The organism is Embleya sp. NPDC008237, from assembly GCF_042956465.1.
GTDB lineage: Bacteria > Actinomycetota > Actinomycetes > Streptomycetales > Streptomycetaceae > Embleya.
Map to the genome: position 1 here is coordinate 1 of NZ_JBIBGL010000018.1, position 57,105 is coordinate 57,105.

Annotated in this window: 51 protein-coding genes and 1 tRNA gene (1 of these 52 only partly in view); 24 read left to right on the top strand and 28 right to left on the bottom strand. The window is 71.2% G+C overall.

Translation table 11 applies throughout. The features are described 5' to 3' along the window. Positions 1-386: 386 nt before the first annotated feature. Entirely contained in the window at positions 387-707 is a 321-nt protein-coding gene (locus tag ACFZBU_RS36630) for a DUF2277 domain-containing protein (protein ID WP_391588063.1), read from the bottom strand. 460 nt (positions 708-1,167) lie between these two features. Here ACFZBU_RS36630 and ACFZBU_RS36635 point away from each other — a divergent pair, with 460 nt between their 5' ends. Both ACFZBU_RS36635 and ACFZBU_RS36640 read left to right on the top strand, forming a co-directional pair. Then, on the top strand, positions 1,168-2,160 hold the full coding sequence (locus ACFZBU_RS36635) for a PP2C family protein-serine/threonine phosphatase (RefSeq protein ID WP_391588064.1): 993 nt from the start codon (positions 1,168-1,170) through the stop codon (positions 2,158-2,160). 353 nt (positions 2,161-2,513) lie between these two features. Further along, on the top strand, positions 2,514-3,740 hold the full coding sequence (locus ACFZBU_RS36640; RefSeq protein ID WP_391588065.1) for an LLM class flavin-dependent oxidoreductase: 1,227 nt from the start codon (positions 2,514-2,516) through the stop codon (positions 3,738-3,740). Positions 3,741-3,875: 135 nt separating this feature from the next. Here ACFZBU_RS36640 and ACFZBU_RS36645 read toward each other — a convergent pair whose 3' ends face one another. Next, positions 3,876-4,559, bottom strand: a complete 684-nt coding sequence (locus ACFZBU_RS36645) for a DedA family protein (protein ID WP_391588066.1) — start codon at positions 4,557-4,559, stop codon at positions 3,876-3,878. 212 nt (positions 4,560-4,771) lie between these two features. Between ACFZBU_RS36645 and ACFZBU_RS36650 the strand changes: the two genes are divergently transcribed. Both ACFZBU_RS36650 and ACFZBU_RS36655 read left to right on the top strand, forming a co-directional pair. Continuing rightward, positions 4,772-5,308: a hypothetical protein gene (locus tag ACFZBU_RS36650; protein ID WP_391588067.1), complete on the top strand. Its 537-nt coding sequence runs from the start codon at positions 4,772-4,774 to the stop codon at positions 5,306-5,308. An 81-nt stretch (positions 5,309-5,389) separates the two neighbouring features. After that, on the top strand, positions 5,390-6,538 hold the full coding sequence (locus tag ACFZBU_RS36655) for a CapA family protein (RefSeq protein WP_391588068.1): 1,149 nt from the start codon (positions 5,390-5,392) through the stop codon (positions 6,536-6,538). Positions 6,539-6,745: 207 nt separating this feature from the next. On the opposite strand, the gene ACFZBU_RS36660 is transcribed toward ACFZBU_RS36655, so the two are convergent. From ACFZBU_RS36660 to ACFZBU_RS36685, 6 genes are all read right to left on the bottom strand, one after another. Then, entirely contained in the window at positions 6,746-7,975 is a 1,230-nt protein-coding gene (locus ACFZBU_RS36660) for a methyltransferase domain-containing protein (protein ID WP_391588069.1), read from the bottom strand. Between the two features lie 163 nt (positions 7,976-8,138). Continuing rightward, the gene (locus ACFZBU_RS36665) at positions 8,139-8,972 is read right to left on the bottom strand and encodes a helix-turn-helix domain-containing protein (RefSeq protein WP_391588070.1); all 834 of its coding nucleotides are present in this window, start codon (positions 8,970-8,972) and stop codon (positions 8,139-8,141) included. Beyond that, the gene (locus ACFZBU_RS36670) at positions 8,969-9,493 is read right to left on the bottom strand and encodes a DUF6879 family protein (protein WP_391588071.1); all 525 of its coding nucleotides are present in this window, start codon (positions 9,491-9,493) and stop codon (positions 8,969-8,971) included. The genes ACFZBU_RS36665 and ACFZBU_RS36670 overlap by 4 nt, the downstream gene beginning before the upstream one ends. Further along, positions 9,477-9,668: a hypothetical protein gene (locus ACFZBU_RS36675; protein ID WP_391588270.1), complete on the bottom strand. Its 192-nt coding sequence runs from the start codon at positions 9,666-9,668 to the stop codon at positions 9,477-9,479. The genes ACFZBU_RS36670 and ACFZBU_RS36675 overlap by 17 nt, the downstream gene beginning before the upstream one ends. A gap of 127 nt (positions 9,669-9,795) precedes the next feature. After that, on the bottom strand, positions 9,796-10,272 hold the full coding sequence (locus ACFZBU_RS36680; RefSeq protein ID WP_391588072.1) for a GNAT family N-acetyltransferase: 477 nt from the start codon (positions 10,270-10,272) through the stop codon (positions 9,796-9,798). Between the two features lie 58 nt (positions 10,273-10,330). Beyond that, positions 10,331-10,771, bottom strand: a complete 441-nt coding sequence (locus ACFZBU_RS36685) for a nuclear transport factor 2 family protein (RefSeq protein WP_391588073.1) — start codon at positions 10,769-10,771, stop codon at positions 10,331-10,333. 223 nt (positions 10,772-10,994) lie between these two features. Here ACFZBU_RS36685 and ACFZBU_RS36690 point away from each other — a divergent pair, with 223 nt between their 5' ends. Further along, a complete protein-coding gene (locus ACFZBU_RS36690) occupies positions 10,995-12,104 on the top strand; it encodes a S1C family serine protease (RefSeq protein WP_391588074.1) in 1,110 nt (369 codons plus the stop codon). Between the two features lie 128 nt (positions 12,105-12,232). After that, positions 12,233-13,264, top strand: a complete 1,032-nt coding sequence (locus tag ACFZBU_RS36695; RefSeq protein ID WP_391588075.1) for an RDD family protein — start codon at positions 12,233-12,235, stop codon at positions 13,262-13,264. Between the two features lie 25 nt (positions 13,265-13,289). Here ACFZBU_RS36695 and ACFZBU_RS36700 read toward each other — a convergent pair whose 3' ends face one another. Beyond that, on the bottom strand, positions 13,290-13,481 hold the full coding sequence (locus tag ACFZBU_RS36700; RefSeq protein WP_391588076.1) for a ferredoxin: 192 nt from the start codon (positions 13,479-13,481) through the stop codon (positions 13,290-13,292). A gap of 308 nt (positions 13,482-13,789) precedes the next feature. Here ACFZBU_RS36700 and ACFZBU_RS36705 point away from each other — a divergent pair, with 308 nt between their 5' ends. Then, positions 13,790-15,889: a serine/threonine protein kinase gene (locus ACFZBU_RS36705; protein WP_391588077.1), complete on the top strand. Its 2,100-nt coding sequence runs from the start codon at positions 13,790-13,792 to the stop codon at positions 15,887-15,889. Positions 15,890-15,941: 52 nt separating this feature from the next. On the opposite strand, the gene ACFZBU_RS36710 is transcribed toward ACFZBU_RS36705, so the two are convergent. Beyond that, complete coding sequence (locus ACFZBU_RS36710) at positions 15,942-16,364, bottom strand: hypothetical protein (RefSeq protein WP_026218597.1); 423 nt, start codon at positions 16,362-16,364, stop codon at positions 15,942-15,944. Positions 16,365-16,589: 225 nt separating this feature from the next. Here ACFZBU_RS36710 and ACFZBU_RS36715 point away from each other — a divergent pair, with 225 nt between their 5' ends. From ACFZBU_RS36715 to ACFZBU_RS36725, 3 genes are all read left to right on the top strand, one after another. Further along, entirely contained in the window at positions 16,590-17,330 is a 741-nt protein-coding gene (locus ACFZBU_RS36715) for a nuclear transport factor 2 family protein (protein WP_391588078.1), read from the top strand. A gap of 14 nt (positions 17,331-17,344) precedes the next feature. After that, positions 17,345-17,884, top strand: a complete 540-nt coding sequence (locus tag ACFZBU_RS36720; RefSeq protein ID WP_391588079.1) for a nuclear transport factor 2 family protein — start codon at positions 17,345-17,347, stop codon at positions 17,882-17,884. Positions 17,885-17,995: 111 nt separating this feature from the next. After that, positions 17,996-18,286 (top strand): hypothetical protein, encoded by a 291-nt coding sequence (locus ACFZBU_RS36725; protein WP_391588080.1) that lies wholly within the window; start codon positions 17,996-17,998, stop codon positions 18,284-18,286. Between the two features lie 79 nt (positions 18,287-18,365). Here ACFZBU_RS36725 and ACFZBU_RS36730 read toward each other — a convergent pair whose 3' ends face one another. Beyond that, positions 18,366-18,569: a hypothetical protein gene (locus ACFZBU_RS36730; RefSeq protein WP_391588081.1), complete on the bottom strand. Its 204-nt coding sequence runs from the start codon at positions 18,567-18,569 to the stop codon at positions 18,366-18,368. 141 nt (positions 18,570-18,710) lie between these two features. Here ACFZBU_RS36730 and ACFZBU_RS36735 point away from each other — a divergent pair, with 141 nt between their 5' ends. Then, on the top strand, positions 18,711-20,405 hold the full coding sequence (locus tag ACFZBU_RS36735) for an MFS transporter (protein WP_391588082.1): 1,695 nt from the start codon (positions 18,711-18,713) through the stop codon (positions 20,403-20,405). 264 nt (positions 20,406-20,669) lie between these two features. On the opposite strand, the gene ACFZBU_RS36740 is transcribed toward ACFZBU_RS36735, so the two are convergent. The 6 genes from ACFZBU_RS36740 to ACFZBU_RS36765 all read right to left on the bottom strand — a co-directional run bounded on the left by ACFZBU_RS36740 (position 20,670) and on the right by ACFZBU_RS36765 (position 28,946). Beyond that, complete coding sequence (locus tag ACFZBU_RS36740) at positions 20,670-21,158, bottom strand: YcxB family protein (protein WP_391588083.1); 489 nt, start codon at positions 21,156-21,158, stop codon at positions 20,670-20,672. Positions 21,159-21,198: 40 nt separating this feature from the next. After that, positions 21,199-22,911: a PrsW family glutamic-type intramembrane protease gene (locus ACFZBU_RS36745; protein ID WP_391588084.1), complete on the bottom strand. Its 1,713-nt coding sequence runs from the start codon at positions 22,909-22,911 to the stop codon at positions 21,199-21,201. Positions 22,912-23,051: 140 nt separating this feature from the next. Beyond that, positions 23,052-23,738, bottom strand: a complete 687-nt coding sequence (gene trmB, locus ACFZBU_RS36750) for a tRNA (guanosine(46)-N7)-methyltransferase TrmB (protein WP_391588271.1) — start codon at positions 23,736-23,738, stop codon at positions 23,052-23,054. A 54-nt stretch (positions 23,739-23,792) separates the two neighbouring features. Beyond that, entirely contained in the window at positions 23,793-26,012 is a 2,220-nt protein-coding gene (locus ACFZBU_RS36755) for an FGLLP motif-containing membrane protein (RefSeq protein WP_391588085.1), read from the bottom strand. A gap of 146 nt (positions 26,013-26,158) precedes the next feature. Further along, on the bottom strand, positions 26,159-27,433 hold the full coding sequence (lhgO, locus tag ACFZBU_RS36760) for an L-2-hydroxyglutarate oxidase (RefSeq protein WP_391588086.1): 1,275 nt from the start codon (positions 27,431-27,433) through the stop codon (positions 26,159-26,161). A gap of 82 nt (positions 27,434-27,515) precedes the next feature. Next, positions 27,516-28,946, bottom strand: coding sequence for a cytochrome P450 (locus tag ACFZBU_RS36765; RefSeq protein ID WP_391588087.1), 1,431 nt, complete (start codon positions 28,944-28,946; stop codon positions 27,516-27,518). 308 nt (positions 28,947-29,254) lie between these two features. Between ACFZBU_RS36765 and ACFZBU_RS36770 the strand changes: the two genes are divergently transcribed. After that, positions 29,255-29,328 (top strand) — tRNA-Met (locus ACFZBU_RS36770). Positions 29,329-29,425: 97 nt separating this feature from the next. Here ACFZBU_RS36770 and ACFZBU_RS36775 read toward each other — a convergent pair. Beyond that, complete coding sequence (locus ACFZBU_RS36775) at positions 29,426-30,772, bottom strand: MFS transporter (protein ID WP_391588272.1); 1,347 nt, start codon at positions 30,770-30,772, stop codon at positions 29,426-29,428. A gap of 673 nt (positions 30,773-31,445) precedes the next feature. On the opposite strand from ACFZBU_RS36775, the gene ACFZBU_RS36780 reads away from it, so the two are divergent. From ACFZBU_RS36780 to ACFZBU_RS36795, 4 genes are all read left to right on the top strand, one after another. Then, entirely contained in the window at positions 31,446-33,341 is a 1,896-nt protein-coding gene (locus tag ACFZBU_RS36780; RefSeq protein WP_391588088.1) for an asparagine synthase-related protein, read from the top strand. A 699-nt stretch (positions 33,342-34,040) separates the two neighbouring features. Further along, on the top strand, positions 34,041-35,186 hold the full coding sequence (locus ACFZBU_RS36785) for an acyl-CoA dehydrogenase family protein (protein WP_391588089.1): 1,146 nt from the start codon (positions 34,041-34,043) through the stop codon (positions 35,184-35,186). Positions 35,187-35,328: 142 nt separating this feature from the next. Continuing rightward, positions 35,329-36,369, top strand: coding sequence for a phosphotransferase family protein (locus ACFZBU_RS36790; RefSeq protein ID WP_391588090.1), 1,041 nt, complete (start codon positions 35,329-35,331; stop codon positions 36,367-36,369). Between the two features lie 95 nt (positions 36,370-36,464). After that, positions 36,465-36,917, top strand: coding sequence for a universal stress protein (locus ACFZBU_RS36795; protein ID WP_391588091.1), 453 nt, complete (start codon positions 36,465-36,467; stop codon positions 36,915-36,917). Between the two features lie 137 nt (positions 36,918-37,054). Here the strand turns inward: ACFZBU_RS36795 and ACFZBU_RS36800 are convergent, their stop codons facing one another. Continuing rightward, complete coding sequence (locus tag ACFZBU_RS36800; RefSeq protein ID WP_391588092.1) at positions 37,055-37,798, bottom strand: TetR/AcrR family transcriptional regulator; 744 nt, start codon at positions 37,796-37,798, stop codon at positions 37,055-37,057. Between the two features lie 219 nt (positions 37,799-38,017). On the opposite strand from ACFZBU_RS36800, the gene ACFZBU_RS36805 reads away from it, so the two are divergent. Both ACFZBU_RS36805 and ACFZBU_RS36810 read left to right on the top strand, forming a co-directional pair. After that, entirely contained in the window at positions 38,018-39,349 is a 1,332-nt protein-coding gene (locus ACFZBU_RS36805; protein ID WP_391588093.1) for an NAD(P)/FAD-dependent oxidoreductase, read from the top strand. 223 nt (positions 39,350-39,572) lie between these two features. Beyond that, entirely contained in the window at positions 39,573-41,189 is a 1,617-nt protein-coding gene (locus ACFZBU_RS36810; protein WP_391588094.1) for a SpoIIE family protein phosphatase, read from the top strand. Between the two features lie 303 nt (positions 41,190-41,492). Here ACFZBU_RS36810 and ACFZBU_RS36815 read toward each other — a convergent pair whose 3' ends face one another. Further along, positions 41,493-42,761: an MFS transporter gene (locus tag ACFZBU_RS36815; RefSeq protein WP_391588095.1), complete on the bottom strand. Its 1,269-nt coding sequence runs from the start codon at positions 42,759-42,761 to the stop codon at positions 41,493-41,495. A gap of 369 nt (positions 42,762-43,130) precedes the next feature. Here ACFZBU_RS36815 and ACFZBU_RS36820 point away from each other — a divergent pair, with 369 nt between their 5' ends. Next, positions 43,131-43,685 (top strand): MarR family winged helix-turn-helix transcriptional regulator, encoded by a 555-nt coding sequence (locus ACFZBU_RS36820; protein WP_391588096.1) that lies wholly within the window; start codon positions 43,131-43,133, stop codon positions 43,683-43,685. A 76-nt stretch (positions 43,686-43,761) separates the two neighbouring features. After that, positions 43,762-44,031, top strand: a complete 270-nt coding sequence (locus ACFZBU_RS36825) for a hypothetical protein (RefSeq protein WP_391588097.1) — start codon at positions 43,762-43,764, stop codon at positions 44,029-44,031. A 10-nt stretch (positions 44,032-44,041) separates the two neighbouring features. Here the strand turns inward: ACFZBU_RS36825 and ACFZBU_RS36830 are convergent, their stop codons facing one another. Then, positions 44,042-44,509 carry a DUF6328 family protein gene (locus tag ACFZBU_RS36830; protein ID WP_391588098.1) on the bottom strand — a complete coding sequence of 156 codons (468 nt, stop codon included), beginning with the start codon at positions 44,507-44,509 and terminating at the stop codon, positions 44,042-44,044. 309 nt (positions 44,510-44,818) lie between these two features. On the opposite strand from ACFZBU_RS36830, the gene ACFZBU_RS36835 reads away from it, so the two are divergent. Together ACFZBU_RS36835 and ACFZBU_RS36840 are read left to right on the top strand one after the other, a co-directional pair. Continuing rightward, positions 44,819-45,739 (top strand): DMT family transporter, encoded by a 921-nt coding sequence (locus tag ACFZBU_RS36835; protein WP_391588099.1) that lies wholly within the window; start codon positions 44,819-44,821, stop codon positions 45,737-45,739. A 119-nt stretch (positions 45,740-45,858) separates the two neighbouring features. Next, the gene (locus tag ACFZBU_RS36840; protein WP_391588100.1) at positions 45,859-46,125 is read left to right on the top strand and encodes a hypothetical protein; all 267 of its coding nucleotides are present in this window, start codon (positions 45,859-45,861) and stop codon (positions 46,123-46,125) included. 242 nt (positions 46,126-46,367) lie between these two features. Here the strand turns inward: ACFZBU_RS36840 and ACFZBU_RS36845 are convergent, their stop codons facing one another. From ACFZBU_RS36845 to ACFZBU_RS36870, 6 genes are all read right to left on the bottom strand, one after another. Beyond that, the gene (locus tag ACFZBU_RS36845) at positions 46,368-46,826 is read right to left on the bottom strand and encodes a hypothetical protein (RefSeq protein ID WP_391588101.1); all 459 of its coding nucleotides are present in this window, start codon (positions 46,824-46,826) and stop codon (positions 46,368-46,370) included. Then, positions 46,827-48,170: an ATP-binding protein gene (locus ACFZBU_RS36850; protein ID WP_391588273.1), complete on the bottom strand. Its 1,344-nt coding sequence runs from the start codon at positions 48,168-48,170 to the stop codon at positions 46,827-46,829. Between the two features lie 58 nt (positions 48,171-48,228). Continuing rightward, a complete protein-coding gene (locus tag ACFZBU_RS36855) occupies positions 48,229-49,740 on the bottom strand; it encodes an SCO6880 family protein (RefSeq protein WP_391588102.1) in 1,512 nt (503 codons plus the stop codon). Next, positions 49,740-51,053 carry a hypothetical protein gene (locus tag ACFZBU_RS36860; protein ID WP_391588103.1) on the bottom strand — a complete coding sequence of 438 codons (1,314 nt, stop codon included), beginning with the start codon at positions 51,051-51,053 and terminating at the stop codon, positions 49,740-49,742. Before ACFZBU_RS36860 ends, ACFZBU_RS36855 begins: the two co-directional genes overlap by 1 nt. Further along, positions 51,043-51,849, bottom strand: a complete 807-nt coding sequence (locus tag ACFZBU_RS36865; protein ID WP_391588104.1) for a hypothetical protein — start codon at positions 51,847-51,849, stop codon at positions 51,043-51,045. The genes ACFZBU_RS36860 and ACFZBU_RS36865 overlap by 11 nt, the downstream gene beginning before the upstream one ends. Before the next feature lie 316 nt (positions 51,850-52,165). Beyond that, the gene (locus ACFZBU_RS36870) at positions 52,166-52,486 is read right to left on the bottom strand and encodes a hypothetical protein (protein WP_026218593.1); all 321 of its coding nucleotides are present in this window, start codon (positions 52,484-52,486) and stop codon (positions 52,166-52,168) included. Positions 52,487-52,721: 235 nt separating this feature from the next. Between ACFZBU_RS36870 and ACFZBU_RS36875 the strand changes: the two genes are divergently transcribed. Both ACFZBU_RS36875 and ACFZBU_RS36880 read left to right on the top strand, forming a co-directional pair. Beyond that, on the top strand, positions 52,722-53,870 hold the full coding sequence (locus ACFZBU_RS36875) for an NlpC/P60 family protein (protein ID WP_391588105.1): 1,149 nt from the start codon (positions 52,722-52,724) through the stop codon (positions 53,868-53,870). Between the two features lie 153 nt (positions 53,871-54,023). Further along, the gene (locus ACFZBU_RS36880) at positions 54,024-56,057 is read left to right on the top strand and encodes a PIG-L family deacetylase (protein ID WP_391588106.1); all 2,034 of its coding nucleotides are present in this window, start codon (positions 54,024-54,026) and stop codon (positions 56,055-56,057) included. A gap of 238 nt (positions 56,058-56,295) precedes the next feature. Here the strand turns inward: ACFZBU_RS36880 and ACFZBU_RS36885 are convergent, their stop codons facing one another. Beyond that, a protein-coding gene (locus tag ACFZBU_RS36885) for a transglycosylase family protein (RefSeq protein WP_391588107.1) crosses the window boundary here: on the bottom strand, positions 56,296-57,105 show its 3' portion. Its footprint extends 525 nt past the window's final position; 810 of the gene's 1,335 nt are visible here — the last part of the coding sequence; the start codon falls outside the window, past its right edge; its stop codon occupies positions 56,296-56,298.

The window sequence follows — 57,105 nt, forward strand, 5'->3', positions numbered from 1 at the left end:
ACGGGCCACCTCGGCGAACAGCTTGTCGTTCTTCGCCGCTCCGTCCAGCATCGAGTATTCGGTGTGGACATGCAGGTGAACGAACGAGTCAGACACGGTGTGTGAGGCTCCTCGGAGGGGGCGGCGGGGACCATCCACCATAACGCGGTGGAGGGCGGCAACCGGGTGTCCGAGGCAGGTGTCCACCACCCGCCGGCGAAGGCTTTTCCGAGTCGTTTCCGACCCGTATCCGAGTGGCCCCACAGTGGCCTGCGAAGCGGTCTATGCGGTGCTTCGTCGGGGTTTGGTGGGGGTGTCGCGCGGCTTTTGCGGAGCGCCGCGCGGGTTGTCGCGTCGGCCGCCGGTCGGCCGTCGCGGCGGGCTCTCGCGTCGGGTCGTCGCGGGTCTCAGCGGGTGCCGGCGGCGGCTTCGGCGGGGGCATCGGTGGTGGTCTCGGCGGGGGTCTGCGCGGCGGCTCGGGCGGCGGCCTCGCGGCGGCGCAGCGGGGGGAGGGTGGGGGGTGGTTGGCGGCGCTCGGGGAGCTCGGCGAGCAGCACCTTCGTCGCCTCGGCGATCGCGGCCACGGCGCGCTCTACGGCCTCCTCGGTGCGGGGCGACGTGGTCTGCACGCCACCCACCTTGCGGACGTATTGACGGGCGGCGGCTTCGATCTCCACGTCGGTGGCGGCGGGGTCGAGTCCGCGGAGCGTCGTGATGTTTCGGCACATACCTTTCAGGCTAGGCGGGGCGGCCGACATCCGCGGCGCGCTCGCGGCGCTGCCGTCACCAGGGGCCTGGGTCGACGCACGCGGCGCTGCCGTCACCGGTGGCCTGGGTGGATGTTGGCCGGGCTGCGGCCTGCTTGTCCTCAAGCGCCGGACGGGCTGGGTTTGGTCGGGTTGGCGGGGTCGGCTGCGGTTGGGAGTGGTGGGCCCGCCGGTGCGGGTTGGCCGGGCTGCGGCCTGCTTGTCCTCAAGCGTCGGACGGGCTGGGTTTGGGTTTGGTCGGCTTTCCGGGGTCGGCTGCGGTTGGGAGTGGTGGGTCTGGGTGGACCCGGGCCGGGCTGCGGCCTGCTTGTCTCACGTGTCGGATGGGTCGGGTTCGGGTGCGTGTTCGGCGTAGTGGCCGTTGCCTTGGGGGGGTTTGGGCGTTGGGCCTGGTGTGGGTTCGAGTGCGGAGGAGGGGCGGATGGGCGCGGTCGGTGCGGGGCCCGGGCGGCTGCTGGTTTCTTCGGGGACGCGCGACCACCGCTACGACCCGGCGACCGCCTGGCGGGTGTACCAGGGCGAGGACGGCAGCCTCACGGTCAGCACGGACGCGTGGCAGGAGGAGTCGCACACGCTGATGGCGATCCGCACCGACTGGTACGCGGACGCCGCGGCGGCCTCCGCGGCGGGCGGGATGCCGCCGGACGTGGCCGGCCGGGTCACCCGCGCGTTGGGCGCCGAGCCGGTTCCGCCGCCGCCGTACCGGGACTTCGCCGAGGCGTTTCGCGCGGGTGTCACGCCGGCCCATCCGGAGCCGGTCGCGGGCCTGGAGCTGGCCGTGCGGCATCGGCCCGCGCAGGACGAGTTCGGCGTGGGCGGCGACTGGTACGACGTCTTCACGCTGGACGACGGCCAGGTCGCGCTGGTGGTCGGCGATGTGCAGGGCCACGGCGCGAGCACCGCGCCGATCATGGCCAGGATCCGCACCCTGCTGCACGCGTACGCGGTGGTCACTCCCGATCCCGGCCGGACGCTCGGGTTGGTGAACGACTTCCTGGACCGCTTTCCCGGTCCCGCGTACGCCACCTGCACGCTGGCCTACCTGGACCCGGCGACCGGCAGTCTGCGGGTCGCCCGGGCCGCGCATCCGCCGCTGTTGCTCGCCGATCCGGCCGGGACGCCGCGGATCGAGGACGTCGACGGCGGGCTGCCGCTGGGCATGCTGGCCGATCAGGCCTATCCGTGCACGACGCTGACGGTGGCTCCCGGAGAGACCCTGGTCCTGGTCACCGACGGGCTGGTCGAGGGCCCGCAGTTGGCACTGGACCGGGGCATGGAACGGCTCGCGCACCGCTTCGAGCGCAGCCGGGGCCTGGACCTGGAGGCAACCGCGGAGCGCTTGTTCGGACTCGCCGACCTGACCGGTCACCGGGACGACGTGACGTTGCTGCTGGCGCGGACGAAGGCGGGTTGACGCGCCGCATTTCGCCGCGTCACAACGATGTCGAATAAAGGGCGGCGGCGATTGTCGACCGCCCTTCGATTTCGGGCCGAGCGGTGTTTTCCTCCACGTTTCCGAACTGCTCGCGTCGGGTCGGAGCAGAGGTGTCGCGGGCCACAAAGGGCGGTTCCCCTGGAACTTCCGCCTTTGGCGCGAGAGGATCTGACTATGCGTCAGCTCGATGTCCCGGGCGGCGCCTGGCATCTGACGTGACGTTAGCCACGTGTAAACAAAGTTCCGGCCGACGCTCGCATACTGTCCCGTACGCAGACCTCATACAGGCGTATGCAGCGCTGGTTGAACCAGGCGATTTTGGGAGGCTCCACGTGGAGTTCGGCATCTTCCTGAACGGGTACACCCCCGGTCCGGCCGCTCACGATCGCGCGAGCGAGCACCTCGTGCTCATGCGCGAGATGGAATTGGCCATCAAGGCCGACAAGCACAACTGGAAGTACGCCTGGTTCGGCGAGCACCACGGTCTGGTCGAGTACAGCCACATGTCGGCTCCCGAGGTCGTCATCGGCTACGTCGCGGCGAAGACCGAGCGCATCCACCTGGCGACCGGCATCAACAGCCTGTCGCCGCGCAAGGAGCACCCGGTCCGCTACGCCGAGCGCGCCGCGATGATGGACCACATCACCGAGGGCCGCTTCGAGTGGGGCACCGGCCGTGGTGCGGGCAGCCACGAGATGGCCTCGTTCAACATCATGGACAAGAACTCGACGAAGACCGAGTGGGACGAGGTCGTTCGCGAGATCCCCCGGATGTGGGCGCAGACGGACTACACGTTCGAGGGCGACCACTTCACGGTGCCGACCCCGCACGACATCCACCCGAAGCCGTACGGCGAGTCGCACCCGCCGATCTGGGTCGCCTGCGGCAACCCGGCCACCTTCGGCAAGGCCGGCTCGATGGGCATCGGCGCGATCGCGTTCAACTTCGAACCGGTCTACAACCTGAAGGGCCGCATCGAGGCCTACAAGGAAGCCGCCGAGAACCCGGTCGAGATCGTCGGCGACTACCAGAACAACAACGTGATGATGACGAACGCCGTAATCTGTCTGTCCGACCGCAAGCGCGCTCGCGAGATCGCGCTCAGCAAGGGCCGCGGCTACCTGGTCACCCTGGTGAACCTGTACCACGACACCATGCCGAAGTCGGCGGACGCGATCACCTGGCCGTCGCCCACCTTCGACCTCTCGATGGGCGGCGACGAGCTGCTCGACCAGCTGATCGAGGGCGGCTACATGCTCGTCGGCACCCCGGACGAGGTGTGCGAGCAGGTCAAGGCGTACCAGGAGGTGGGCTGTGACCAGCTCGTCTTCGGCATCAACGACGGCATGACGCACGAGGAGAACCTCGAGATGATCGAGCTCTTCGGCAACCAGGTCATCCCCGAGTTCGACAAGGACCCGGAGCACTCGACCACCAAGTACCGCCGCAACGCGGTGCCGAAGTTCGGTCGTTTCCAGGGCGCGGGCCCGGACCCCGACCTCAAGGTCGAGGTGCTCCCGACGAGCGCGGTGCTGCCGCTCCCGTACCCCTCGGCGTAGTCCGGGCGGGCATCGAACAGGTCCGAGGCCATCGGGGACATCCCGGTGGCCTCGTGCATTTCGGCGCGGGACGGGCTCGGCGACGGGCGCCTCGACCCGGCCGCCGCGAAGCGATGGTGGAACCGTCGTGCGCCCTCACGTGGCGTGCGGTTCGAGCTCCTCGTTCGATTCGTCGCCGGAGGGCCCGTTCCCGCCCTTCCCGCCGCGGCGCCTGCGCCGCCTGCGGGCTGCGAGGATCCGTCGGACGACCTCGACCAGCACGGTGATCAGTGCGGCGGTGGCCAGGCCCGCGCCGATGCCCTTGATCGGGCTGTCCTTGAACGCGGTCCCGCCCCAGAACCCCAGCAGCACGCCGTAGATGGACCAGGTCAGGCCCGCGATCGCGGTGAATATCCGAAACCGGCCGATCGGGTACTCGACCATGCCCGCCACCAGCGAGACCGCGGTTCGGCCGCCGGGGATGTACCGGGCGACCACGATCATCGCGCCGCCGCGTTCGGCCAGCCAGCGTTCCGCCTGTTTGCGGGCCCGCCGACCGCGCTCGCCGTTGAGCATGTGCCGATTCGCGAACGGTTCGGCCCACCGGCCGATCGCGTAGGTGATGTTGTCGCCGAGGAAGGCGCCGAGCGCGCCGGCCAGTATGAGCAGGAAGAGGTTGGGCGAGAAGCCGGTGACGGTGGCGAACACACCGCACGCGATCAGCGCGCTCTCGCTCGGCAGGATCGGCAACATCGCGTCCAGGAGCGCGGTGAGGAACACGATCAGGTAGGCCCACGGGGAGCCCGCGAAGGACATGATCGGGTCGAACCACGCGTCCACGGTCACTCCTTCGACAGGTGTACGAAACCGGTCCGCGACCGACTCGGACGATTGTTCGGTGCGGCCGCCTGTTTTCGGCGGCTACCCGCCCGGAGCACAAACAAGGCACCGTGCGCCGATCGGTCGAACGTCTGTCACGCTTGATCCCTTCGCCTCGACCTCTCGATCGAGACGGATCAACAGACGCTCAGGAACAACGCGAGGGACGTGGCATGGACGCCGTTCACGAAGGTCTGGACGCCGTGCGGGCGGAGCTGGTCGGCCTCGATCGGCCCGTGGTGCGCCTGCTGGAGCCGGGTCTGCCGGCCGAGGCGGTGCGTACCCGGGTGGGCGCCGCGGTTCCCGCCGAGCTGGTTTCCTGGTTCGGCTGGGCGGACGGCACCCGCGAGGAGCCGGACCAGCTGGTGGACGAGGCGTCGTTCATACCGGGCTACGTCCTGGTCAGCCTGGCCGAGGCGCTGGAGTTCCGGGACGAGGTCGAGATGGACCAGCCGGAGGGTGTGCAGTGGTTGCCACTGCTGGTGTCGCCGGCCGCCGACTTCTACGCGGCGGTCTGGGACGGCTCGGACGTCCAGGTGGCGAGCTACGTGCAGGGCGCGGACGAGCCGATGGTCTACGCGTCGATCCCGCTGATGTTGCGCACCGTCACCGAGAGCTTCCGGACCGGGGCCTTCGAGGTGGACGAAGAGGGCTACTTCGACATGCACCCCGAACTCTGCGACCGGGTCTATGAGGCCCTGAACGGCTGAAACGTTGCACGCGGGTGAGGTAATTCACGTCACGCCCCCTCGTACATACGGGGGCGTAGGTCGCTGGGCTACCTTGTCCGCGTGCCTATACCCCGCCGCCGGACCGTCGCGCTCGGCCTCGCTCCGTTGCTGATCGCCGGTCTCGCCTCGTGTGGGTTGTTGTCCGACTCCGAGGACTCGCCCGGCAGGACCGCGAACGCGGCGGACGCGAACCCCGCGGCCGGTACGGGCGGCTCCTCGGCCGCGCCCGGCGCCGGGTCCGCGCCGCCGTCGGTTCCGGCCGCGCCGGGCACCGAGATATCCGTTGCGTTCGCGGGTGACGTGCACTTCTTCGAGCGCACCCTGCCGCGTTTGAACGCGGGCGCCGAGGGGGCGCTGGGCCCGATCGGCAAGACGCTCGCGGCGGCCGATCTGGCGATGGTCAACCTGGAGAGTGCGATCACCGAGCGCGGCACGCCGGAGAACAAGACGTACCACTTCCGGGCCCCGGCGAAGGCGCTGACCGAGCTGAAGGCGGTCGGGATAGACGCGGTCAGCATGGCCAACAACCACGCCGTGGACTACGGCAAGGTCGGCCTGGAGGACTCCGTCGCCGCCGTCCAGGACCCGCCGATCGGCGTGGCCGGCATCGGCAAGGACGCGGCGCAGGCATACCGCCCGGTGATCCGGGAGGCCAAGGGCGTCAAGGTCGCGTTCCTGGCCGCGAGTCAGGTGCAGGACATCACCAACCAGCTCTACCAGGCCGGGCCGAACAAGCCCGGGATAGCGACCGCGCTGCAGACCGACCGGCTGGTGCAGGCGGTGCGGGACGCGAAGAAGCAGGCCGACGTGGTGGTCGTGTACATGCACTGGGGCATCGAGGGCGACAAGTGCCCGAGCGCGGACCAGAAGAGTGTGACCCGCAAGCTCGCGGACGCGGGCGCGGCGGCGATCCTGGGCACGCACGCGCACGTGATGCAGGGCGCCGGCTGGCTGGGTGACACCTACGTGGGCTACGGCTACGGCAACTTCCTCTGGTACGGCACGTCCCCGTACCCGAACTCGAACGACACCGGTGTGGCGACGCTGACCATCAAGGACGGCAAGGTCGTCGGCGAGAAGTTCACGCCCGCCTCGATCGACAAGCGCGGAGTGCCGATGCCGGTGACCGGCGCCGAGTCCAAGCGCATCCTGGACCGCCGGGAAACGCTGCGCCCGTGCACCGGATTGGCCGCCAAGCCGAAGAAATAGCCCACAGCGCCGGGAAGTTCGGCGAAGGTGCCCGCCCCGGGATCGGGTCGGTGTTCGGTGCCCCGGCGGCCATGTCCCTCCTCCGTGCGCAGGACCGCGCCCCGGCCGGAGCCCGTCGACGGGCCGGTCGTTCCGCCGTCCACGCCGGGTGCGGCGAAGGCCCCCACGACCGCCTCGTGACGGCACGGCCGCCCGACTCGACGGGATTCACAGAGACCACGAGGGTCCGGCGGCGTCGTGCCCGGAGGGGAACGCGTCGGTGAGCGAGGGCACCCGGGCGCCTTGCGTGCCGTCGGCGGAGACGGTCCAGCCGAACGCTTCCATGCCCGGGCGGTCGGCCGCGCACCACGTGGACCAGGCCGCTTCGACCTCGTTCCACAGGCGGCGTGGTCCGTGCTGGTGGACGGCGAACGTGTCGAGTCGCCTTCCGTCGTAGTCGACGCTCGCCCACGATGTCCCGGCCTCGTCGCCCACCCACAGGCGGGTGTGCACGCCGTCGACGTCGGGGTTCTCATCCCAGTGCTGCCAGACGCCGGGTGTCATCAGGCCGATCGCGAACTCCGCGGCGAGGTTGCCGCCGGCCACGTCCCAGGGCGATACGGCCGTCGTGCTCGGGGTGGCGACATGTTCGGGGGAGACCACTTCGTCCACATCGGAGATCCGTGAGCGATGTCCGCGCAGGTGCATGAACGCCCCACCCGCGCGAAAGCGCCCCTGCGCTCGGCCCTGCGCGTCCACGGTGGCCACGAGGGTGCCGTTTGCGGTCCAGGCGGTTGCCCAGGGCGTGACGATCACGGCTCCGGGCCGGCATTGCCGAATCCAGGCCGGTGGAATGTGAGTGACGGCGGCGGTGGACAGGACTCGGTCGTAGGGTGCGCCGGTTGCCCAGCCCTCGGCGCCGTCTCCCCACACGACGGTCGGACGCCGACCGAGCGCCGCCAAACGGGTTCTGGCGATGCGGGCCAGATGCGGGTCCACTTCGATGGTCACCAGGCGCTGATCGTCACGCAGCCGGTGCGCGAGCAGTCCGGCGTTCCATCCCGTGCCCGTGCCGATTTCCAAGACGCGGTGGCCGTCGGCCACTTCGAGGGCCAGGAGGGTGGCCGCCACGATCGAGGGTTGGGACGCGGAGGACGACGGCCAGTGCGGCCCGTCGGGCCGGGGGTTGCCGCCGTCGCACATCTGCACGACCACCGGCACATCGGCGTATGCGGCCGCCCACCACCGCTTCGGCTCCCGCACCCGCTCACAGCGCTCGTGCCGGTCGCCGTCCGGTCGGCGCAGCCACACCAGGTCCGGAAGAAATACGTGCCGCGGCACTCCCAGAAATGCCTCCCGCCACACCTGGGGCAGTTCCCCGACGGTTTCCTCCACCTGCCGGAGCAGATCCACCCGCGCTCGCCACAGCGCCCTGGCCTGGGCCGACACTCCCCTCACCGGCCCTTCGGCGTGCCGGGGTCGGCCGGCTTGTCCGGCGGAATCGGCGGCGGCACCGGCTTCTCGGGCTTGTGCCCGTCGTCGGTCGCGGGGTCGCGGTGTTTTGCCATGGGAATCCCCTTTGCTTCGAGATGCCCATCAAGCTACCGGCGATTCCGGGCTGTCACCGACCGGTTTCCTGTCCGCTCAAACACTCGTTTCGAATGCCTTCCAGGGCAGAGCGCATTCGATCGTCGGATAGTGCGTTCTCGGCGAATCCGTCGAATTTTCGCACATACAAATCGATGTCGCGAGGATCGGTGACCACTATTTTGGCATGCACGGTTTCGAGTGTCACCATGCGATTGTCGCGAATCACGAACGAGTGATTGGCGATGTCGTTCTGGTCGACGTTCATGGGGACGATGCGGATATCGACGTTCGGAAGTCGCGACACGGAAACGATACGATCGATCTGACCGGCCATCATCTGTGCCGAGATGATCCGCCATCGAAGGACCGGCTCGGTGATGACGAAGCGTAGGGATTTCGCAGGGTCGTAGAGGATGCTCTGTCGTTCCAAGCGACCGGAAATGGTTCGGGCCAGGACGTCGTCGCCCAGTTCGTGGCGTTCCAGGACCGCGCGAATGTATTCGGGCGTCTGGAGCAGCCCGGGAACGAGCGCCGGCTGAAACAGCCTGATCAGTGACGTCTGCGCATCGAGTGCCTGAAGCGCCTGCTGTCCTTTGTGTGCCCCGGTGCGCTTCAGGTGGCGCCAAGCGGTCGTCTCGGTGGCTGCCTCTCGGGCCGCCTTCATGTACTCGTGCCTGGCGTCCGGGGAAACCCCGATGGCGCTGAGGATCCGTTCGACATCCGTCACACTCGGGGCCAACTTGGCGGTTTCGATCTTGCTCAGCTTGCTCGGGGACATGAGGGCACTCCGGGCCACGGCCTTGGCCTCTTTGCCGGAAGCCTGCCGTACTGCCCGAAGTGCCGCACCGAGCTGCCCTTTGTTCACTCGCCGTGCTCGGCCCACCAGTGGGTGAACGGGACGGCGTGGGCGAGGGCCGTGTCGCGATGCGTGACGAACTTCGGCACGCGGTGGCGGGGCAGCACGTCCGCGCCAGTGAAGCCGCCTGCTTCGTCGTAGTTCAGAACTGCGGCGGCCGCCGTGTCGAAGAGCCAGAAATCCGGGACTCCGGGTAGCGGATTCGGGCGATTCGTGATGTCGAGGATGAAGAACTCCTCACCTGCGGTCATGTTCGTGCGATATCCCCAACCGAGCTCGTACCTCAAGTATGTGGAGAGCGGCCGGGAAACGATATGCACGCGATAGACACGCTTGCCGATGTCCGTATGCGTTCGCAGGGTGGAAAGCCAAGCGGCGTTGTAATCCTCGGGCCTGGGCTTTCCTGCCAAATACATTCGGTAGGCTTCGACATTGCCCGACCGGCCGTAGTCATCGAGTGTCTCGAGTCGAAAGGCTTCACGCGTGAACGAGTCGAAGAGGTCGGCGTAGGCCTTAGATGAGACGGTCACGAATGGCCTTCCGCATCAGGTCCATCGGGATCTCGACCAGGGCTTCGTGGGCGGGGATGGTCAGCCCGTGGTCCGTCGACGGCACGCCCTGTACGAGCAGTGTGCCCCGGTCCGTGGCGTACAGCGTCGGGCAATCGTCGATTTCGCACGTGCTTACGAGTTTGGTGACCTTCACGGACACGGTTCGCCCCTTCGCCGAAGCCTCACACCGTCCCGATCGATGCTCCTGACGCGGGCGTTGGGGAGTCAAGGTATTCCGTGTGCGGAAACGGGAAATCCGGCGGCCCGCGCAGGAGCCCGGGTCAGCCCTCGGCCAGTGCGTTCAATGCGGGGCCGGTGAGGCGGTAGCCGATCCATTCGCGTTCCGGGGTGGCGCCCAGGGCGTCGTAGAAGCCGATGCCGGCCTCGTTCCAGTCCAGGACGGACCATTGCAGGCGGGCGTAGCCGCGGGCGGTGCAGATGGCGGCGAGGCGCTGGAGGAGGGCCTTGCCGTGGCCGCCGCCTCGGGCCTGAGGGCGGACGTACAGGTCTTCGAGGTAGATGCCGTGGACGCCCTCCCAGGTGGAGAAGTTCAGGAAGTACAGGGCGAGGCCGACCGGCTCGCCCGTGGCGTCGTCCTCGGCGATCAGCGCGAAGGCCGCCGGGTGCGGGGCGAACAGGGCCGTGTGCAGCTGGGCCTCGGTGGCCTTGACCTCGTGCAGCAACTTCTCGTAGGCGGCGAGCTCGCGCACGAGGGTGTGGATGGCAGGGATGTCGGCCGGGACGGCTTCGCGGATCATGCCTCGAAGCTACCTCGTCGCCGCCCGTCGGCTTCGGGATTTTTCGGGCCCGTGCGCGCTATGCCGTCGGGGCCACGTACATGTAGGACTTCTCCTCGCTGCGCGTGGAGATCCGCCACTCGCCGTCCACGCGCGTGAAGGTGTCGAGGTACCACAGACCGCAGAACATCACCGGGCCCGGCGTCTCGTCGTCGTCACCCTTGAAGACCATGGGGTTGTGACACATGGTGCGGCCCGTGGCGGTGTCCCCGTCCACGGTGATCGACGAGTTCGAGATCAGGTGCTGGTAGGCGCCGAAGCCCGGCATCACCGAGGCCAGGAACTCCTTGGTCTCCTTCAGGCCGCCCTTGGAGCCGCCCATCGCCGAGTAGTCGATGTGCGCGTCGGCGGTGAAGACCGTGTCCAGCGCGTCCCAGTCGCCCGTGTCCACGGCGTGCGAGTACCGGACCATCAGGTCCTGGATCTCCATCCGGTCCGAGATCTCCTGAAGCGTCAGCATGTGCGTGCCCACCCTCTCCGGCGCTGCGGCGTCGTTCCGTGCTCGCGGGGACGACGTGAGGGGCCAACTTGACACGAACAAGCACATGACGAAAGAGGCAGACCTCGGCGGGACGGTGAAAAGTCCGATCCCGGGGTTAGTACGAAGAATGCTCGGGGGACCCGCCCCGGTATCGGCAACCGGGCCGTCGCCGACGGCAGCCGCCGAACCCGAGGGAGACATCGTGGGCGAGACGACGCGGCGACGGGCCACGGTCGCGCTGGCGGCCGCTGTGCTCGTGGTGGGCGGCCTGAGCGCGTGCACCGACGACAACGGCTCCACGCAGGGTTCCGGTCGCGACGGCGGCAATGCCGACGGCAAGGTCGCGTCCGGCTCGGCCGCCCCGAGCAACAGTCCCGCGAACGACCTTCAGGCGCAGTACCAGCAGGTGGTGCGCAATGTGCTGCCCTCGGTCGTCCAGATCACCACGCAGGGCGGCCTGGGCTCCGGGGTCGTCTACGACGACAAGGGCAACATCGTCACGAACGCGCATGTCATCGGCCGGGCCACCACGTTCGAGGTCACCCTCCCGAACGCGAGCAAGCCGGTCACCGCCAAACTCGTCGCCGCCTTCGCCCCGGACGACCTCGCGGTGATCCGCCTCGACAACCCGCCCGCCGACCTGAAGCCGGCCCGGTTCGCGGATTCGAGCAAGCTCCAGGTCGGCCAGATCACCATGGCCATGGGCAACCCGCTGGGTTTGGACTCCAGCGTCACCGAGGGCATCGTCTCGGCCATCGGCCGCACGGTCAGCGAGCCGCAGTCCTCCGGCTCGCCGGGCGCGACCATCTCCAGCGCGATCCAGACCTCGGCGGCGATCAACCCCGGCAACAGCGGTGGCGCGCTGGTGGACCTGGACAGCCAGGTGATCGGCATCCCGACCCTGGCCGCGGCCGACCCGGAGACCAACGGCGGTGCGGTCCCGGGCATCGGCTTCGCCATCCCGGCCAACACGGTCAAGTCGATCACCGACCAGATCATCAAGAACGGCAAGGTGGACAACTCGGGCAAGGCCGCGCTGGGCGTCACGGTGCGCACCGTGGCCGGGCCGAACGGCCGGTCCACCGGCGTCGGCGTGGTCTCCGTCCAGGACGGCGGCGCCGCCAAGGCCGCGGGCATCCAACAGGGCGACGTGATCACCTCCATCGACGACCGGGAGATCACCGACGTCGTGGCGCTGTCCGAGGCGCTGGCCGGCAAGCAGCCCGGCGACAGGGTCGAGGTGAGCCTGATCCGGGCCGGTGACGGCGGCAAGGCCACCGTGAACGTGACCCTGGGCGAACTCGAGGGCTGACGGCGCCACAACGCACCCGAGCACGTCCGAAAGCACGCTCGAAGCGTGTCCCGAGCACGCGGGAAACCCGCCCCTACTTTCCCGGGCGATCCGACGGAAGGGACGATCTGCGCGATAACGTCCCGCTCATGACGATTCCTCAGCCGCCACGCGGGCCGGGGTCGCCGTACGGGGAACAACCATCCGTCGACGGTGATCCACACCTGTCCTGGCACCAACCGCCCGCGACCGCACCGTCCCTGATCCCGGATCAGGGACGACCGCCCCTGCCGCAGCCGCCCGCACCACCGCCCGCGCCTGCGTACCCGCAGCCCGGCGCGCCGTCCTACGCGATGCCGACGCCGATGCCGACATCGGCCGGCGACGAGCAACTCCCGCTCGCGTCCCGGAGCATGCGGCTGATCGCCCGCACCACGGACTACCTGCTCACCACCGCGCTCGTGCTGCCGCTGTGGTTCCTGGCCTACCACTACCTCCAGACCAAGGCCACGGACCTGCCCACCAAGGTGGTCCGCACCGCGTTCCTGGACGTCGTGTTCGGCCGGGCGGGCGAGGCCCAACGGGCGCCGCTGGAGGCGGTGGACGGCCTGTGGGGCACCACCAAGACGCTGCTGCTCCTGCTGATCCTCGCGCACCTGCTGGTGCCCGCCCTCTACGACTGGTTCATGCACGCCCGGTTCGGCCGCACGCTGGGCAAGATCATGGTCGGCGCGAAGGTGGTCCCGGTGGGCACGTCGGCGCAGGCGGTCCGCGGCCGGGTGCCGGTCGGCGCCTGGCGGGCGGCCCGGCGCACCCTGGTTGCCGTGGTGGTGCCGTGGGCCGCGCTGTTGCTCACCTGGTACGAGATCGCGCTGCGTCAGTGGGGCACGGCGGGCCTGTTCGCGCTGCTGACCCTGATCGGCTTCCTGGACCCGCTGGCCGTGCTCGGCCCGCGACGGCGCACATGGCACGACCGCACCGCCGGCACCGTCGTGGTGAACGTCAAGCTGCTCGCCCGGGGTTGGTCGGTCACGCGCAACGCGTCCGCGGCGGTGGCCCAGGGGGCTCGCGGCGCGTCCGGCATGGTGGCCCAGGGTGCCCGCGGTGCGCGCGACCGGTGGCAGTCGAGCCGTACCGCCGGGGCCCGGCCCGAGGATCCGAACCGGCCCGGGACGGGGTGAGGCGCCGCCCCGGGCCGGCTCCGCGTCAATCCTGGATCGAGATGGCTCGGGTCGGACAGACCCGGGCCGCCTCCTCCACCTGCGGCCGCAACTCCTCCCCCGGGTTCTCGTTCAGGATGTAGAGGAAGTTGTCATCCCGAACCTCGAACACCTCGGGTGCCTCGGCCATGCAGAGTGCGTTGCTCTTGCACTTGTCGAAGTCGACGACGATCTTCACGTTCGGCCCTTCGGTCGTGGAAGCGGTGCGATGCGGCGATACCTTCGAGTGATGCCGGACGACGGCGGTCCTGGTCGGTGCGACCCGGCGGCCGTACCGGCCGATCCGCGAACCGTCGCCCCGCGCCGAGTCGTTGGGGCACCCGGCGCAACCGCTGGCCTATCACGCGCCCCCTCGGGTAAGGCGAGCCTTTTCCCTCGAACGGGGAACCAGCCGGTGCCCTGGGGAGGTCACAAGACCGGATGAGAGGATTCCATCCCGGTACGGCCGCAGCTGCGGGCCGGCGAACCAACACGGGAGGCACGTCCATGACGGCCGATGGCGGCGCCGAGATACGTTCGTTGCGTCCGGGCGATCCGCAGCACATCGGGCCCTTCCGGATCACCGGCAGACTCGGCGCGGGCGGAATGGGCGCGGTGTACGCGGGCCTCGACGGCTACGAACGCCGCGTCGCGGTCAAGGTGGTGCACGCGCAGTACGCCGACGACCCCGAATTCCGGGCCCGCTTCACGCGCGAGGTCAACCTGCTGCGCGCGATCAAGGGCACGTGTACGACACCGGTGCTCGACGCCGATGTCGACGCCGAGACACCGTGGTTCGCGACCGAGTACGTCCCGGGGCCGACCCTGGACGTGCGGGTCAACCAGGGCGGCCCGATGCACGGCGACGAGTTGATGGGGCTTGCGGCCGGGCTCGCCGAGGCGCTCGTCGCGCTGCACGACGCGGACGTGATCCACCGCGACCTCAAACCGCAGAACATCATCTGCTCGCCCGCCGGGCCGCGCGTGCTCGACCTGGGCATCGCCCGGTCCATGGAGGACAGCGGGCTGACCCGCACCGGCATGATGATCGGCTCGCCGGCGTGGATGAGCCCGGAACGCTTCAAGGGCCACGACAGCACGCCCGCCGCCGACGTGTACGCGTGGGCCATGCTGATCACCTACGCCGCCACCGGAGTGATCCCGTTCGGCACCGGCGCCCCCGAGGTGGTCGCGCTGCGCGTGCTCCAGGAGGAGGCCGACCTGTCCGGCGTGCCGGACGTACTGCGCCTGATCGTCAAGCGGGCCTCCGACAAGGAACCGCACTACCGGCCGCACGCCCGCGAGTTGCTGGCCTCGGTCACCCACGTGTGGCGCGGTGCGCTCGGCAACGCCGCGGCGCCCTCGCTCGACCCGGTCGCGGATGCCACGTCGTTGATCGGGCAGTTGTGGACGACGCCCGCGTCCGGCGGCGCCTGGCAGGTGCAACAGAACCAACAGCAGCAGGCGCCGCAGCCCCCGCAGCCGCGGGTGTACGAGCCGCCGCGCGGTCCCGCCCGCTCGGGTGGCACCGCCGCGTTCGGCGCACCGTCCGTATCGCCGCAGACGCCCCCGCCGGCCGGCGGCCGACCCTCGCACGACCCCTACGGCGCGTCCCAGACCCAACCGCCGCTGTACCGCGACGCCCCGACCTCGGGCACGCACGGCGTCCCGTCGCAGCCGTCCGGGCAGTACGGGGCAGCCTCGGGCACGCACGGCGTCCCGCCGCAGTCCTCCGGGCAGTACGGGGCGCCCTCGGGCCGATACGGCGCGCCGTCGGGGCAATACGGTGCTCCGTCCGGCCAGTACGGCGCGCCCTCGGGGCAGTACGGCACCGCCGGACAGGGCTACTCGACGAATCCCCATGAGGCGCCCACCGCCCACGGCGCCCACACCCCGCCGCCCACCGGTCGGGCGGCGGCCCGGCAGGGCGGGTCCGGCGGCGGCACCGGGCGCAAGCGCCTGCTGCTTGCGGTCGGCGGTGTGGCGGCGGTCCTGGTGATCGGGGTCGGAGCGGTGTTCGCGCTGCGCGGCGGCGGCGACGACAAGGACAAGAAGAAGCCGGAGACGCAGAAGACTCCGACCGCCGAGACCCCCAGGCTCACCGGCAAGACCGGCGGCTTCACCCAGGACATCAAGGGGATGAAGTTCGCGGTCCCGGCCACGTGGGAGCTCAAACAGGTCAGCGAGACCGAGGTGTGCGTGTTGCCGAGCGCGACGCCGGCCGCGCAGCGCACCACGTGCGAGCGGGCGGGCCTGCGGATCTGGGTCGGCAAGAACAGCGAGCGCAAGGTCGACTTCAAGGATCAGGCGGGCTGGACCCTCGGTGCGAAACCGACCTGCGTGACCCGGGCCGACGACGCGGTGGCGCCGACCAGCAAGAGCGAAGGGAAAAAGTATGTCGAACCGGGCAAGGGCAGCCTGACGTTCGAGTACGCGTCCTACAGCGTGAACTGCAAGAGCGGCGACGCGTTCCAGCCCCAGCTGTGGTGGTTGCCGCAGTCGATGATCTCGTTCTCCACGGCGGGGTTGTCCCGCGAGTACGACACGGACCTGAACAAGATCCTGGCGTCGGTGAGCGTGACGGGTTACAAGAAGCCCGCTGCGTAACCCGCCACACCCGACCGGGACAAGAGACCCTGCGAAGGGTCGGAACGGGAGCCTAGAAGTCGGCCGCCGCGGCGACCGGCAGGAACGGGTTCTCCGGTCCGGCCGGGAACGAACTCCAGCTCTGCTCCTCGTACAGGTTCATCAACTCGTGCTCGGACTCCTCGGTGTCCGGCCACTCGGCGTTGACGACCACGTGTACCGAGGGCTGGGGATACTGCTCCCACCACTGGACTATGTGGCCCTCGCCGTCCACGGGGACCGGGTGGTGCTCGACCCGGTGCACCATCATGTACGGACCGCCGGTCCACGGCCCTATGTGCGCACCGCCCAGCGGGATCGCCGAGATCGAGTCGCCGCCGCGCGGCAGGGCCGGTCCGGCGAAGTCGCCGGAGAGCAACGAGCCCACGTACCCCGTCGGGGGACGGTCCGGTGGGACGTCCTGGTAGAAGTCCACCCGGACCCTGTACCGGATCACTCGCGTCCCCTCCGCTTCCTCTTCGTGTCGTGCTCGCAGCGAGCCCGGCCGGCTTGTTGCGACCGGTAATACGTATACCAGCCGGCGATGGTTCCGTTCCGACGATCGGGTGGGGGCTGGACTTCCCGACGGGCCGCAGGCAGGATCACGCGCACCGGAGGCGGCAGGCAGCGCCCGGATTTCTCCGTGCGCCCGGCTTCGCCGGGACCAATGCGGGGAGGCACGATGGGTGGCACCCGGGACGAGGCGGCACTCGCACGGAGCGGACCGGTCGGCGGCGATGTGGCCGCCTGCGTGCGCCGATTCACCGAGTGGACGATGATCGACGGCGACCTGAGCTGTCGGTACGTCTGGCTCAACCTGCCGGACCCCACCGGCGGCACCGTGCGCTACACGGTGCCCGGCACCGAGATCGTGCGGCGCGTCGGCCCGGGTGATCGCATCGAGACCGTGGGCGAATTCCGCAACGGTGACGCCGTGGACGCGATGATCGCGCGCTGGCGGACGGCGGGTGGTCCGGTCGCCGGGTACGACGGCGCGGAACTGCGCGGCATCGTCGGCTGGGCACCGGAACCGCTGCCGCTGCCGATCCCGCGGGCGGAGGTCGAGCGGGCCTTCGGCGACCTCGCGGCGCGCCTGGCCTCGGCCTCGGCCGGCGGCGAGTGGGCGCCGGTCGCCGCGGTGTTCACCGACGAGGTGCGGGTGCGCGACCACGTGGTCGGCTTCGTCGAGGGACGGCATGCGTTGAGCGCCTACATCCGGGACGGCGTCCGGCGTTCGCCGTTCAGCCGCTACCGGGTCCGGCTGCGGATCATCGACGGCAACCGGGTCTCGACGGTGCTGCGCGCCGAGGGACCCTCCGGCGGCCTGGACGTCAACGTGGTGCTGCACTACGCGGGCGGGCGCCGCTGGTCCTATGTGGAGGTCGTGTACAACCCGCAGGAGGTCGTTCGCCCCCGGGCCTGACAAGGTGTCGGTTCATGGACGACGTACAGCGGCTGCCGGCCCACGAACAGATCCGTCAACTCGCCGCGCGCTACGCGCTGGCCCTGGACAGCCGGGACCTGGACGCGCTGTGCGGGCTGTTCGTGCCCGACGTGCGGGTGAGTCGGGAAGAGCACGGACGCGCCGCACTGCGGGTTGCGTTCGCGGCCCAACTGGCCCCGCTGGGGGTGACCATCCTCAATGTCGGCACGCACGTGATCGATCTGCTGGACGCGGACCACGCGACCGGACACGTGTATTGCAAGGCCGAGATCCAGGAGGGGCCGCGCTGGTTGCACCAGGCGATCCTGTACCGCGACGTGTACGAACGGCGGGACGGCGTGTGGTACTTCGCCCGTCGCAGGCACGACCTGTGGTACGGCGCGAACGTCGGTGCGAACCCCGCGGGGCTGCCGCCGGCGAACTGGCCGGAGCGCTCCTTCGGTTCGGGCACGGTGCCCGCCATCTGGGAGACCTGGCGGGAATTCCATCGATCCTCGGACGAGCCGGGCGGATCGGGTTCCGTCGGCGTTTGACGGGGCAGGCGAGGAGCAACCGGTTACTCGGCGGCGGGCCGCTCGACTCGACTCGGCGACCGACCGCCGACTCGGCGGCGGACTGCCCACTCGGCGGCAGGAAGGTCGGCCATGGCGCGCGACAGGCTTCCGGACGGCGCGAGGAACGCGGCCGCGCGTACCGGCGTGCTCTTGGCGCTGACCATCGTCGCGGCGATGGTCGCACTGCTCGGCGTCTGGGCGCACACCTGGTTCTGGGTGTGGGCCATGCTCTTCGTCGGCCTGGGCATGCTCGGCATGGCGTGGAGCGCGCTGGAGATCCTGATCGCGCTCCAGGTGGCCGAGGAGCAGCACGACCGGGACCGCGGCGTCTACCAGGTCCGGCCGGTCGAGATGCGTGCCCGGCGGCGCACCGGCCGCTGATCGGGGCATAGCGGTTCCGGCAGGACAGGGGCGGGGCGCGGCACCGGGATCGGCGCCGCGCCCCGCGGGGTGTTTGCGGTCAGGGGACGATGCGCTCGACCGCGGCCGGACCCTGTTCGGCCAGCCGACGGCGGGCCTCCTCGATGTTCTTCTCGGTCAGATCCTTGCCCTCCGCAAGCACCAGGTCCTCCGGGTCGACGGGCGTCTCGGCGCCACTGCGCAGGTCCATCCGGGGCCGGTCGCCCTCGGGGATCTCGTTCACGGGAATGCGCTCGTCACTCATCTGGCCGTCCTTCGCTCGGGACTGGGTCGGTGCCCCCGCACCGACCCCGACTACCCGTTGCGTCGGGAGTGGGAACCCCGCGCCGAACTTTTTATACAAACGTCCTAGACAGCTGTCTTATACGCTCGTACAGTTCCTGCCATGACCTCCACCACGGCCAAGGCCGGCCGCAAGGAATGGATCGCCCTGACGGTCCTGCTCCTCCCGCTCCTGCTCGTGTCGATGGACATGGGCGTGCTGTACTTCGCGCTTCCGTTCATCAGCGAGGACCTCGAACCCACGGCTCCGCAGCAGTTGTGGATGATGGACGTCTACGGCTTCCTGCTCGCGGGCCTGCTGATCACGATGGGCGCGCTCGGCGACCGGATCGGGCGGCGCCGGTTGTTGCTGATCGGTGCGGCGGCCTTCGGGGCCACCTCGGTGGCCGCGGCCTTCGCGAACAGTGCCGAGATGCTGATCGCCACCCGCGCGTTGCTCGGCGTGGCCGGCGCCACGCTGATGCCCTCGACGCTGGCGCTGATCCGGAACATGTTCCACGACCCGGCCCAGCGGCGGACCGCGATCGGGGTGTGGACCGCCGCCCTGACCGCGGGCGCCACCCTGGGCCCGGTGGCCGGCGGCCTGCTGCTCGACCACTTCTGGTGGGGCTCGGCGTTCCTGCTCAACGTTCCCGCGATGGTGCTGCTGCTCGCGGTCGGCCCGTTCCTGCTCCCGGAGTTCAAGGACGCCGCCGCCGGTCGACTGGACCTGATCAGCGCCGGCCTCTCGCTGGTGGCGGTGCTCGCCGTGATCTACGGGATCAAGGAGATCGCGGCCGAGGGTGTTGCCCCGCGCTATTTGATCGCCATCGTGGTCGGCCTGGTCGTGGGCTTCCTCTTCGTCCGCCGCCAGCGCACCATCGCGGACCCGCTGATCGACCTCGAACTGTTTCGCGATCGGGCCTACAGCGCCTCGATCGCGGTCAACGTGATCGCGAGCATCGCCATGCTGGGCTCCGCGCTGTTCAACACGCAGTACATGCAACTCGTACTCGGCATGCGACCGTTGGAAGCGGCGCTGTGGTCGCTGACGGTGATGCCCGGGATCATGGTCGCGCTCACCGTGTCCGGCATCCTGGCCAAGCGGGTGCGGCCCGGATTCCTGATCGGCGCGGGGCTGCTCCTGGCGGTGGCCGGCTTCCTGGTGATGAGTTCGGCCCGACCGGACTCGCCGCTCGTGCTGGTCCTGGTCGGTGCGGGTCTGGTGGCCGCCGGGGTGTTGATCGCGACCACGCTCACCGCCGAGATGATCCTGACCGCGGCGCCGCCGGAGCGTGCCGGTGCGGCGGGGGCCACCTCGGAGACCGGCAGTGAACTCGGCGGGGCGCTGGGCATCGCGATCCTGGGCAGCGTCGCGGACGCGGTGTACGGGCGGGACATGCGGGACGCGACCGTGCGGGGAGTGCCCGCCGACGCGATGCACGCGGCGAACGACACGCTGGCGGCGGCGAGCGCGACGGCCGGGCGGATCTCGGGTGGGGCCGGTGAGCAACTCCTGGACACCGCGCGGAACGCCTTCACACACGGCATGCAGTACGCCACCCTGGGCGGCGCGGTCCTGCTGACGCTGGCCGCGGTCGTCGCCACCGTCCTGCTGCGCGGGGTACCGGTCGCCGCCGATGCGGAGGCCCGGGCGAAGTCGGAGGCCGAGGCGGGGATGGCGGCGGCGCCGGACGAGCCGCAGCCGCGGATCGAGACGGGCGAGCGGATCCGGACCGAGACCGGGACGGGCGCGCGGGCGCAGCCCGCCGGGCTTGCCGCCGCGGGCGGCGACGAGCCGGTCCGCACCCGGCGCTGACCGGGCGTCCGTCCACACCGTCCGTGGTGGAGGCGGGCTGGAGGCGGGCGATCCGAGACACCCGAAGGCGACCCCGCGAGGGGTCGCCTTTGTGGTGAATGCGGGGAATGCCGAACGGATGAAAGCCAATAGCGGGCAGGCAACCGGATAAACGAGCCCGATCAGGTCGAATCGGCATCGACTCTCACCATTTCGAGCACCGTGTTACGCCGAAAGCCTTTGCCCACAGGTTTTCCACAGGATGTGGATCTTCCTTGTGGAAGATCAGCGCGCTGCCCGGCTCCGGCTGTGGATAAACGTCTCCAGTTCGAGGTTTTCGGCGTCCGAAAAGACCCGGTCCGGAATGGTCATCGCCTGGGTGGGGCCGAACTCGAAGATCCATTGGGCGTCCACCCGGCGCACCTTGCGGAAGGTGTCCCACGGGGTCGTGCTGCGACTGCCGCCGAGCGTGGTCGTGAACTCCTCGTCGGTCAGCGTGACCTCACACGGCACGCCGTGCATGTGTTTGTTCTGCCGAGCGGCCTGGATCGGCGCCCAGAACCGCAGCGCGAGCATCGCCCCACCGAAACCGAGGAACGCGAGCGGCCACAACACGGTCGTACCGGACAGCAGCGCCTTCGTCACCAGGACGACGCCCAGCACCGAGAGCACCGCCCCGGCCCCGAGCAGGCCCCGGAAGAGACCACGCCGAAAGGCGAGCACGCCCTCCGCGATATCGGCCTCGGTCGGGACGTAGGTGGTCGAGATATGCACCCGGCCATGGTCGCACGCGGCCCGCCCGAGCCGGCTACGGCTACGGCTCCCGCGGTTCCGTGGGGGTCGCCTCGGGCGGTGGTGGTTGTGGGGTGTCGCCGGGGCGGGCGTACCACGCGGGCGGGCCCAGCGGTCCGGGCTGCGCGGGCACGCCGCCGGCGGCCGACGCCGGGGGCGGACCCCACGGCGCGCCGGATTGGCCGGGCGGACCGCTCCACGCCCCGTTGGCCGCGTGCCGAGGCGGCTCCCACGGCGCGGGCACGCCGTAGGGCGGCGGAGGCCCCCAGGCGGGATGCGCCTCCGGATGCCGACCCGGCGGCAGCCACCCGGGCGGCGGGCCGAACGCGGCCGTGCCCGGCGGTGGCGCCCAGCCGGTCGGTGCCCCGTACGGCGCGGCCGCGTAGGGCGCTGCCCCGTACGGCGCGGCCCCGTACGGCGCCGTACCCGGCGGGCCGAACGGCATCATCCCCGGCGCCCACCCGGGCGGCGGCTTGATGTAGCGCCACCTCGGCGAGGGCATCGTGTGGTCGATCACCCGGCTCAGGATCGGCTTCGCGGCCCAGACCCGATCCAGCAGCTCGCGCTCCTGCTCCGGGTACTCCGGGGCCGGACCCTTGCGCGAGCGGCTCGCCCGCCGGCGCAGTTCGGCGAGCAGCGTGGCGTCCGCCTGATACGCGCGCAGTCGCGCCGCCCCGGCCGGGCCGAGCATGGCCTTCGCGGTCCGCAGCGCGCGCGAGCGGTCGGCCATCGAGGACAGCAGCAGCGGCTCGTGCGGTCGGAACCAGCCCGCCGCGACGTATCCCGGCAACTCGTCCTCGACCGCGCGCAACTGGTCCCGGCGCACGATCACCACGTACCAGACGAGCCCGCCCAGGATCGGCATCATGACCAGGAAATACACCCCGAGGAAGGCAAGCCCCTGGGTGGCCGAGCCGTTCCAGGCCGCATGCAGCCCGACCGCGCACACGTAGCCGCCGAGCGGGAGCAGGATCCGCGCCGGTCGGGAGCGGACCGCCAGTGAGAGGCCGAAGCCGAGGCCGATCATCGAGGTGAACAGGGGGTGGGCGAACGGCGACATGATGCCGCGGGCGATGAAGGTGCCCCACGTGGTGCCCAACCCGTCGCCGCTGTCCTCGCTCGCGGCGAACTCGCGGCCGAAGTACAGGATGTTCTCGGTGAACGCGAAACCCGCCGCGCTGACCGCCGCCGGAATCAGTCCGTCCAGGACGCCGCGGAAGTTCTGCCGGATGGTCAGGAACAGGAGCAGGACCGCGAGTCCCTTGACGCACTCCTCGACCACGGGCGCCACGATGGTCAGCCCCAGCAGCTCGGCGTCCTCTTCCCCCTTGAGGTCCATCAGCTTGTCGAAGGACCAGCTGTTCGCGAGCAGCGCCACGAGCGCACCCGCACACGAACCCCACGCGAACGCGAAGAGCAGGCTCTTCCACGGCAAGGGCCGCACCCGACCCAGCCACACGATCGCGCTCACCACCAGCGGAGCGGGCACCAGCGCCAACAACGCGCCGACGAGCAGCCCCTGCACGCCGATGGTGTCGCCGAGCATGACCGCAACCGTGACGGCACAGCCGAGCAGCGCGGTGACGAGCACGGTTATTCGCGCGGTCTGGTTCGCCGCGAGCGTGCGCAGCCGCGACTTCTCGACCGGTCCGGGCTCGTACAGGGCGAACTCGTACGCGGCCCGGTCCGGGGGGACCGGACCGGCCGGCGCGTCGGGTCCTTGCGATGCGTCCATATGGGGTGACGATAACGCCGCGCGGCGGCGCGGTGCCCCTCTCTCGGGTCGGCTGTGACGTGGTCGGTATCGGTGGTCCGACCGGGGTCGGTACGCGCCGCCGGATCGCGGAAGGGGCCGGGTTCGAGCCGGTGCCCGGCTCAGCGGCGCCGGAAGAGCAGATCCGCGACCTCGTGGCCCTTGTCGAGCCCCTGCTGTTCGAAGCGGGTGACCGGCCGCCAGCTCGGTCGGGGAGCGTAGCCGTCGACGGTGTTGACCAGTTCGGGCTCGCCGGAGAGCACTTCGAGCATCCATTCCGCGTAGTGCGCCCAGTCGGTCGCGCAGTGCAGGATCCCGCCCGGCGCCAGACGCGAGGCGGCCAGCGCGGCGAAGCCGGGCTGGATCAGCCGGCGCTTGTGGTGCCGGGTCTTGGGCCACGGGTCGGAGAAGAAGACCCGGATGCCCGCGAGGCAGGCCGGCGGCAACATGTCCCGAAGCAATTCGATCGCGTCGCCGTTGGCCACCCGTATGTTCGTCAGGCCGCGGCGCTCGGCGTCGTGCAGCAGGCTGCCCTGGCCCGGGGTGTGCACGTCGATGGCGAGCACGTTGGTGCCCGGGTCGGCCTCGGCCATCGCCGCCGTCGCCTCGCCCATGCCGAAGCCGATCTCCAGCACCACCGGGCGGTCGTCGCCGAACAGCTCGCCCAGGTCGAGCCGACGGTCCGCGACGTCGAACCCCCAGCGCTCCCACAGCCGATCCAGCGCGTCGCGCTGGGCGAGGGTGACCCGGCCGCGCCGCGGAGTGAAGCTGCGCACGGTCGCGAGATGACGGATCGGGCGATCGGTGATCGGGACGCCGGAGGCGGTCGAGGCGCCGGGAAGAGGGGACACAAGACAAGGATTTTACGGCGAATCCGGGGGACGGCCGATCGTCGGGGGCACCCCGGGCATCGGCGGCGGCGGGCCCGACGGACCGGGCAGCGTCGCTCCGACGGGCACGTGCGGTGCCCACGGCGGGCCCGGCGGCGCTGCCGGGCGCAGCCGGAACACCGCCCAGAACAGCACCGACGCGACCAGGAAGGCACCGAAGAGCCACGCCGCGCGCAACCACATCCCCCGGGTGGCCCCGGTGCTCACCCCGGTCGGGTCGAGCAGCGTGAGCAGGAACAGGAACACCGCGACCGCGTACACCGCCGCCCAGCCCCAGCGGCTCCACCGCCACAGCAGGTGGCCGTCCAGAAAGCGCACCGGCAACAGGCCGAAGACCAGGCCGATCACCGCGGCGACATAGGTCTGGGTGAGCACGTTCTCGGCCAGCACCCAGCCGAAGGCCGGATTGTCGTCGCCGGCGAGCACGTGTTCGACCGGGATGCGCCACACCCAGGCGCTCAGGCCCACCCCGGCCAGCGTCCACGCCCCCAGCGCGGTGGCCCGCCCGTCCTCGCGCGCGGAGATCCGGCGCAGGCCGGCATGCGTGAAGGCGAGGAACAGGCCGTAGACGTAGCCCGGCACCAGGTGCGCGAGCCGGGAGCCGGTGCCCAGCAGCAGGGCGACCACCAGGGCACCGGGGATCAGCTGCGGGAAGGCGCGGACCCGCGAGACGTGCCGGCGGTACGCCTCGGACACGCCCGCGTAGGCGAGCACGGTGAGCGGGACCGCGATCAGCAGGGACAGGGCGAGCGCGGACGTGCTCGTGTCCAGGGCCACGTTCGGTTCGACCGCGACCGTGCCCAGCGCCGACAACAGGACGAAGGCGAGTACCTGGAGCCGCGGCGCCCGGGGCAGCGAACGCGGTCGGGCCGCGCCCGGTCGCAGCCGGCGACGGATGCGACCCCGGTTCTCCTCCACGGTCTTGTTGAACAGCTCGGCGGCGAAACCCACCAGCGGGAGGGCGAGCACGGCGCCGACGCCCGCGCCGGCGAGCGGCGCGGGGTGGTCGAGCAGGTCGCCGGGGGAGGGCAGGCCGCGCGCGGACTCGGCGCGGTCGGCGGCCCCGCTGGGCACGGCCCGGGCCGGCTGCCGGGTGGGCAGCACGGTGAACGCGAGCCGCACGCTGCCGTCCAGGCGTTCGGTGGCGCACGCCGCGGTCAGTTCGGCCGGCCCCTCGGGCAACCCGGCGGGCACGGTCAGCTCGGCGTCGACCCCACCGTCCGGGCCGACCGGGACCCGGGCCAGCTCCCGGTCGCCGCGGCGGATCGCCAGCTCGGCGGGCGTGGCGCCGGTCGCCGCGGCGCAACCGGTGAAACCGGATCCGGTCGCACGGATCCGGTCGCCGCCGCCGGCCCGCGCGGTGGAGAGGCCGAACGCGACGGGCGGGAGCGTGAGTTCGGCATCGAGGACGACGCCGGCGTCCACCACGCCGAACTCGGCGGAATCGGACAGGCAGGACACGGTGATCCGGTGTGCGCCGCGGGTGGGAGTCTGCGGGACGTGCAGGCGCAGCGGCTGGTACTCGATCAGCGCCTGCGGCCCGTTCGGCTCGGCCGGGGCGTAGAACGTGGTGACGAAGCGGCCGTCCCAGAAGAGTCCGCCGCTGTGCGTCGCGGTGGCCGGCCCGCAGCGCAGGTTCGTCCAGACGGTGACGAAGCCGTCGGGTGTGGGCCGGGCCGGTTCGAGCACCAGCCGTCGGCTCGCCAGGTTCGCCGGCGGCGGACCCGGGGCCGGGAAGCCGTCCGGGTTGCCCGGCTCGGCCTGCGGATAGTCGAACGTGGTCTGGGCCATCGGTGCCGGGAACACCTCTCGGCCCCGGTTCGTGCACACCGTGCGGAAGCCCTGGACACCGACGTAGACGGGTGGGTCCAGGGTGAAGCGCACGGTGAAGCCGTGGTCCTGCGCGGGGTCGATCGGTACGTCCGCCGCGATCAACCGGTCGGTGCCCAGCACGTTCGTGCGCAACCGCGCGTCGTACCCGATCACGTCCACCCGACCGGTGGGACATCCGGTGTGCCCGGAGCCCCGGAGCGTGACCGCGTCGCCGGGACGCAGCTGTCCGCCCGGCGAGATCACCAGCCGGGCGCCCGGGGTGTCGGCGCGGGCGGGCGCGAACCCGCCGAGCAGCCCGCACACCACGAGCACGGCTGCGCCCACGAACAGGGCCCGCAGTACAGCGGGATTGATGGCCACGACAGTCCCCCGATCGGCCGGTCCGCGACCATGATCGCGCAAGGGCTCGGCGGTCGGCCAGAGCCCCTGGGGCGCGCCTTCACCTCGCCGAGCACCACGACGCCCGCACCGCGCCCGCCGCCCCCCGGCGAACCGCCGGACACGGCCTAGGCGCGGGGTTCTCCGGCACGCCCAGGCACGGCACCGGACGCCGCGGCGTCCGATGCGGGGTTGAAGGCGCTCCCCAGCCGCTCCGCGACCCGAGCCGCGATCTCGTCGCCGATCGGCAGCGACGCGGTCGCGGCGGGCGAGGGCGCGTTCAGCACGTGGATCGTGCGCGGGCCGCCGGTGATCAGGAAGTCGTCGACGAGTTCGCCGTCGGGGCGGACGGCCTGTGCGCGCACTCCCGCCGGGGCTCGGACCAGGTCGTTCGCGGTGACCTCGGGGAGAAGCCGCTGCACCTCGCGCACCATCGCGGGTTTGGCCACCGAGCGCAACAACTCGCCCGCGCCGTACCGCCAGTGCCGGCGCGCGATGTGCCACAGGCCCGGGTAGGCCAGGGTCGAGGCCAGCTCGCGCGGCGCGATCCGCGACCACGAGTAGCCCTCGCGACGCAGCGCCAGGACCGCGTTCGGCCCCACGTGCACGTCGCCGTGGATGCCCCGGGTCAGGTGCACGCCCAGGAACGGGAAGGCCGGATCGGGCACCGGGTAGACCAGCCCGTGCACCAGCCCGCGGCGCGAGGGCACCAGTTCGTGGTACTCGCCGCGGAACGGCACGATCCGCACCGGCGGCGGATCGCCCGCCAGCGCGGCGATCCGATCGCTGTACAGCCCCGCGCAGTTGACCAGGACCCGCCCGCGCAACTCGCCGAGCCGGGTCTGCACGACCACCTCGTCCGGGTGCACGGCGAGGTCGACGACTTCCGCACCGGTGCGCAGCGCGACGCCGCGCTCGTGCAGCAGGTCGACCAGGGTCCGGCACACGTCGGCGTAGTCGACGATGCCGGTGGAGGCCACGTGCAGGCCGCCGACCGACAACATGTGCGGCTCGCGTTCGCGAACCTGCTCGGTGGTCAGCTCGGTGACCGGCACGCCGTTCGCCAGGCCGCGCTCGAACAGCGTGCGCAGTCGCGGGAGTTCATGCACGCTGGTGGCGACCACGAGCTTCCCGGGGACATCGTGCGGGATGTCGTGCCGGGCGCAGAATTCGGTCATCCGACGCGCACCCTCGACGGCGAAGCGGGCCTTGAGGCTGCCCGGCCGGTAGTACAGGCCGGAGTGGATCACCCCCGAGTTGCGGCCGGTCTGGTGGACCGCCCAGGAGGTCTCCTTCTCGACCACGGCAACGGTGCGCCTGGGGTCGCGTTCGGTGAGCGCGTATGCGGTGGCCAGACCGACGATCCCGCCGCCGATCACCACCACGTCGTAGGTCAACGTCATGAGCACACCTCCGTCCGGCCTCGGACCCACCCTAGGCTGCCCGACCCGGGCCCGGGACGGGCTTGCCCGAGGGTGTCCGCCGTCACCGGCCGCGGCGCCACCTGGCCGGGGACCACCACGCGGTGGATGTGGCCGGTGCCGGGTCGGGCTCGGGCGTGGGCTCGGGGACCGAGACCGGGATCGGGGCCGGGTGCACGGGCGGAGCGAGCGCGGGTGCGGGCTCGGGCGAAGGTGTCGGCGGCGTGGGAGCCGGTGCCGGGGTCGGGACCGGCCGGGGGGAGGGGGCCGGCCAGGGGGCGCCGCCGTGGATCGGGCGGTCGGGGGTGAAGGCGACCGGCAGTGTGGCGAGGGCGCGGATCCAGGGGGAGGCGCGCCAGGTGAGCGCGTCCTGGGAAACGGCCAGGTGCAGGTCGGGCAGCCGGTCGAGCAGCGTGTCCACGGCGGTCTTGGCGATCAGGCGTGCGTGGTCCTGGGCGGGACACATGTGCGGGCCGCCGCCCCAGGCCAAGTGGGCCCGGTTCCCGGTCAGTTCGGTGCCCGCCGTGCGGACCGCGGGGTCGGCGTTGGCGGCCGCGATGCCCAGGAGCAGGAAGTCGCCGCCGCGGATCAGGGTGCCGCCGAGCAGGGTGTCCCCGGTGGCCCAGCGGCCGGCCGCGTTCTGCATCGGTGGGTCCTGCCACAACACCTCGTCGAGTGCGTCGTCGGTGGTGCGGCGGCCGCCGGTGAGGGACGCGTGCAGGGTGTGGTCGGTCAGCAGGATGCGCAGCGCGTTGCCGATCCAGTTGGCGGTGGGCTCGGTCGGGGTGATCACGAGCAGGTCCTCGATCACCTCGGCGTCGGTCAGCCCGGCGGGATGCCCGATCATCCAGGACGTGACGTCCGCGCCCGGCGTGATCCGCTTGGCCGCGACCAGGTCGGTCATCATGCGGTGGAAGGCCGCCTGATGCGCGAGCGCCTCCGGGCCGCCGTCGAACATTCCGTTGATCGCCCGGACCAGGTCCGGTCCGTCCGGAGCGGACATGCCGACCATCCGGCCCATCGCCAACAGCGGCAGGCGCTGCGCGTACTCGGTGAGCAGGTCGGCCTCGCCGCGGGTGACGAACGTGTCGATCAGCGAATCGGCCATGTGCTCGATCTCGCCGCGCAGCGCCCGCCGATCGACCCGGCCCAGGCTCTGTGCGACGGCCGCGCTGCGCCTTCGGTGTTCGGGGCCGTCGGCGCACAGGACGGAGGGGCGGTACTCGACCATCGGCGACAGCGGCCAATCGGCCGGGACCAAGCCCTCGTTCCGGTCGCGCCACAATCGCGAGTCGTGCGAGAACCGGTCCGGATCGCGCAGCACGGCCAGGAGTTCGGCGTAACCCAGGACCAGCCACGCCCGCACGCCGCCGTCCAGCACGACCGGCGCCACCGGGCCGTGCCGTTCGCGCAGTTCGCGGTACAACCCGGCCGGGTCGGTCTCGAAACGTGGGCCGGACAGGGCCACGAACGGGCAGCCGGATCTCTCGGTCATCTCAGGACACATCCCGCTCTGCCGCTGCCACGGCTGTCGCCGGCGCACGTCGGCCCGCCCCGGTGGGCGACCCGCCCCTTCTACGGCCCGGAACCATATCGTGCCCGCGGCCGTCTGCCACCGGTGCGAATCGGACACGAACCGCCTTTTCCCGTAGGGGAATCGATTACCGGCCCGGGTCTCCGGCCCGGCTGCCCGGTCCTCGCTCCCCGCGGGCCCCGTCCCCGGTCTCCCGCGGCCGGTCCGGCCGGCCGTCGCGGTAATTGGTCGTGGGCGCGGTCGCGATGGCGTACAGTTGGGTCTACCGACGCGGGGTGGAGCAGCTCGGTAGCTCGCTGGGCTCATAACCCAGAGGTCGCAGGTTCAAATCCTGTCCCCGCTACTTGGATCACGGGCCCGACATGAAAATGTCGGGCCTGTGGCGTTTCCGGTGGCATCCACCGAGGTCGTTCGCCGGGCCGAGGACGGTCCGGTGCGGCTCAGACGGTGATCCCGCCGACCAGCCGGGCGCGTTCGGTGAAGTCCTTGACCGCGCGCACGTCGGCGTACGGCTTGAGGCCGATCATCAGATCGTTGAGGTAGGCCGCGTTGCGCGACGAGTGCACCCGGTCCGCGATCTCCAGCGCCTGCCGGCCGGTCGCGCAGGCCGACTCGACCTCGCCCGCGCGCAACTCCGCCTGCGCACCCACGGCCAGCCGCAGTCCGTGCGAGCGCTGGTACGCCTCGCCGCGCAGGCCCGCGAGCGCCTGCACGGTGAAGTAGCGGGTGCGCTCGGGCACGCCCAGGTCGCGATAGCACTCGGCGCCGTCCGCACACAGCCGGTCCCACGTGAAGAAGTCGATCCACTCCGGGTCGGCGTCGCCCGGGCGGGCCCGCTCCAGGTGTGCCTCGGCCGCGTTGAGCGCGCGCCCGCAGCCCACCGCGTCGCCGGCGCGGGCCTGGGCGCGCGCCTCGACCAGGTGCAGGAAGCCGGTCACCCGGGAGGTCGCGATGCCCTTGTTGCGCTCGATGGCGGCCTGGGCCAGGTCGACCGCGATGTCGGGGTTGCCGCGGTAGGTCGCCTGCAGGCTCATCGACGCGAGCACGTAGCCGCCGAGCGGTACGTCCGCCGCCGCGCGGGCCAGCCGCAGGGCCTGGATGTAGTAGCGCTGCGCGACCTCGTGTTGACCGGTGTCGAAGGCCATCCACCCGGCCAGCCGGGAGAGTTCGGCCGTGGCGCCGAACAGCCTGCGGCCCACGTCGTCGTGGTAGCTGCCGCGCAGCAGCGGGGTCGCGTCGCAGCGCAGACACTCCGGCACCATCGACGCCCGCCAGTCGCCGCCGCCGTACTTGCTGTCCCAGCGCCGGGCCTCCTCGGCCGCCTCGCGCAGCTTGGTCACATCGCTGTGTCCCACGTGCGGCCCGGTGCCGCGGTGCTCGGCGCGGGCGTCCGCGGGGGTGATCAACCAGCGGGCCATCGGCGTGCCGTAGGCGGTGACGGCGAACGTCCCGGCGAGCAACTCGCGTCGATTCACGTGGTCGTGCCTCCACAGGTCGGTGGCGGTGCGAACTGCCTCCCCGACATCGCGTGGGAAGGCCAGACCGAGATCGGGATCCACCGGCCGACTGTCGTCCAGGCCGATCTCCTCCAGCGGCACCGGGCGGCCGAGGCGTTCCGCGAGCACGGCCGCGATCAGGTGCGGCACGGGGCCCTGTGGAGTCATCCCCTTGCCCACCCAGCGGGCCACGGAGGTCTTGTCGTAACGGAGCGAGAGTCCGCGCCGGGCGCCCAGATCGTTGACCCGGCGGGCGAGTCCGGCATTGCTGACCCCGGCGACGCCGAGCAACTCGCCGAGCCGGCCGTTGGGTCCGCGCTCGCGCGGGGGCCGGGGACGGGTGTCGGCGGGCTCCGCAGGCCCCTGGTCGGGGTAGGCGTGGAGGGTGGAGGGGCGCTCGGGGGACGCCCGGTCGGCGCCGGCCGGGGAGTCGCCGAAGGAGCCGTCGGACCCGGCGCCGACGCCTCCGCTCACTACCCCCGGATCGGGAACCTCCCGGCCCCCGTCATCGGGGCCCGAACGCCCCGACTGATCCTGCTTGGGACTGCCGCGCATAGTTTGCCCCCAAAGGCAACCCTCCGTCCGCCTCAGCGTAACCGGACCGGCCACCCGCGGTAAGGGAGATATTCGCCAATCCCGGGTGTCTCGCGACCCGATTCCACGCGTCGTTCCCGGTCGCGGCCGCTGCCGGGCAACCCTTGGCCAAGCCATCGCCAAGGCCGGGTCGCAATCATTGACAGAACGTACTTGACGCCGCGTCAGTACGCAGGCACGGTCAAAAGGCACCATGCGCCGGGTGCGTGTCCCCGTGCGCCGTCGGATGCGCTCTACTCAGGCTTGCCTAACCTTGGTTCCATGGAAACGTCGGAGCACGTACGGCCGGTATCCATGGTGATGTGCGCGGGGCCGTAACCCGAAGGGGGTCGAGATGCGCTGGTTCGCAGGGGCGTCCGAAAGTCGGAGCGTGACCCGGCCGACCGGGGCCAGGACATTGTGGGACGGCTCCGATCCGCTGTGGCTGGTGGGGAATTGGCCCGCGGACGAGGTCCGGGTGGTCAGCCGGGGCGGGATGCGGATGGCGGTACTGGGCGTGTGCGGCGCCACCGACGCCGAGCTGGAGGTCGGACTCGCGGTCGCCCGAGGCGGCGCGCTGCGACACCTGACCGGGTGGGCCGGCAGCTACCACGTGGTGCTGCGCACCGGCCTGCGCACGGTGGTGCTCGGCGATCTCGCGGGCGTCCGCCAGGTGTTCCACACCGAGCCGGCCGATGGCGTGGTCTACGCCTCGCACGCACTCCCGCTCGCCGACCTGACCCGCGCCGGCCTGGACACCGAGGCCTTCGCGGCCCGCCTCGCCTGCCCCGACGTGCCCGAACTGGTCTCCGGACGCTCGATGTTCGCCGGGGTGAACCGGCTCGAACCCGGCCACGCCCTGGACGTCGCGCACGGCGTGGCCCGGGTGCGGCTCTACGAACAGCACCGCTCCCCGCTCGACTTCCCCGGCGCGGCCGACGCACTGGGTCGGGCCCTGTCCGACGCGGTCGGCCGCCGAGTGGCCGGATCCAAGCGCCCCGGCGCGGATCTGTCCGGAGGACGGGACTCGGCGGTGCTCGCGCTGCTGGGCGCCCGCTCGGTGGCGATGGCCAAATCGCGCGACCTGATCGCGGTCACGTGGGCCGAGCCGTGCGCCCCCGGCGACCCGGAGTCCGCGGCCGACATCGTGGCCCGCTCGGCGCGGTTGCGCCACCTGATCGTCCCGGGCGACGTCGACCACCTGCCCTACACCGGCCTGGAGGACGTGCTCAGCGGCGCCGTGATGCCCGACGAACCCGGCTTCTCGCTGATCGGCATGGCCCGAACCACCCGTACGTTCAACGCCATTCGCGACGCTGGCATCGACATGCACATCACCGGCTACGGCGGTGACGCGGTGCTGGGCACCCCGCTCGCCTACCTCGCCGACCTGGCCATGGACCGTCGCCGGCTGACCACCGCCCGGCACGCCCGCACCTGGGCGCGCAACCTGGGCATGCGCGGCCACGACCTCGCGAGCACCGCCAACCGGGTCGCCCGCACCACCTTCCCCCAGGCACTCGACCAACTCGCGGAGGTCTTCGCGGGCTCCGGCCGGGTGGAAGCGGGCCCGGCCGCCGCGATCGCGTGGTGTTCCGCGGCCCCCACGGCGGTCTGGACGACGCCGGACATGCGCCGCCGTCTCGCCGTGTCGCTGCGCCGCCTCGCGGGCGAGTCGGTGGTCTCCGCCGGATCCGTCGTCGCCGCGGACCCGGCGGTCCATGGCCGTCCGGGGGACCGCGCCGCATGGGTCGCGGTCCGCCGGGCGGCGGAACGCCAACGCGCCTGCCAACAACTCGCCGAGCGCATCGGCGTGCGGGTCCAGGCGCCCTACCTGGACACCGCCGTGGTGCGCGCCGGGTTGTCGCTGCCGGCCTGGGCACGGGATCGGGACGACGGCCCCAGGGCGCTGCTCACCGCGGCCGTACAGGGGCTGATCCCGCGACACACCCTCGGCACCGTGCACCGGGCCGACTACACCGAGGCCGAACGACGCGGCCTGCGCCTGAACGCCGGGGTGCTGCGCGACCTGTTCGCCGACCCGCTGCTCGCCGAACTGGGCGTACTCGACCCGGTCGAGGTACGGCGCACCCTCGACCACGCGATCGGCGGCCCGAACCTGAGCAAGGGCGACCCGACCGCCACCGGCCCCGACCTGCCCCTGGGCGCCCTCGCCGACATCGTCTCGGCCGAACTGTGGCTGCGCGGCGTCTGGGAGGGCCGAGTAATGCGCTGGGACGCAACCCCGAGCTCGGCCCCGGGCGTACGCATCGCGGCGGTCGCGTAGGCCCCGCCGAGATCCGCCGGACACGGGCCGGCCGACAGCGAGCACGGACCGACACCCCGACCGGGCAAGCCCCGCGGCCACGCGGCTTGCCCGGGTGCGGGTTGCCGGGTGCCGGGTTGCCGGGACGTTCGGTTGCGCGGCCACCGGGCCTTCCGTGCCACGAGGCATCCGCGCCGGCGGGCCACGACGAGCCACGTGGGCCTGCCCGGCCGGCGTGCGCAGCCCGGCGGGTGCGGCTTCGTGCTTCCCGGGCCCGGCATCGGGCCTGGCGAGGCCGGGCCGGTCGCGCTTGGACGGACACATGGCGCGGCCTGGGCGGCAGGCGCGGGGTGGCGGGCCGGATAGGGCCCACCGAGCCCGAGTCGGCCGAGCCGAACAGGGCACGGCCGGCCGCGTAGCGGGCGAGCGACACGGATGCGGAGCACCGGATCGAACCCCGGGCGCGGAGCGGACGTGCGACCCGCCGCACCACGACTCGCCTGCGCCTTGCCCCGGGACGCTCGGCCTCTCCCCGGCGGGGTCCTCGTGCGCAACGCGGCCGGGGACGTTTCCGCCCGGCGTTCCACGCCCGCGTACCCCCGGGCCTTGATCCGCTTCCGGTGCGCACCTAGCATGCGAGCGTGGCACCTACCGACCGGTAGGAATGTCCGATCCGGCTCGATCCACCGCGACACCGCTGACCGCAGGGGGAGCACGCACATGAGGGACCGGCACCTCGAACCCGAGCACATCGCCTTTCGCGAATCCGCGCGTGAGTTTTTTCAGCGTGAGGTGGTCCCGTTCCACGACCAGTGGGAGAAGGACGGCATCGTCGACCGCTCGGTCTGGCTCAAGGCCGGCAAGCAGGGACTGCTGGGCATCGACGTGGACGAGCGCTACGGCGGCGGCGGGGTGTCCGACTTTCGCTACTTCGCGACGTTGTCCGAGGAACTGATCCGGGTGGCCGCGTCCGGGGTGGGATTCGGCCTGCACAACGAGGTGGTCGCGCCGTACCTCAACGACCTGGCCACGGACGAGCAGAAGCAGCGCTGGTTGCCCGGCTTCTGCTCCGGCGAGATCATCACCGCGATCGCGATGACCGAACCCGGCGCGGGCAGCGACCTCCAGGGAGTGCGGACCACCGCGATCCGGGACGGCGACCACTACGTGCTCAACGGCGCGAAGACCTTCATCACCAACGGCATCAACGCCGACCTGGTGATCGTGGTGGCCAAGACCGATCCCGCGGCCAAGGGCAGCAAGGGGATCAGCCTGATCGTGGTCGAGCGGGACATGCCGGGCTTCGAGCGCGGGCGCAACCTGGACAAGATCGGGATGAAGGCGCAGGACACCGCCGAACTGTTCTTCTCCGACGTGCGGGTGCCGGTGAACAACCTGCTCGGTGAGGAGAATCGCGGCTTCTACCACCTGATGAACAACCTGCCGCAGGAACGCCTGGGCATCGCGAGTGCGGCGGTCGCCGGCGCCGAGACGGTCTTCGCGCACACCCTGGAGTACGTCAAGACACGCACCGCGTTCGGCCGCCCGATCGGATCGTTCCAGAACACCAGGTTCGAACTGGCTGAGATGGACACCGAGTTGGACATCGCGCGGACCTACGTCGACGACTGCATCATGAAGCACATCGCGGGCGAGCTGGACGCGGTCGCCGCCTCGAAGGCCAAATGGTGGACCACCGACCTGCAAAAGCGCGTGGTCGACCGCTGTCTGCAACTGCACGGCGGATACGGCTACATGCTCGAATACCCGGTGGCCAAGGCGTTCATCGACACACGGGTGCAATCGATCTACGGGGGGACGAACGAGATCATGAAGGAAATCATCGGCCGTTCCCTCGGCATCTGAACACGGCATCCGAACACGGCATCGGAACAGGGCCATCGGAGCAGGGCGGCGGAACGAGGCATCCGCACGTGCCATCCGAGCCTCGACATCCGAGCGCGGCAACTCGACATCCGAACCTCGGCATCCGGAGCGGAGCGCGAACATGACGGAGGGTCCCATGGCCGAGGCATTGCGGCCCGAAGCGATCACGAAGTGGCTGGCCGAGCGGGTCGCGGTGCACCCGCCGCTGCATTTCGACCTCGTGCTCGGCGGCCGTTCGAACCTCACCTACGTGGTCTCGGACGCCGACGCGCACCGCTGGGTGCTGCGCCGACCCCCGCTCGGACACGTGCTCGCGACCGCGCACGACATGGGGCGCGAGCACCGGATCCTGGCCGCGCTGGGCTCCGGGCGGACCGACGTGCCGGTGCCGCCGGTGCTCGGCCTGTGCACGGACGAGACGGTCAACGGTGCGCCGTTCTTCGTGATGGACTTCGTCGACGGGCATGTGATCCGCTCCGCCGAGGACGCGACCACGATGCTCACGCCGCAGGCCCGGCAGCGGGCCGGCGAGCAACTCGCGGACGTGCTCGCGGCGATCCACGCGGTGGACGTGGACGCGGTGGGTCTGGGCGAGCTCGGCCGTCGCGCGGACTACATCGGGCGACAGCTGCGTCGCTGGCACCGCCAGTGGGAGGCCACTCGGGTGCCGGGGATCGACGCGATCGACGACGTGCACGACGCGCTGGCGGCGTCCGTACCGACGCAGCAGGGCGCCACGATCGTGCACGGCGACTTCCGCCTGGACAACGTCATCCTCGGCCCGGACGGCACCGTGCGCGCGGTGCTGGACTGGGAACTGTGCACGCTCGGTGACCCGCTCGCCGACGTGGGCACCACGCTCATGTACTGGGTCGAGGCGGGCGAGGACGGGGCGTTGTTGCCCGCCGACGGCACCGCGAGCGAGGGCTTCATCGACCGGGCCGCGTTCGCCGCCCGCTACGCGGCGGCCACCGGCCGGGATCTGTCGCACATCCGCTGGTACCAGGCGTTCGCGTGCTGGCGGTTGGCCTGCATCCTGGCCGGCGTGCTCGATCGCTATACCGCCGGCGCGATGGGCGCGCAGGACGCGGCCGGGCGGTTCACCGGCGACGGTCTGCGTGCGCTGGCCGACCGCGCGCAGGAGATCCTCGCGCACGCCTGACCGCCGTCCGGGTGGCGTTCGCGTGCAGAGGTGAGTGTGTGACATCCGGGTGGTATGGGGCCCTCCACATCCGGATTCGGTGACGAGGAGGGCCCATGGCCGACGCTGAGCCGAAGGGCGTCGTGGTCGGCGTGGACGGGTCGGAGCCGGCCCGGCGGGCCCTGGACTGGGCGATGACCGAGGCCGAACTGCGCGGGTTGCCGCTGTACGTGGTGACCGCGCAGCCCGCGTCCCCGGGCTATGTCGTGCTCGCGCCCGGCCCGCACTACCAGGAGGATCTGGAGCGGGTGCTCGCCGAATTGCGGACCCGGACGGAGATCACCGTGGCCGAGGTGAACGGCGAACGCGAGCGGCCGTTCGGCGGACATGCCGTGGTCCAGGTGTACTCGGGGACGGCGACCGAGGTGCTGCTCGGGATGTCCGAGCGGCACGAGATGGTCGTGGTGGGCTCGCGTGGCTCCGGCGGCTTCTCCCGCCTGCTGCTCGGCTCGGTCAGCACGGCGGTGGTGCACCATGCGGCCTGCCCGGTGCTCGTGGTGCGCAGCTGATCACGCTCGCTCGGCCCGGTGGCGCCCCGAGTCGGCTCGATTGCGCCCGAGGATCGGTTCGGTTCGAACGCCATTCGGTTCGAACTCCGTTCGGCTCGGGCCGCTTCGACCCGTCCCCGGTTCGGCCCGGCCCCGGTTCAACTCAGGAAGAGGGTGTCCAACTCGTCCTGCGTGAACGGCTTCCCGGGCAGCGGGGACGAGTGTCCCGCGTGCAGGCCGTCGAGCAGGATCTCCAGATACCGACCGGCGATGGTCAGTCGTTGCGAATGCGGAAGTCCGGACGGGGGCAGCAGACACGACATCATCAGCGATATGTCGGCGTCCGAGACATCCGCCCTGAGCAGTCCGCAGGCTTTGGCGCGGTCGACCAACATGCCCACCGCATCGTTGAGTTCGGCGCGCGAGGAGCTCATTTCCTCGGTTACCGGGACCCGCCCGCTGAGGGCGGGGAACAATCGGCCGGCACCCGAGCCGACCGCGCGGCGTAAGTACCTGGCGAGCGCGGACCACGCGTCCGGCTCCTCGTCCAGTGCGTTGACCGCCTCGGCGGTCAGCCGGTTGGTCTCGGCGATCATGATCCGTTGGACCAGCGCCTCCTTGCCGGTGAAGCGGCGGTAGATGGTGCCCACCCCCACGCCGGCGCGGCGGGCTATCTCCTCCATCGGAGCGTCGTAACCCAGCTCGCCGAACACCTCGCGGGCCGCCCGGAGCACCTGCTCCAGATTGCGCCGGGCGTCGGTGCGCAGCTGTGGCGACGGATCGGCCGGCCTGCTCCGTTGCGGCTTGCGAGCCGGTGGAATCGTCGTGGTGTGTCGCCCCCCGACGCCGTCGCCGCCGGTGTCCTGCGTCTTCGTGGTACGCGTACGCGAAGCGCCGCTCATAGCGTCTCCCCCGGAAGGCAAGTGTGTCGATTCCCCCACCAGACCCCGCTTTGCCCAGGGCGTCGAGACTACCCGAACCGACCCCACCCCAGAAGCGGAATCCGACAGCACGGTTGTGAAGATATCGCTGACCGCTGATCTCTCGTCACCACCCGTGCGGGGCACGCAAACCCGTCGAAGATCTGTCTGTGGCGCTCGGAAAGGGGCAGAGTGGGACGCATGACGACCTCGACTCGGCCCGAGCGCATCCTGATCGTCGGCGGCGGCTACGTCGGCTTGTACACGGCCCTTCGCCTGCAACGGAAACTCAAGGCGGGAGAGGCGACGGTGACAGTCGTCGAACCGCAGTCGTACATGACCTACCAGCCGTTCCTCCCGGAGGCCGCGGCCGGCGCCATCTCGCCACGCCACGTGGTCGTCCCGCTCCGCTCGGTGTTGCCCAAGTGCCGCATCGTGACCGGGACCGTGGAGCACGTGAACCACGCGAAGAAGACCGCGACCATCGAACTGCTCAACGGCGAGACCTACGACGCCTCCTACGACCTGCTCGTGGTCGCACCGGGCTCGGTCGCACGGACCCTGCCGATACCGGGGCTCGCCGAGTGGGGCATCGGCTTCAAGACCGTCGAGGAGGCCATCGCGCTGCGCAACCACGTGCTCGAACAGATGGACACCGCGTCCTCGACCCGGGACCCCTCGATCCGCGACCACGCGCTGACCTTCGTCTTCGTCGGCGGCGGCTACGCGGGCGTGGAGGCGCTCGCGGAGCTGGAGGACATGGCCCGCTACGCCTGCCGGTACTACCACAACATCACCCCGGCGGACATGCGCTGGATCCTGGTCGAGGCCTCGCCGCGGATCCTGCCCGAGGTGGGCGAGGACATGGGCCGGTACACGGTCGCCGAGCTGCGCCGACGCGGCATCGACGTACGCCTGAACACCCGGCTGGAGTCGGCGCGCGACCGGCACGTCGTGCTCTCGGACGGCACCGAGGTCGACGCGAGCACACTGGTGTGGACGGCGGGCGTCAAGCCCAGCCCGATGTTGATCGCCACCGATCTGCCGCTGGACGACAAGGGCCGGCTCAAGGCGCGCGCAACGCTGGAGGTGGACGGGGTCCCGGGGGTGTGGACGGCGGGCGACTGCGCGGCGGTGCCCGATCTGACCAAGCCGGGCGAGGAATTCACCGGCCCCAGCGCGCAACACGCGGTACGCCAGGCGCGGGTGCTCGCCGACAACATCATCGCCACGCTGCGCGACCGGCCGCAGCAGCAGTACCGGCACAAGTACGCGGGTTCGGTGGCTTCGCTCGGCCTGCACAAGGGCGTCGCCCAGGTCTACGGGATCAAGACCAAGGGCCTGCCGGCGTGGTTCATGCACCGCACATACCACCTCAGCCGGGTGCCCACGATGAACCGCAAGATGCGCATCATGGCGGAATGGACACTGTCCCTGATGTTCCGGCGGGAGATCGTCTCGCTCGGTTCGATCGAACACCCGCGCGCCGAGTTCGAGTACGCCACCCGGGGGGACCGCAAGCCCACCGGGTAGGCACGGCCGGCCGAGGGGCTCGTAGGCTGAAGCGTTGCCCGAGGGGCGAGTGGGCCGCGACCGGGTCCCGTACATTGCCACAGCGCACTCCTGTGGTACCCCGAACGGGGGCCCGGTCACGGGACGTGATTCCCTCACGGCCGACTTTCGCCCACACTGGTGATGTCACCTGCGGTAAACCTCCATGCGCTTTGCGTGAACGAACTCTCTAGGAAGCGAGCGGTTGAACATCACTCGGTGGGGCGCCCGGCTGGCCGGTGACCGGCGCCGCTCGGTGCCGGCGGCACGCAGCCAGGAATCGAACGACACCTTCCCGTTGCGCGACGTGCTGGCCCACGCTCCCGCGCTGATCGCGGTCACCCGAGGGTCGAACCACGAGCTGTGTTACGTCAACGACGCCTACCGGGCGGTCTTCGGCGCACGCAGGTCGGGTGTTCCGGCCCGGGACGCGCTGCCCGAACTCGCCGAGCACGGGCTGCTGACGCTGATGGATCAGGTCTATCGGACCGGGCGCGGGCGAACCGTGCGCGCCCGCCGGGTCGACCATCGCGGCGAGACCTACCCCGGCATGCCGGAGAGCGAGCGCAGGCACGGCTACTACACGTTCGTGTGCACGCCGGTCCGCCCCGAGGCGGCCGGTCGCGGCGGCGACACGCGAGGCGTCCTGGTCTTCGCGGTCGACGTCACCGACCAGGTCCAGGCCACCGACCGGCTGCGGGAGAGCGAGCGGCGGCACCGGCAGGCCGCGGTCACCCTGCAACGCAGCCTGCTGCCGCAGCGGTTGGAGAACCCCGACGACCTGATCGTGGCCGCCAAGTACCTGCCCGGTGGCACCGACGCCGCGGTCGGCGGCGACTGGTACGACGTGATCACCCTGGGCGCGGGGCGCACCGCGCTGGTGATCGGCGACGTGATGGGCCGAGGCGTGCGCGCCGCGGCGGTGATGGGCCAACTGCGGACGGCGGTACGGGCGTACGCGCGCCTGGACCTGCCGCCGCACGAGATCCTGCAACTGCTCGACGAGACCGCGATGGAGATCGACGCGACCCAGATCGCCACGTGCGCCTACGCGGTCTACGACCCGGGGGAGGGCGTGCTGACCTACTCGACGGCGGGCCATCTGCCGCCGCTGGTCCGTGACGGCGAGGACGTGATCCACAAGCTCGACGACGCGAACGGGCCGCCGCTGGGCACCGGCGCGAGCTGGCCGCACACCTCGGGGCGGATCACCCTCGACCCGGGCTCGACCGTGGTGCTGTACACGGACGGCCTGGTCGAACGCCGCGGCGAGGACCTGGACGAGGGCATCGACACGCTGGGCGCCGCGCTGCTGTCGTCGGTGGGCGAACCCGAGGCGGTCCGGGACCACCTCATCGCGCACATGCAGTTGCCGGAGGAACACGACGACGACATGGCGATGCTGGTGCTGCAACTGCCGCGCCGTGAGGGTGCCCAGGCGCGTCTGTTCCGGACCGCGTCGCTTGACCTGCTGGGCGGCAGCGAAGTGGCCGCGCGCGGGCGGGCCTTCACCTCGGGTGTGCTGGCCAGTTGGCAGGTCGGTGAGGAATTGCGGGAGATGGGCGTGCTCGCGGTCAGCGAGTTCGTGGCGAACGCGCTCACCCACGGGGCCGCGCCGATGCGGTTGCGCCTTCGGCGCACCGACAAGCGGCTGATCGTCGAGGTCTCCGACGCGGACGACCACGTTCCGCGGCGGCGTCGGGCGGCGGCCGACGACGAGAGCGGGCGCGGGGTGGCGATCGTGGCGACGATTGCCAAGTCGTGGGGGAGTCGGCTCACCGACGAGGGCAAGACGGTCTGGTGCGAGTTCCCGTTGGGCTGATCGGGGGTATTTGGCCTCATGCGCCGGCCGGGCTGATTTGGCTTTTGTCCGACGTTGGGCGTGGGTTGCCTTGGGTTGGCCTCATGCGCCGGCCGGGCTGATTTGGCTTTTGTCCGACGTTGGGCGTGGGTTGCCTTGGGTTGGCCTCAAGCGCCGGCCGGGCTGAGTGGCGTGGCCTTCAAGCGCCGGCCGGGCTGAGTGGGCTCATGCGCCGGCCGGGCTGAGTGGGCTCATGCGTTGGCCGGCGCCGGGTTGGCCTCAAGCGCCCGGCCGGCGCTGGGTGGGCTTGGTGGTTGGTGTTGGTCAGGCCGGCAGGGGGTGGGGAGTGGGTTGGCGGGAGGGGGTGGACTCGGCGATGACGACGCCGTTCTGGGTCGGGTTGAGGGTGTGGCGCATGCGTAGGCCGAGGATGGTGATCAGGAGCGAGCAGGCCATCAGGACGGCCAGGTAGGGGCCGTACAGGCCGGCGCCGACCATGACGCCGGCGAAGGCCGGGCCCGCTGCCATGGCGAGTTGCTTCACCAGGGACTGGGCCGCGTTGTACTGGCCGAGCAGGTGTGCGGGGGCCAGGTCCGCGACCATCGGTCCGAGCGTCGGCGCGAGCAGCGACTCGCCCACGCCGAGCAGCGCGTACGTGGCGATGATGGTGACCGCCGCCGCGACCTTGTCGTCGTGCACCAGGCCGGACAGCGCCGTCACGATCCAGGCGAGCAGCCAGACCAGGCCGGTGGCCGCGATCACCGTGCTGCGCCGGCGGCGCTGGGTGATCCGCAGGACGGTGAGCTGACCGAGCACGATCACCGCGGTGTTGGCCGCGAGCGCGACGCCCAGCATGCTCGGCGAGATCCGGCTGACCTCGGTCGCGAACGCCGCCAGGCCCGACTCGAACTGGCCGTAGCAGGTGAAGAAGATGACCGCGCCGACCACACACAGCCGGACCATCGCGCGGTTCTTCACCAGGTGCCGAAAGCCCGAGCCCGGCGCCGTTCCGGCCGGAGCGGCCGGTATCGCGGGCAGCCGGACCGTGCCGCACACCGCGCCGAGCACCAGGAACATCGCGGTCTCGACGGCGAACAGCAGGGTGAAACTGGCCGGCCGCGACGGGTCGACGATCATGCCGCCGATCAGTCCGCCGATGCCCAGGCCCAGGTTGTTGAAGGTGAACTGGAGCGCGAACGCGCGAGCGCGGGTGAGCGCCGTCGTGCACCGCACGATCATCGTCGCCAGCGCGGGCTGGATCGCGGCCACACCGGCCCCGAGCAGCGCGGCGCCCGCCATGACCAGCGCCTCGCCGCGGGCCAGGCCCAGGGTCAGCGCGCCGAGTGCGGCCACCACCGAGCCGACCGCGACCACCGGACGGGGGCCGCGCCGGTCGATCGCCGGACCGACCATCGGGAGCGCGCACAGCGCGGCGATGGCGAGCACGCTGAACATCAGGCCGGCCTGACCCGCCGACAGGTTTCGCACCCGCGTCACGTATACGAACAGGAACGGCACCGTGAAACCGCTGCCGAACGCACTGAGCGCGTTACCGAGCTGGATCCGACGCAGAGCGCCTTGGGTCGCCACCACACACCTCCCGACTACCGGTCGCGCGGGCCGGCCGCTCCGGCCCGCGGGGATCGGTCCGCAGGCCGGGGCTCGGGCATCCGAAGGCGCGCGAAGGCGGCCGACCCGACCCGTACCGGCGTCCGGGCATGCCCGGGTCCGGCGAGGTGGTCGCCTGGTATCCGCGTCGAGGCGGGCGCGCCGGGGGCGGCCGGGCTGTCGCCCGGGCCCACGCCGGCGTCGCCGCCGTGCCTGATCCGATGAGTCCGAGTCCTCAAGCCTGAAGACTTCAGAGCTAAACTATACGGATCTATAGCCTTGGCGTCCAATGCTTAACGGCATCGCCCGGCGAGGGCGACGAACGAGCGGGTGGGAGGTGGGATACTTCCCGGCATGACAGAGGGGGCCGAGCAGGCAACAGCGGACGAAGGCGACATCGAGGAGTACCTCGCCGTCTTCCAGCGCGAATTCCCCGAGGTGGACCCGCAGGTCGAGACGATCGTGGCGGCGCTGTCCAAGCTCAACCGCCGGATGAGCGTCGCGTACGGCCGCCAACTCACCGCGCTGGGCATCACCAACGCCGAGTGGGAGGTGCTCAAGGCCCTGGTGTTGGTCGGCCGTCCCTACCGGCTCAGCCCCGGCGACCTGGCCCGCCGACTGGGCCTGACCCCCGCGGCGATGACCCACCGGCTGGACCGGATGGTCGCCGAGGACCTGGTCACCAGGACCCGGGACGAACAGAACCGGGTGCGGGTGATCGTCGAACTGACCACCACCGGCCGGGACGTGTGGCTGCGCGTGGTGCGCGAGGCCGCGGTCTTCGAGGCCGGCCTGCTCCAGGATCTGGGGCCGGCCGAACGGCATGCGCTCGCGGCCGGACTGCGCGGCATGCTGGCGCGGGTCGAGGAATCCCAGCCGGACGCGGGCGGGCGCCTGGACACGGAGTGATCCGGCGGGCCCCGAGCGCTGCCACGCTCGGGTGCACCGCCACGGTGGGACACCGGACGAGAAGGGGACCGGACACATGCGAGTGCGCATTCCGAGGCAACGCACGGACATCGAGCGGCTGGACCGACCGCTGCCCGCGGGCCTGTCCAGGCCGGCCCCGCGCATCCTGCGCGCGCCGCGCCCGAGGAGCCCGCGCCCGGCCGAGGATCCGCTGCTCGACTACCGCATGGTGGTCACCCGCACGCTGATCCGACACCGGCCGGTCGACACCGGCGGCTGCGGCTGCGGGGTACCCGAGCCGTGCCCCGTCCGGGCCCACGCGGCCCGCCTGCTGGAATGGGTCTGACCCGCTCCGGTCACGGGAGCAGGTCGCCGTTCCGCCGGACGCGAGTGATCAGCGGCTGGAGCAGCCACACCAACGTGATCAACGCGGCCAGCGGGATCGCCACGGACAGGGCCCAGGTGCGACCGAACAGATAGTCCACCACCAGCAGGACCGCGGACGTCAGCGCCACCGACAGGGCGATCGCGCCGGCTATCCCGTAGCGGTTCGACCGGTGCAGCAGCACATCCTTGGCGTGCCCGCGAAAGAGCAGGCGGTGCTGGACGGCCGGTGCGATGAAGAAGATCGAGGACAGCAGGGTCGAGATCAGCGCGACCAGGAACACGTCCTTCTGGAATTCACTCACGCGCGCGAAGCCCTGCGCGAACGGGACGGTCAACAAGAACGCGAACATGAACTGCACACCAGGGATCGCGACGCGCAATCCCTGCATCAACTCGTTCAGCTCGCGGTCGAGTCGTTCCTTCGACGTTTCGTCCATGGTGGGCTGCTGCCCTGGAAGAAACGTTTCGCACCTGGTGCGAACCGCGAACCTCACGATCGTGCCGAGCGGACGCACCAGGGCCTGGTTTCGATCCCGCGCCGGGCACCACGACGCGGGATCGAAGCCAGGCCCTAGGGTGGCTGCCATGCACCACGCCTGGTCCAACTGCCCGCCGCCCCGCCACTGAGCGGGGTGTCCCCGGGTCCGATCCGGTAGTCCCGGGTCGCGGCCCTGGATCGGCCTGGCCGAAACCGGTGCCGCCCCGCTCCGACGTTGTCCTGTAGGCGTCGAAGTCGGAGCCTTTCCATGTTCGTTCGTACCTTCCTTCATGCTGCCCGGAACACCCGGTCCGGGCTCGATCTGTTCGTTGTCGCCGGCGTCCTGTGGGGGACCGGTGGGATCGCCGGTTCGGTGTTGGCCGCCCGCGCCGGGCTGCACCCGGTGGCCGTCGCGGCCTATCGGCTGCTCGCCGGCGGCCTGTTCATCACCGGCTACGCGCTCGCCTGCGGGCGGCTGCGGGTGCGTCGCCCGAACCGGGCCGAACTCGCCCGGATCGCCGGCGTCGGCGCCCTGTTCACGGTGTTCCAGGCGGCCTATTTCGCTGCCGTGGCGGCCACTTCGGTGAGTCTGGCCACGCTCACCACCATGGTCGCCGTGCACCTCCTGGTGACCACCGGCTCGGCCCTGCTGGAGCGACGCCGACTCGGCCGGTTCGCGATCGCGAGTCTGGTCGTGGCCGCCCTGGGCCTGGCCCTGCTGCTCGGCTCACCCGCCGGCGGCGCCCGCGGCGCACCGGTGGGTGTCGGCTTCGCGCTGGTGGCCGCCGGCGGGTTCGCGGTGTCGACCCTGGACACCCGGCCGGCCCTGCCCGGGCTCGACCGGGTCGCCGTCACCGGGCTCGGATTCCTGTTCGGCGGTTGCCTGTTGTTGCCCGCGGCACTGGCGGTCGGGATGGCCGTGCCGATCCACATCGACACCCTGGGCGCGGTGTTCTTCCTCGGCGTGGTGCCCACCGCGGGGGCGTACATCGCCTACTTCACCGCGCTCGGCCGGGCGCACGTGGGCGGCGGCATCGTGGCGGTGCTGCTCGAACCGCTGACCGCGACCGTGCTCGCCGCGTTGCTCCAGGGTGAGCGGCTCGGGCCGACACGGCTGCTCGGCGGCGTCCTGGTGCTCACCTCGATCGCGGTGCACCACCGCGCGGCCGGCAACGCCGCGCGCGGCTGAATCCCGCGGCCCCGTCGGCCCTTCGGGCGGAAACCGTCCCGAACCACCCGTCTCGTCCCCGATTCTCGGCTAGCGTGCGGCACCAGCGGCACACGGCCGGCACAGCACAGGAGGTGCGCATGAGCGTGTCCGAGGGGATCTCCGACGGGGCCGCGTATTCGCCGTTCGACCCGACCGCGCTGCCGGCGACCGGGGGCTACTACAAGAAGCTCCCGCCCACCCCGTGCACCTACGACACGGTGCCGTTACCGATCGAGGCGGTCGACGGCCACCCGGTCGTCTGCAAGAACCGCGCGTGCAAGTACTACCGCAAGTCCGACAAGGTGGAATACAAGTCCGGCCCCCGCGCCTACCGTTGCGAGGAGTGCATGACCTGGACGGACTGATCGTCCGTCGCGACGGAGCCGAAGCGGGGGTCGGCCCCATCCGGCCCGGCCGGCCTCCGTGGCCGGCCCACGGGGCCGAACGCCCACCGCAGGCCGAAGAGTTCACGCAGGTCGGAAGACCGACAGGGGCATGCGCCCACGAACATGGTGGGTCGGGCCGATCGCCGGGTCACCGTACGGCCACGCGGCGACCAGGCCCGGCCACGATCGTGGGGCGCCCTCGGCAGAGGTGCGCACGCGCATCATTCCCCGTTCGGGAGCCGCTGATTCCGCTTCGGGGCAGGTGAATTCGGCAATTCCGCGCCGGCCGCCCGGACGGCCTTCGCCGTCGCCCGGCGCAACCACCACCAGAACACCCATCCCACCGCGATCAGCAGGATCAGCACCACGAAGCCGAACGACACCCAGAACGCGGTGGGGGAGGGCAACTGCCCCGGCGGGGTGTCCGGCCACGCGTGCGGCAGGTCGTCGGGGTCGCCCAGCACCGCGCGCAGCGCCAGCGCCGAGTGCCGGTAGGTGACCTCGTCGGGCCAGTCCTTGCCGCTCGCCAGTGCGGCCAGCCCGGTGGACAGCCAGATCACCGCGGTGCCGGCGATCAGCAGCAGCAGGCCCGCGATCAGCAGGCCGTCGGGCACGCCCTCCGAGGGCGCCCGGCCCGGCGTGGGTTCGCGCGGCGCCGGCGGGTGTCCGTAGGCCCCCATCTACGCCGCCGGATCGTCGGCCAACGCCGCCTCGGCACGCACCCGTTCCTCCACCGCGTCCTCGGTCATCGCGCGGTCGGTGTAGACCATCGGCCGCTCGGTGTCGGTGATCAGGTGCTTGACCACCTGCACGTTGCCGTTGACGTCCCAGACCGCGATGCCCGGGGTGAGGGTCGGGATGATCTCCACCGCCCACCGGGGCAGCCCGAGCACCTTTCCGGTCGCCCGGGCCTCGTCCGCCTTCTGCATGTACACGGTTCTGGTCGAGGCCATCTTCAGGATCGCCGACGCCTCCTTGGCCGCCGCGCCGTCCACCACGTCGGAGAGGTGGTGCACCACCGCGACGAAGGACAGGCCCAGACGCCGGCCGAACTTGAGCAGGCGCTGGAACAACTGGGCCACGAACGGGCTGTTGATGATGTGCCAGGCCTCTTCGACCAGGAAGATCCGCTTGACCCGGTCCGGCCGGATCCAGGTGTGCTCCAGCCACACGCCGACGATGGCCATCAGGATCGGCATCGCGATCGAGTTCCGGTCGATGTGCGACAGGTCGAAGATGATCAGCGGCGAGTCCAGGTCGATGCCGTCCGTGGTCGGCCCCTCGAACATGCCCCGCAGGTCACCGTCGGTGAGCCGGTCCAGGACCAGCGCGACGTCCAGTCCCCAGACCCGGACGTCCTTGACGTCCAAGCTGAGCAGTTCGCACGACTCGGGGGTCGGATTGCGCAACGCCTCGACGATGTCCGGGAGGATCGGCTGCCGTCCGTGCACGGTGCGCATCACGTGCGTGTGTGCCGCCTTGAGCGCGTAGCCGGCCCGTTCCTGGAGCGAGTGGCCCATCGCCACCTCGATGATGGTGCGCAGCAGCGCCAGTTGGCCGGTGACCGCGATCGCCGGGTCCAGCGGGTTGAGCCGTACCGCGTCGCCGGAGAGGTCGTTGGGGTCCAGCCGGACCGGCTTGACGCCCAGCGCCTCGGCGATCAGGTTCCACTCGCCGACGCCGTCCTCGCCCTGCGCGTCCAGGACCACCACCTGGCGGTCGCGAAAGCGCAACTGGCGCAATACGTACGTCTTCTCCAGCGCCGACTTGCCGTTCCCGGACTCGCCCAGGACCAGCCAGTGCGGCGCGGGCAGTTGCTGGCCGTACAGCTGGAACGGGTCGTAGATGTAGCCCTTTCCGGAGTACACCTCGCGGCCGATGATCACGCCCGAGTCGCCGAGCCCGGGCGCGGCCGTGGGCAGGTAGATCGCCTGGGCCTGGCCGGTGGACGTGCGCACCGGCAACCGCTGGGTCTCGCCCCGGCCGAAGATGATGCCGGAGAAGCCCTGGGTCAACGTGGACATCAGACCCGACACGTGATCACCCCATCCATCCCGTCCCCGGCGGCGACACCGCCGACACTCACTTTCGAATACCCGTCGCGAACGGCAGCGTGTTGACGAACGCGCGGTGCTGCTCGCGGTCGCACCACTCCAGCTTGAGGAAACACTTGCCCGCCGACGCGCGGATGGTGCGCTTGTCCCGGGAGAGCTGATCGGGATTGCGCGAGGACACCGTGATGTAGCCGACGATGTTCACCCCCGCCGCACCGCCCGCCAAGTCCTCGCCGCGCTGGTCGACCCGGCCGGTGTGGGCCATGTCGCGCGGGTCGACCACGCGGTTCATCTTGGCCGCGCGGGCCGCGTCCGCGTCGTCGTTGGTCTTCTCGGTGAGCATGCGCTCGATCGCGATGTCGGTGGGCTCCAGGTCCATGGTGACCGCGACCGTGCGGATCACGTCCGGCGTGTGCACCAGGAGCGGGGCCAGGAAGTTGACGCCGACCGGGGTCAGCGGCCACTCCTTGATCCACGCGGTGGCGTGGCACCACGGCTCGGCCGAGTCCGACTCGCGGGTCTTGGCCTCCAGGTAGTTCGGGTGTGTCGCGTCCAACTCGGCGGGCCACGCGTAGCGCGCCTGCATGCCCTCGAACGCGTCGATCTGGTGCTCGGGGTCGTACATCGAGTGGATCAGCGAGGCCAGCCGCGCCTCGTTCAACGGCTGCCGGACCCGGATGTCCGCCTCGGTCAATCGGGCGCACACGTCGGTGAGTTCACGGGCCATCACCACGCCGAGGCCCTTGTCGCCCTTGCCCATCACGTTGGCCTCGGCGGCCAGGTCGCGGGTGTAGTGCATGCACGCGATCAGGTAGGCGCGGTGCTGCTCCGACGAGGTGGAGACCATCGACTGGAGTTGCTCGTAGGAGTCCTGCACCCACATCGGCGCCTTGTGGTCGCCGCGCCGGGCGACGTCCTTGGCGTGCGCGTCCGGGTCGGCGGGCAGCGTCCGGGCCAGCACCTGGAGCCGGGTGACGAAGCCGTCGCCGTTGGCCACGTGCTTGAGCAGGGTGCCGAACCGCTCGACCAGTGCCTCCTGGTCCTCCGAGTCGCGCAGCCCCACACCGGGGCCCTCGATCTCGATCGCGGCGGTGACGGTGCGCCGTTCCAGGTGCATCAGCACGGTCAGGTCGTCCGGGCCGAACGGCACGCTGGACCAGGCCACCCGACCGACACCGGGCGGCGCGCCGACCGCGACGCCCTGCCCGGTCAGCTTGGTGCCCGCCTCGGTCACCGCCGACCGGTACGTGGCGCCGCGCTTGAGGGTGCGCTTGTAGGTGCGGTTGATCTCCCACCACTTGTAGAACGTGCGCTTCTTGTACGGCATGTACACGGCGGCGAACGCGAGCAGCGGGAAACCGACCAGGCCGAGGATGCGGAGCACCAGGATCGGCATCAACAGGCCCCACAACAGGGCGAATCCGCCGGCCGCGATGATCAGGAAGATCTCGCCGGGCTCGCGGTTCTTGCCGATGACCGCCGTGGGTTTGGCCTTGCCGATCAGGAAGGTTCGGCGTCGGGCGACCGGTTGCGTAGTCATTACTCTTTACCGTTCCTCGCGTGAGGCGTTGCCGCGGGATTGGCCGGAGGCGGTGGTGCCGGCGTCGGGGCGCCGCCCGAACCTCCGCCCCTGGTGCCATGGGCCGCAATGCCCGACGATACGGCGTTCGCGGTCACCGGGGCAGAGCCGGAACCGGTCGATCCCCGCGAGGCGTGTGCCTGGATGCCCTGCTTCATGTACGTGGCCGGGCCGTTGACCATCGAGGCCGGACCGGCCGACTGCATCGCCTTGCGGCTGCTGTGCAGCGCGGCCATGTCGTCGCCGATGCTGGGCACGAAGCGGTAGATGAGCACGCTGGCGAAGATGGACAGGAACAGGATCGCCAGGCCGGAGAGCACCGAGGAGAACGCGTCGTCCTTGCCGCCGGCGGTGACCGCCGTGGCCAGTCCGAGCACGATCACGATCACCGGCTTGGCCAGCAGCACCGCGATCATGATCCCGGCCCAGCGTCGGACGTGGTGCCACATCGCCTTGTCCACCAGGCCCGAGTACACCGCCGTGCCCAGGATCGCGCCGACGTACAACATCGCCGCCCGGACCAGGAGTTCGACCCACAACACGGCCGCAGCGGCCATCGAGAGCAGCGACACGAAGATGAGCATCACCGGTCCGCCGCCGAGATCGCTCGCGGGATCGAGCGCCTTGGAGAAGCCGCCGAGGAACTTGTTGGTGTCCTGTTGGGTGCCGGTCGCGATGGCCGCGGTGATCGCGTCGGTCATCGAGACGGCCAAATACAGGATCAACGGGGTGAACGCGGACGCGATCACCGCGAGCCACAGGTAGCCGATCGCCTCGCTGATCGCGGTGCCGATCGGGACCCCGCGCACGGCGCGCTTGGCGACGGCCAGTATCCACAGGATCAGGGTCAGGAACGTGGACGCGGCGAACACCACCGCGTACTGGCGCAGGAAGCCGGGGTTGGTGAAGTCCACCTGGGTGGTGTCGTTGACCGCGCCGGCCAGCTTGTCGATGATCCAGGTCGCCGCGTCGGCACAGCCCTTGGCGATCGAGCCGAGCGGGTCGGTGACCGTGCCCAGCGTGCCGGTCCCCGGGGCGCCGGGACCGCCGTTGTTGCAGATGTCCTTCGCCGGGCCGGTGAGCAGGTCGCACTCCGGCTTGCTCGCGGGTGCGGTCGCGCTCGGCGTGCCGGCCGGCGGTGTCGTGGCGCCGGGTGTCGGCTCGGCCCACACGCGCGTGGCACCGAGCACGAGGAGGGCCTGCACCGCGGCCAGTGTCCCGCCGAGGGTCAGGAATCGGTTGCGAGGGCTGCGGCGTTCCCGGTCAGCGTGCATGGCGCAATTCCCCGAACTCCCCGTCGGCCTTGGCGATGTCGTTGGCGCTGGACGGATCCTGTAGTCCGGAGACCGGAGTCGGGCCCTCCTTCTGGCTGAACTCGACCAGCTTCCAATCGCCGTTCACCCAGGACAGCTTCATCGTGGTGGTGTTCCACGCCTCGGCCACCGGCTTGGTGGAACCGGTCCCGGCCATGCCCACCACGCCCACGCTCCAGACCTCCACGGTCGCCGAAGCGGGAGTGAAGGCAACGGATTTGGTGCCCATCGGCACGGCCCGACAAACGAAGGTCTGACCCTTGGGCGGGTTCCCGTCGGGCTGAAGGCCGAAAGTCGCGGTCTGTGCCCGGAATGCCTGGTCGACGCGCGCGAGCAGACCGTCGCGGATCGCCGGATCGGTGATCGTGGTGATGATCGCGGCCCGCGGCTGGGCCCGGAACATCCGGTCCGAGCCGTACGCGACGACGAAGTTGGCCGCGGCCGACTGGGCGCCCTCCGCGGTCTGCGGGTAACCGACCGGCACGCCCGACTCGGTGCGCTCGGGCAACTGCGCGGCGGACAGCGGCGGTCCGCCGGATGCCTCGGCGGCCGTGGAGGTCTGCCCGGCGTCCTTGGCGGTCGAGCCGCCGTCGTCGTCGGAGCGGTTGGCGGCGAACAGCAGGGACACGATGACCACGGCGATCACCACCACGACGCCGATCCCGGACAGTATGGGGTTGCGCCTGGGCTCCGGACTCTCCGGCGAGGAGGTCGGTCTGGGCAGGCGGGTACGCGTGGCGGGTTCCTCGTCGCTCATGGCCTGTCCCCCCTCACCGCGGCAGGCCGGAAGATACGGGCGACCTGCGCGCACAACACAGTCCCCGGGGGCGGAGCGCCGCCGGGTTCGGTTGCAGCCGGAACGATCTTCCCAGACGGGAAGTCATTCCGGTGGCACCGCGCTGTCGTGTGAACACAGGCTCGATTGTCCGGTAAAGGAACCGGAATTGCTGCTCTGCCCCGGATGCGGAATGGGGCATTCCGGTTTCGGGGCGCACGGCGCACCGGAGTGCGCCGCGCCCGGGACAAAACACCACGGGATTCGCCACCTTGGGGACGGCAGGGTGCGAATCGGTCTAGATCGCCATTCCGTACACAATCGTGAACAGCGTCCCGAGCGATCCGATGATGAAGACGCCGGTCAGGCCGGCGATGATGAGGCCCTTGCCCTGCTCCGCGCTGAACGTGTCGCGCATCGCGGTGGCCCCTATGCGCTGTTTCGCCGCGCCCCAGATCGCAATGGCCAGGCAGAGCAGCAGGGCCACGGCCATGATCACCTCGACCATGATCCGGGCTTCGCCGCCCAGCCTTGCGAACGGGCCCCAGTTCGGAGCTATGCCGCCGATGATCGTATTGATGTCGCCGTTGCCGTTGCCGTTGCCTTCGCCAAGAAACACGTTGTTCACCGCCCCCGAGGTCGGGCTTTTGGTTGTCTCCGGTCGCATTCGACTGGAGGAGTGGGTCGTTCGTTTATTGTGCTGTGGGGAAGCCGATCGGGCTACCACCTCGGCAAGTGTGTCTGCTCACTGTGTGTATCACGGGTGATTGCGCTGAGCAATCGTGGCGCGCACAATGTGCTCGGAGTGTCCGTCGCGACCCCGTCCCGGTCGCGGAGAATCGGGGGTGCCTGCGATGCGCAAAGCCTGGGTGGCCGGTGGCATCGCATTCGCGATTCCCTTCGGTCTGGTCGGTCTTCTCACTGTAGGCGTGGGCGCGATGCAATCCGCATCCGGCAGCCAGGGCGGAGTCGGCGGCACGATGTCGCTCGCGCCCGGCACGGTGCCGGCCGCGTACGCGGCGACCATAGACAAGTGGGGCAGGCTCTGCCCGGAGATCTCGCCGGCGCTGCTGGCCGCGCAGCTCTACCAGGAGAGCGGCTTCGACCCGACCGCGTTGAGCAACGTCGGGGCCCAGGGCATCGCCCAGTTCATGCCCACCACGTGGCCCGAGTGGGCCACCGACGGCAACGGCGACGGCAAGTCGAGCCCGTGGGATCCGGCCGACGCGATCCCGGCCGCCGCGCGCTACGACTGCTCGTTGGCCAAATATGTCGCCTCGGTGCCCGGCGACCGGACCAACAACATGCTCGCCGCGTACAACGCGGGCGCGTACCGGGTGATGCAGTACAAGGGCATCCCGCCGTACACCCAGACCCAGGACTACGTGAAGTCGATCCGCTCGCTGGAGCAGAGCTTCGGCGTCGTGCAGACCCCGCTGCAGCCGATGGCGCTCGCGGCGGGCGCGGTCAATTGGGCGCAGACCAAGCTCGGTACCCCGTACCTGTGGGGCGGCGAGGGCACCGCGGCCGACGGCGGTCGGTTCGACTGCTCGGGGCTGACCCAGGCCGCCTACGAAACCGTGGGCATCAAGCTGCCCCGGGTGGCCAACGACCAGTGGAACGCCGGCCGGCATCCCTCGCGTGACCAACTCCTGCCGGGCGACCTGGTGTTCTTCGCCACCGACCTGCGCGACCCGCGCAGCATCCACCATGTCGGGATGTACGTCGGCAACGGCCAGATGATCCACGCGCCCTACACCGGAACGGTGATCAAGTTCGGTCCGATCGACAAGCCGGACTACATCGGCGCGACCCGGGTCACCCCCGAGGGCGCGAAGTCGCTGCCGGACCGCAGCCCCGGTTCGGCGAACAACGACTCCGGCGCGGGCAGTCCGGCCGCCGACCCCGGCCGCACCCCGGCCGGGGGCGGCAAGGTGCCGACCCGACTGCCCGCCGCGGCCGAGCCGCGCACCGCGGGAACGGGCGGCGCGCGGGCGCGCTGACCGCCGCGGCGATCCGGCGCGTGGGCCGGGCGCACCGTGCCGGGCGCACCGTGCCGGGCGCGCCGGGTGCGGGTGTGCCGGGTCCGGGGCGCGGTCGACGACCGGCGATGATGAGGCCGGTTCGCCCGCGACGGCAGAAAGGTCCCAGCCGACATGGCGATGATCCCCGGCACCGGCAGGTTCACCGCGGTGGTCGGTGTCCTGGCGCTCGGCTTCGCGCTCGCGGTGGTGAAGGTCACCGGGCCGTACGGCTCGCCCCCGTATCACGCGCCGACCTCGCCGATCGGGATCGAGACCCTGGCACCGCGGCCCGGCACGACCGGTGCGGTGATGCAGGTGGTCGCGCATCAGGACGACGACCTCTTCTTCATGAACCCCGACGTCGACCGGGCGGTGCGCACCGGCACGGACAGCGTGACGGTCTTCCTCACCGCGGGCGAGGCGGACGGCCGCAACGGCCCCGGCGGGCGCCCGGATCCGCAGGCGTACGCGGCAGCGCGCAACAACGGAGCGCGCGCCGCGTACGCGTTCATGGCCCTCGGCGACCGCGCGGCGCGCTGGGAGCGGCACAGCGTGCGGTTGCGCGACGGCGCGCACGCCGAACTCGACCATCTGGTGGACGCCCCGAACATCAAGCTGGTGTTCCTCAACACGCGCAAGGAGGAGGGCATCGGCGCACGCGGGCGGCTGCGCACGTTGTGGAACGGCAGGGAACGCGAACTCGACACGCTGGCCGCCCGGGACGAGCCGGCCGGCGGACCGTACTCCTACACCCGGGACGGCCTGATCGACTCGCTCGCGGACCTGATGCGGGCCCAGACGCCGACCGTGGTGCGCACGCTCGACCCGGACCCCGATCGACAGCGGCACGACGGGGCACACCCCGCACACTCGGACAACGGCGGCGTCTCCGACCACCAGGACCACACCGCCGCCGCGCAGTTCACCTGGGAGGCGCTGCGCCGGTACAACGCCGCGCGGCCGGCCGCGAGCGCGGCGGCGATCGCCTACCGGGGCTACTACAACGAGCGTTGGCCGCACAATCTCGCGCCGGCGGCCCGCGAGCGCAAGGACGAGATCACCCGGGTGTACGGCTGGACCGACCGGGTGCGGCACTGCCCGGGACGGGTGGACTGCGGCGACCTCAAGGTGCGGGACACCGCCGCTCGGACCAACTGGCCGCAGAGCACCACGTATCGCTTTCCGGACGCCGGTCCCCGGCCGGTGCTCGGGGCGGACGGCCGGTTGACCGCGTGGGCCGTGCTCGGCGGCCGGATCACCCGATGGACTCAGGAGGGCGTCGGCGCCGCGGTCTGGACCCCGGCGCGGTCCATGCCCGGCCCCGGCGACGGCGAACTCGCGCCCGGACCGGCCGCGGTGCGTACGCGGGACGGCCGGATCGCGGTCTTCGCGCTACGGATCGGCGGCGCCCGGCGCTCCGACCGGGACCGGTTCGAGATCGTCACCGCGACCGAGACGACACCCGGCGGCGGATTGGGCCCGTGGCGGGGCCTGGGCAGCCCCGACGACGGTGAACGCGGCCCGGGCACACCGGTGGTCCGGGCCGACGGCGCGGGCGGGCTGCATCTGTTCGTGCGCAATCGGGACAAGGGAATCAGCACCCGCTTCCGACCCGCCGGCAGCGAGGAGTGGTCGAACTGGCAGGACCTGGGCGGCGGCGAGATCGTCGAGGGGCCGAGTGCGGTGACCCGCCCGGACGGCCGGGTGACCGTCTTCGGCACGGCCCGCGAGGGCATCCGGTACTGGGACTTCGTCGGCGACCGGTCCGGCCCGCCCGGCACGATCGCGGCCGAGCGGCCGGTGGGGGCGCCTGCGGCGTGGGTGGGCGCCGACGGCCGGGTCGGTATCGCGCACCGGCGGGCCGGCACGGCGGAGATCGCGAGTGTGGTCGAAGTCGGGCCCGGCGCCTGGACGCCGGGTGATCCGCGCACCGCGGGCGTGGGTCACGAGGCGCTGTACCCGCTGCGCCGGCCGGACGGCACGACGGCCGTCTGCACCCGGGACGCCGAGGGCCGTCCGGTCGTGGTGGGCGCGGCCGGGCCGCCGATCGTGCTCGACGAACACGCGGTCGCGGTCGGTCCCACCGGCGCGACGGACGGCGCCGGACAGCCGGTGGTTCTGTGGCTCGGACCGGACGGGGCGCTGCGCACCGCACGGCTTTCCTGACGATGTTGCGGGCGGCGCCCGGCCGTTCCGACGGGACGCCGTGCGCGGTACGGCCGGCTACGACGGGGGGCTGTGCACCATGCGGCCCACTCGACGGCACGTCGGGCACCTCTCGGCCGTCCCGACGCTACGATCCGGCCCGCCGTGGGCGGCACCCGCGCGGACACCCGCCCGAACATGCGAACGGCGGGCGCTCCCCGAAGGGAACGCCCGCCGGACGGCGCGGGAGAGCGGTGGATCAGACGCTGACGCCGTGGCTGCGCAGCCAGGTCATCGGGTTGACCGCGGAGCCGTAGTTCGGCGTGGTGCGGACCTCGAAGTGCAGGTGCGGGCCGGTCACGTTGCCGGTCGCGCCGGAGAGCGCGATCTTCTGGCCGGTCTGCACCTTCATCCCGGCCTTGACCGAGATCGAGGAAAGGTGCGCGTACTGGGTGTACTTGCCGTCCGCGTGCCGGATGACGACCTCGTTGCCGTACGCGCCGCCCCAGCCGGCCGACACGACGGTGCCCGAGGTGACCGCGCGCACCGTGGTGCCGGTCGAGACCGCGAAGTCCTGGCCGGTGTGGCTGCCGCTGGACCAGCGCGAGCCGCCGGCGCCGAAGCTCGACGTGAGCGTGGCGCCGGAGACCGGGGCGACGTAGGCGCCGGAGGCCTTCTCGGTGCTCGCGGAGGGCTTGGCGTCGCTCTTGGCGGCCTCGGTCTTGACCGAGGTCTTCGGCGCGGCCGGCTTGGTCTCCACCTTCGGCGCGGCCTTGGGGGTCTCCGGCTTCTGCACCTCGACCTTGGGCGCGGCGGCCTCGGTCTTGGCGGTGGTCGGCGCGGCCTTGCCGTCGACCGTGAGCTTTTGGCCCGGGAAGATCAGGTCGGGGTTCTCGCCGACCACGCTCTTGTTGGCCTCGTACAGCTTCGGCCAACCGCCGGGCACGTGCGCGGCGCCGGCGATCTTCGAGAGCGTGTCGCCGGCGACCACGACGTAGGACGACGTGGCGGCGGAGTCCGACGTGGCGACCGGCTCGGTCTTCGGGGTCTCGGTCTTGGGAGCCTCGGC

Bases quoted from the DNA above. Each gene is read 5' to 3' on its own strand.
- ACFZBU_RS36630 (WP_391588063.1), bottom strand. From the start codon at position 707: ATGTGCCGAAACATCACGACGCTCCGCGGACTCGACCCCGCCGCCACC.
- ACFZBU_RS36635 (WP_391588064.1), top strand. From the start codon at position 1,168: ATGGGCGCGGTCGGTGCGGGGCCCGGGCGGCTGCTGGTTTCTTCGGGG.
- ACFZBU_RS36650 (WP_391588067.1), top strand. From the start codon at position 4,772: ATGGACGCCGTTCACGAAGGTCTGGACGCCGTGCGGGCGGAGCTGGTC.
- ACFZBU_RS36680 (WP_391588072.1), bottom strand. From the start codon at position 10,272: ATGATCCGCGAAGCCGTCCCGGCCGACATCCCTGCCATCCACACCCTC.
- ACFZBU_RS36685 (WP_391588073.1), bottom strand. From the start codon at position 10,771: ATGCTGACGCTTCAGGAGATCTCGGACCGGATGGAGATCCAGGACCTG.
- ACFZBU_RS36695 (WP_391588075.1), top strand. From the start codon at position 12,233: ATGACGATTCCTCAGCCGCCACGCGGGCCGGGGTCGCCGTACGGGGAA.
- ACFZBU_RS36705 (WP_391588077.1), top strand. From the start codon at position 13,790: ATGACGGCCGATGGCGGCGCCGAGATACGTTCGTTGCGTCCGGGCGAT.
- ACFZBU_RS36715 (WP_391588078.1), top strand. From the start codon at position 16,590: ATGGGTGGCACCCGGGACGAGGCGGCACTCGCACGGAGCGGACCGGTC.
- ACFZBU_RS36720 (WP_391588079.1), top strand. From the start codon at position 17,345: ATGGACGACGTACAGCGGCTGCCGGCCCACGAACAGATCCGTCAACTC.
- ACFZBU_RS36725 (WP_391588080.1), top strand. From the start codon at position 17,996: ATGGCGCGCGACAGGCTTCCGGACGGCGCGAGGAACGCGGCCGCGCGT.
- ACFZBU_RS36730 (WP_391588081.1), bottom strand. From the start codon at position 18,569: ATGAGTGACGAGCGCATTCCCGTGAACGAGATCCCCGAGGGCGACCGG.
- ACFZBU_RS36735 (WP_391588082.1), top strand. From the start codon at position 18,711: ATGACCTCCACCACGGCCAAGGCCGGCCGCAAGGAATGGATCGCCCTG.
- ACFZBU_RS36745 (WP_391588084.1), bottom strand. From the start codon at position 22,911: ATGGACGCATCGCAAGGACCCGACGCGCCGGCCGGTCCGGTCCCCCCG.
- lhgO (WP_391588086.1), bottom strand. From the start codon at position 27,433: ATGACGTTGACCTACGACGTGGTGGTGATCGGCGGCGGGATCGTCGGT.
- ACFZBU_RS36765 (WP_391588087.1), bottom strand. From the start codon at position 28,946: ATGACCGAGAGATCCGGCTGCCCGTTCGTGGCCCTGTCCGGCCCACGT.
- ACFZBU_RS36785 (WP_391588089.1), top strand. From the start codon at position 34,041: ATGAGGGACCGGCACCTCGAACCCGAGCACATCGCCTTTCGCGAATCC.
- ACFZBU_RS36790 (WP_391588090.1), top strand. From the start codon at position 35,329: ATGACGGAGGGTCCCATGGCCGAGGCATTGCGGCCCGAAGCGATCACG.
- ACFZBU_RS36795 (WP_391588091.1), top strand. From the start codon at position 36,465: ATGGCCGACGCTGAGCCGAAGGGCGTCGTGGTCGGCGTGGACGGGTCG.
- ACFZBU_RS36800 (WP_391588092.1), bottom strand. From the start codon at position 37,798: ATGAGCGGCGCTTCGCGTACGCGTACCACGAAGACGCAGGACACCGGC.
- ACFZBU_RS36805 (WP_391588093.1), top strand. From the start codon at position 38,018: ATGACGACCTCGACTCGGCCCGAGCGCATCCTGATCGTCGGCGGCGGC.
- ACFZBU_RS36820 (WP_391588096.1), top strand. From the start codon at position 43,131: ATGACAGAGGGGGCCGAGCAGGCAACAGCGGACGAAGGCGACATCGAG.
- ACFZBU_RS36825 (WP_391588097.1), top strand. From the start codon at position 43,762: ATGCGAGTGCGCATTCCGAGGCAACGCACGGACATCGAGCGGCTGGAC.
- ACFZBU_RS36830 (WP_391588098.1), bottom strand. From the start codon at position 44,509: ATGGACGAAACGTCGAAGGAACGACTCGACCGCGAGCTGAACGAGTTG.
- ACFZBU_RS36835 (WP_391588099.1), top strand. From the start codon at position 44,819: ATGTTCGTTCGTACCTTCCTTCATGCTGCCCGGAACACCCGGTCCGGG.
- ACFZBU_RS36840 (WP_391588100.1), top strand. From the start codon at position 45,859: ATGAGCGTGTCCGAGGGGATCTCCGACGGGGCCGCGTATTCGCCGTTC.
- ACFZBU_RS36845 (WP_391588101.1), bottom strand. From the start codon at position 46,826: ATGGGGGCCTACGGACACCCGCCGGCGCCGCGCGAACCCACGCCGGGC.
- ACFZBU_RS36850 (WP_391588273.1), bottom strand. From the start codon at position 48,170: ATGTCCACGTTGACCCAGGGCTTCTCCGGCATCATCTTCGGCCGGGGC.
- ACFZBU_RS36855 (WP_391588102.1), bottom strand. From the start codon at position 49,740: ATGACTACGCAACCGGTCGCCCGACGCCGAACCTTCCTGATCGGCAAG.
- ACFZBU_RS36860 (WP_391588103.1), bottom strand. From the start codon at position 51,053: ATGCACGCTGACCGGGAACGCCGCAGCCCTCGCAACCGATTCCTGACC.
- ACFZBU_RS36865 (WP_391588104.1), bottom strand. From the start codon at position 51,849: ATGAGCGACGAGGAACCCGCCACGCGTACCCGCCTGCCCAGACCGACC.
- ACFZBU_RS36875 (WP_391588105.1), top strand. From the start codon at position 52,722: ATGCGCAAAGCCTGGGTGGCCGGTGGCATCGCATTCGCGATTCCCTTC.
- ACFZBU_RS36880 (WP_391588106.1), top strand. From the start codon at position 54,024: ATGGCGATGATCCCCGGCACCGGCAGGTTCACCGCGGTGGTCGGTGTC.